Source organism: Metabacillus crassostreae (assembly GCF_016908395.1).
In the GTDB taxonomy this organism is placed as follows: domain Bacteria; phylum Bacillota; class Bacilli; order Bacillales; family Bacillaceae; genus Metabacillus; species Metabacillus crassostreae.
The window spans coordinates 1-57671 of the sequence record NZ_JAFBDU010000005.1; the positions used below are offsets into that span (position 1 = coordinate 1).

A 57671-nucleotide genomic window follows, 5' to 3' on the forward strand; every position below is an offset into this window, starting at 1 on the left:
CACCATTTCAATTTGATCACGTTGAGTAGAGTTATGTTTCGTAAGCATCAAAAATCACCTCAGAATTATTATTACTATTATTTTAAATGAAAAAAGACTGTAAACAAACTAGATTTTCGCTAGTTTGTCTACAGTCTGAGCATGATTCAACTAGAATCATGCTTTTTTTCTTTTTAGTCAGCTTTCTTCAGGAATACTAAGTGAATAATATCCGTATCATGACAAAATCCTACAAAATACACGTAATTCATACGTAATATAACAGCCAAATAATGTAACTTATAATACAATATCATTACAATTTGGTGATAAAACAGAAGAATAATCTGGTTTTATGGTAAATTAGTAAAGTGTAAAATTACTCACAATATGTCGACTTAGAACTATGTTTACATGTAAGAGGCTTCCTAAAGTTTCTTGTAGGTTAGAATTAGGGGGAAATATTAGTGTTCAAACGTTCTAATAGATTCATAGCTAGTGAATCGCCAAAAAAGAATTCTTTTTTTAGTAAAATAACTTTAGGTATAGCTGCGGCTACCTTTTCCTTAGGATTAACTAGTGCTTCTGCAGAAGAATCACTATCAACTGTCTACCATATCTACTTAGACGCAAAATATATGGGATCTGTGAATGACCAAAATCTTATAAGTACAGTGACTAAAACAAAAATAGAAACAGCATCAGAAACTTATAAAGATCTTAATTTATCTGTTGAAGATATCGAAATTATTCCTGAAAAGATGTTTCGCCCTGTTTATGATAATAATGAAACGGTAGTGAATTTAAACAAAGAGCTTGATGTTGTTGTTGAAGCTACTCAACTTATGATCAATGGTGAAGCAGTTGCTCATTTTAATAGTAGTGAAGAAGCTGAATCCGTTTTAAACAAATATAAACTTCTTTATCTATCAGAAGAAGAATTAAAGTCTCTTGAATTGCAAAAAATGGCACCAGTTGCAGTAAACTCTCTTCAAGAAGGACAGTCACGTTTATTAGACGTTACATTCACTGAAGAGGTTTCACTAGAGCCTCAAAAGGTTGCCCCAGATAAAGTGCTAACAGCAGAACAAGGCTTAAACTTGCTTAAAAAAGGTACTTTGTCAGAGAAGAAGTATAAAGTTAAGGATCATGATGTTTTAGGTGGAATTGCTAATCAGCATAATCTTTCTTTAGAAGAATTGTTAAAGTTAAATCCTGGTTTAAAGGAAGATTCACTAATTAAACCTGGTGAAGAATTAAATGTAACAATTTTAACTCCGTTTGTTAAAGTAAGTGCAAAGGAAGAGAGCTCTAAAAAAGAAGTAATTGCCTTTGAAACAGAGATAAAAGAAGATTCATCAATGCCTAAAGGAGAAAAGAAAACAACTCAAAAAGGTGTGAATGGTGAAAGACTAGTAAATTATATGATCTACAAGGAAAATGGAACAGAAGTAAAACGTGAAACAGTAAGTGAGCAAACATTAAAAGAGCCTGTCAAAGAGATTATTGTTAAAGGAACAAAGGTAATTCCTTCAAGAGGTACTGGAGACCTCTCTTGGCCAGCAGTTGGTGGTTATGTATCTAGCGGACTTGGTCAGCGTTGGGGCAAGCTACATAAAGGAATAGATATTGCAAGACCAAGTAATAAGACAATTAAAGCCGCAGATAATGGGAAAGTTGTTTCTGCAGGCTTTGACGGTGGTTATGGTAATAAAGTTGTGATTGATCATAATAACGGGATGAGAACTGTATATGCTCATCTTGAGTCCATTTCAGTTTCTGTTGGACAAGTTGTTTCACAAGGACAGAAGTTAGGTGTGATGGGCTCTACTGGTAACTCTACAGGTGTTCATTTGCATTTTGAAGTATATGAAAATGGTAATCTTAAGAATCCAATGGATTATTTATAAAGCTTACAAAGGGTCTGACAAGTCAAAATTGAGTCAGTCCCTTTTTTCAATTAGGTTATGTAAGAAATCTATGGATATTAAGGTTTTACTATTATCTATACCACTTTTAAAAACAAATCAAACCTATATTTAATTATTTGTTAGTGGTTATTGATAAAATTTTTTATAATACAACTATTGGAAATAAACGTTAAAAAGATGATTATCATTAGTGAACATGTTACATTTAACATAGTATATGTATGTCATGTAAAGGGGCGATAGCATTGGATAAGAAAATACTAGTTGTTGATGATGAAAAACCAATTGCAGATATATTACAATTTAATCTAAAAAAAGAAGGATACACAGTATTCTGTGCATATGATGGTCAGCAAGCATTAGATATGGTAGAAGAACATAAACCAGATCTATTATTATTAGATATTATGCTTCCAATCAAAGATGGGATGGAAGTATGTCGAGAGGTTAGAAAGAAGTTTGAAATGCCTATTATTATGCTAACAGCTAAGGATTCTGAAATTGATAAGGTGTTAGGTCTTGAACTAGGTGCTGATGACTATGTTACAAAGCCATTTAGTACAAGAGAATTATTAGCTCGTGTAAAGGCAAATTTAAGAAGACAACAAGCTATTGATACAAATGGCTCTAAAGGACAATCAAATGAAATCACAATAGGTTCACTCACAATTCATCCTGATGCTTATGTTGTTTCAAAGCGTGGAGAAACAATAGAGTTAACACATCGTGAATTTGAGCTACTACATTATCTTGCCCAGCATATTGGACAGGTGATGACGAGAGAGCACCTTCTTCAGACTGTTTGGGGATATGACTACTTTGGTGATGTACGCACAGTAGATGTTACGGTTAGAAGATTAAGGGAAAAAATCGAAGACAACCCAAGTCATCCTACATGGATTGTAACAAGACGTGGTGTTGGGTACTATTTACGTCATTCAGAACAGGATTAATAGTATGAAAAGAGTAAGCTTTTTTCGTTCTATCCATTTTAAATTTGTTATGGTCTATGTATTACTAATTATTCTGGCCATGCAAATTATCGGTATCTATTTTGTTCGTGAATTAGAAACATCGTTGAAAGCAAATTTTGAATCATCTCTCACTAATCGGGTCAACCTGTTTGTTTATAATATAGAACAAGAACTAGCACGAGATCCAAAGGAGTACTCTGATGGGAAGACACCAGAGAGTGAGATAACAGCGATTATTGATGATTTTGTAACAGACGAAATACTTGAAGTGAAAGTAATAGATAAAAATAAGACGGTTGTCGCTACATCAAGCACCAACAAAGATATTGTTGGTAAAAAAACAACCGAGGATCGACTTCTAAGGGCACTTCTTGGTCTGGATCATAGTAAACTATACCTTGATAAGGAAACAAGATCGCGTGTAGTTATTATGACGTTACCAGTGAACCAAAACCAAAATACCATTGGAGCAGTTTCTATTGCTGCTTCAATGGAAGAAGTTTTTGCACAGATGAGAATAATTAACAAGATATTGGCAACTGGAACAATCTTGTCACTTCTTATTACTGCAGCATTAGGGATATTTTTAGCAAGAACAATTACAAGACCAATGACTGATATGAAGAAGCAGGCAATGGAGCTCGCAAATGGTAACTTTTCAAGAAAAGTAAAGGTTTATGGTGAAGATGAAATAGGACAACTAGCATTAACGTTCAATTATTTAACAGAACGGTTAGAAGATGCCCAAGCAATGACTGAAGGTGAACGAAAAAAGTTAGCTTCTGTTATTGCACATATGACAGATGGGGTTATTGCAACTAATTCCACTGGACAAGTTATTTTAGTGAATAATCCTGCGTTAGAAATGCTTAATGTTTCACGTGGAACAATCAAAGATATTAATATTACAACATTATTAGGTCTAGATGATGAACACACATTTGAGAGCTTGGTTGATGCACAGGAATCCTTTACCCTAGATTTTAGTACAGCTGAAACACCATTTATTTTACGTGTAAATTTTTCAACGATTCAAAAGGAAATGGGTAAAATTGAAGGGTTAATTGCGATTTTATATGATATTACTGAGCAGGAGAAGATTGATCAAGAACGAAGAGAGTTTGTGGCTAATGTTTCCCATGAGCTACGTACACCTTTAACAACGATGAGAAGTTATTTAGAAGCTTTAGCAGATGGGGCATGGAAGGATGATGATTTAGCGCCACAGTTTTTAAATGTTACACAAACAGAAACTGAACGAATGATTCGTCTAGTAAATGACCTTCTACAGCTTTCAAAGCTTGATCGCACTGATTATCGCTTAAATAAAGAGTGGATTAACTTCACAATTTTTATTAATAAAATAATTGATCGTTTTGAAATGACGAAAACCCAGCATATATCGTTTAAAAGGAATATTCCAAAAGATGAGCTATATGTTGAAATTGATACTGATAAAATCACCCAGGTTTTAGATAATATTATTTCAAACGCTTTAAAGTACTCTCCAGAAGGTGGGAAAGTTACTTTTACAATTGATGTGCTAGCTGCTGAAATTCAGATTCGAGTGAAGGATGAGGGTGTGGGTATTCCTCAGGATAGCTTAAATAAGATTTTTGATCGCTTTTACCGAGTTGATAAAGCTAGAACAAGACAATTAGGTGGGACAGGCTTAGGGTTAGCTATTGCTAAGGAAATGGTTTATGCACATGGAGGAGATATTTGGGCTCAGAGTAAAGAGGGTCAAGGAACAACCGTATACTTTACACTGCCATATGACCCGAATCAAGAGGATGAGTGGGAATGAATAAAGAATCTATTAAAAGTGCAATTTTAATTGTATTAGTATGTATTAGTTTGTTTTTGACGTGGAATATGTGGAGCCTCCAACCATATCTACAGGAAGTTCAAGATGATACATTTTTTGATAGCATCCCAATAAGTAGTGAAAAACGTGAGTTATTTGAGGTGATTCAACCTCAACAGCTTTTCATTCATACAAAAGATAATCACTATAGTACATTAGATAACAGCTTGCTCGAAGGTTTGTGGATGGAAATGCAAGATTGGGAGTATACAAGCAGTGACCAAAGAATTTCACAAACCTTTACAGAGCAAAAATTTAATAATTGGGTTCATGGACTAGAAGAAGCTAAAATTGAATTGCGATTTTTTGATCAAATTCCAGTTGAGACAATTCAATCATTTTTTAATTGGGACACTGATAAAAATGAATCAATAAATTTTGATCGTATCTTTTTAAATGTTCCGAAAGAGAATGAAACCCAAAAAGTTTATTTTGTCGCTTCTGATGAGATGAAAATGGTTGAAACATCAGTTAACTTAGCTACTGCAAATCAATATGTTTCAAATCTCTTTAACCAAAGAGAAGAGCTACCTGCATATTTTGCTTTCTATTCAAATGATGGAAGTGAATTCATGCTGCCTGTCAATGAAGTGAAATTAAATAGCGTTCAATATGTGACAAATGAAATTAGCGCAGAGAAATTTAAAAATGCATTATTTAGTAATCCTCGAATAGTAAAGCAGGATGTAAACCTTTCAAAAAATCGCTATACAGATGGAACTAGAGAGTTAAACATATATCCTAATCAGCATTTAGTTAGGTATGTAAACCCAATTCCATTTGATACAAATGCAATAGAACCTAATCACCTAATAGATCAGAGTGTTAGCTATATCAATGATCATGGTGGTTGGACTGATGATTACGTATTATTTAATATTGATGAGTTCAGTCAGAAAATCACATATATTATGTCATTAGATTCAATTCCTGTAATCAATTCGGTTGATGAACCATATGGACCAACAATGATTTCACAAAGATGGGGACAAAATGAAATTGCAATCTATGATCGACCTTTATATCAGCTTAATAAATCAATAGCTAGTCAACCTCAACCAACTACTTTAATGTCTGGAAAAAGAGTTGAGGAATTATTAGTTGATAGTGCAAACTTTAATGACTTAGATATTAAAAATATTTTTGTAGCATATGAATTAGGTGGCTCTGTAGAGCAAAGCTATGCTAATTTAACTCCTGCTTGGTGTATTGAGCTAAAAGATGGTAGACTTTTGAAAATTCAAGATACAAAGCAAGCAGTTGGGGGGGATGATAATGGAGTGGAATAAAACAAAAACCATTTTTATCCTTGCATTTCTGATTCTTGACATCTTTTTAGCCATTGAGTTTTATGAATTACAATATAAAACAGATTATGAAATTATGAAAGAAGCAACAATTGAAGAAAAGTTAGCTGTTGAAAATATAACTTATAAAAAGAAATTGCCTGAGGTTGAAGGAAAAAGCTTTTATATAACGGCAAAAAGTAAGGAATTCACATTAGAGGAATTACCGAAGAATCAAACATTAGTCTTAAGTAGTAGCAGCAGCTCATTTCGCTCACTAAATATGAAGTTTGATAATCCTTTGCCAATACCTGAAACAAATTTAGAGAATAGAATCAATCAGATTTTAAAGGATCATATTCTTTATGGTGATAAGTATCAATACTGGTACACAGATGAAGTATCAAAAAACATCATCTGCATTCAAAGATATGGTGGGCGTAATATCTTCCAATCGAAGGATGATCATATTGGAATGGTTATTTTCCAGGTTGAAAAGAATCAAATTGTTGGCTATGAGCAGTCTCTCCTTGAGGATATTAAAGAGGTAGAGGAAAAAGAGTCAGCAGTACCAGCTTTAAAGGCAATCGAGGCTCTATATAATAAGAATTTCTTAACTGCTAACAGTGAAGTGAAAAATATTCAATATGGATATTACACTCATATTCCATTAACAAATCAACAAATTCTAGCACCAACATGGCATATCACTGTTGAAACTGATACAGAAGAGACAAAGGATTTTTACGTTAATGCCTTAGAGGGCGACGTTTTACAATCTACGCAGTAGGGAAAAAGAGGAGTGACCAAATATGAGCTTGCAGTTTAGTGTACTAGCAAGCGGTAGTACGGGGAATGCAATATTTGTAGAAACAGAAAATCAATCATTTTTAGTTGATGCAGGTCTTAGTGGTAAGCAAATGCAAAGCTTATTTGAGCAGATTGGACGAGACATAAGCAAGCTTTCAGGTATATTTGTGACTCATGAGCATAGTGACCATATTAAAGGTCTTGGTGTCTTAGCGAGAAGATTTAAGCTACCGATCTATGCGAATGAAAAAACCTGGAAAGCAATGGATGGTCTAGTTGGAGAAATTGCAACAGAGCAAAAGTTTGTGTTTCAAACAGGAACAGTAAAGTCTTTCACATCACTTGATATTGAATCGTTTGGCGTATCACATGATGCGGCTGAGCCGATGTTTTACGTTTTTCATCATGGTGGAAAAAAACTAGCGCTAATCACTGATACTGGTTATGTAAGTGACAAAATGAAGGGGATCATTCAAAATGCTGATGCCTTCGTTTTTGAAAGTAATCATGATGTTTCAATGCTTCAAATGGGACATTATCCGTGGAGTATTAAACGTCGTATCTTAAGTGATGTTGGACATGTATCCAATGAAGATGCGGCAATTGCCATGATGGATGTAATCGGAGACTCAACTAAGAGAATTTATCTAGCTCATTTAAGTAAAGATAATAATATGAAGGATTTAGCACGAATGTCTGTAGAGCAAACTCTTGCAAGCAAGGGCTTTATAACAGGAGAGCGATTTGAATTATATGACACAGATCCAACAACCCCAACACCGCTTGTTGCAATATAAACTTTTGTTTAATGAAGGTAACAGAATAAACAAATAAAAATTATGTGAAATCATCATCTTTATGGTTAATTTTCATTGTACAAGAGAATAATGTTGATTAGATATAACACTATTCACACGAGCTATGGAAAGGAATGGTGAACATAATGGGCTATTATGACCAAGATTATGAAAATTATAATGCGAAACGTCAAAAAGGAAATCGCGGAGGATGGTTTTTAGCAGGTTTAGTTGGTGCTGTTTTAGGCGGATTACTCATGCTATTTGCTTTCCCAGCGTTTTCGAACTTCCTCCCATATGATATGAATTTAGGTGGCGAGGATGACCAGCAGCAAGAAGGAACCGCTGAATCAACAGGTCCTGTGAAAAATGTTGCAGTAAATGTGAACACTGCTATTACCGGTATTGTTGATGATGTATCTGAAGCAGTTGTTGGTGTAGTAAATTTACAGGAAGCCGGATTTTGGAATGAAACAGGTGAAGCAGGAACTGGCTCAGGAGTGATTTATAAACAAGAAGGTGAAAATGCCTTTGTTGTCACGAATCACCATGTAATAGCTGATGCTTCACAGGTTGAAATAAGCTTAAGTGATGGCACAAGAGTTCCAGCTGAAATACTTGGTAGTGATGTTTTAACAGATTTAGCTGTTTTAAGAGTTGATAGTGAGAAAATCACGAAGGTTGCGCAATTTGGTGACTCAGACAAGGTAAAACCAGGTGAGCCAGTGATTGCAATCGGTAATCCCTTAGGTCTTCAATTTTCAGGATCAGTAACACAAGGTATTATTTCAGGAACTGAAAGAGCAATTCCAATCGATGAAAACGGAGATGGCTTGGTTGATTGGAATGCAGAGGTACTACAAACAGATGCTGCTATAAACCCTGGTAATAGCGGTGGAGCACTCATTAATATGGATGGTAAGGTAATAGGTATCAATTCAATGAAAATAGCTCAAGCGGCTGTTGAAGGGATTGGCCTATCAATACCAGCTAATCATGCTATTCCAATCATTGAGGATCTTGAAAATTATAGTGAAGTAAGACGTCCTTATATGGGAATTGGGATGAGATCATTAAACGAAGTATCAAGCTATCATAAGCAACAAACATTAAAGCTACCAGAAGATACAAATAACGGAGTAATCGTTATGAGTGTCGCACCAATATCACCAGCAGCACAAGCAGGTTTACAAGAGTTTGATGTGATAACAGAATTTGCTGGTGAAGAAATAAAGGATATTATTGATTTACGTAAAATTCTTTATACAAAAAATGTTGGTGATACGGTAGAATTTAATTTCTATCGAAATGGTGAAAAGCAAAAAGGTAAGATGAAATTAGGAGAAGAAGATATGTTAGGGGGCTAATACTTAGCTCTCTCTTTTTTATGAATTTGGTTGTGGATAAGTATAAAATAAGAAATAGGTTTGATAAATAAGGTAATATCCACATGTGGATAAGGAGGAATTTGAATTATGTATTGCTGTGAAGATCATATAGATTTAGCGATAGATATGTTTGTAGATGAAAATGAAATAGCTCCCATCATTGAAAAAGTGGATGAAAATAATAAGTTATCCACAATTTGTGGGTTGTGCAAGAACCCAGCCGTATATATAGTTGGTAGCTGATTTATTTTCTCGATTGTGGATAAGTAGTGAACGATTGTGGATAAGAATTTTGATGGCGTTTTAATGAAATGGAGCAAATAAAGAGATGAATATTTCAATTATCACAATAGGAAAGCTGAAAGAAAAATATCTAAAGCAAGGCATTGATGAATACCTAAAAAGATTATCAGCATACGCAAAATTAGACATCATCGAATTACCAGACGAAAAAGCACCAGAAAACCTAAGTGAGACCGAAATGGAAATTGTTAAGGAAAAAGAAGGCGAACGTATCTTAAGTAAAATAAGTGATGACACTCATGTCATTGCACTAGCAATAGAAGGAAAAATGAAAACATCAGAACAACTAGCAAAAGAGATCGATCAGCTAGCTACATATGGAAAGAGTAAAATAGCATTTATTATCGGAGGATCATTGGGATTGAGTCAACAGGTGATGAAAAGGGCGAATGATACGTTGTCATTTTCTAAGATGACCTTTCCCCATCAGTTGATGAGGTTGATATTGTTGGAGCAGATTTATCGGGCGTTTCGGATTAATCGGGGGGAACCGTATCACAAGTAAATGAGACTTTTAAATAAGATATCTAGTCAACTAATAATATTCATAATAAAGAGCCTGATCCAATATAGATCAGGCTCTATTATTATTCCTCTAAATCAATGATAAACGGTTCAGTATATAACTCGTTCTGTGCATAGTCGGTTATATAAAACTGATAAACATAAGCCCCAGTTGGAACCTCCACGTCTTCAAGAATGAGTTCGTTTTCAACTGTGAAGGGGTCACCCTCCATAAGTCCTTTTTCATCGGTTTCTTCGTTTGTATATTCAAAAAGGGGAATAATTTCATCTCCTGGCTCAATGGATATGAGGTTTTTATCTGGCATATTCGTGTCGGGAAGTAAGCCTCTCCATGCTCCGTGAATCTTATAATATCCGCCTGCTTCATTGCTGTCATCCCAAAACCAAGATGCGATAATGTTAACGTCTTCTCCATTTAAGACTACGGGTATGGAATAACGGTTGTATGCGTCTGTTTCTTCCTTAACATTCAGGGAAACAAGTTGACCATTTAAGCCAGTCCAATAACCTGTGAAATTGTCTTTGACAGTTCCAGTGTTTGGATCGTAAATAACGTTATTATCCATCCCTAGATGAAGAATTTCTGTTTCATCTTCATCAATATAGTATCCTAACGTACTATAAATATGTTCAATGTTTTCGTACTCATTTTCGCTAATTTGAACGGTGAACACATCATCTTCTCCTGCTGATATTTCTTTGATGTTAATAGTGTCAGTTTCACTACTTGAGACAGATGTATATTCTTGAATAAAATCTCCGTAATCATCTGAAAAGTCAAATTCGAAATAGGCTGATAGATTTTCAGAAAAATTCTGTTTATCTTTGTAAGGAAAATAAATAGATAGACCTTCACCATATTGACGTGTTTCTCCATTTATTTTATAAACAACCGCTTCTTTTATTGCTGATAAAAGAAGGTCGGCTTCAGGATATTCATTCGTCAGATTTCTAGCAAAATGCCCTAAATCAAATAAGTCTGAATATCCTTCATTGGTACTACCTCCACCGTAACTTTCTGCTTTACTAAGACTTCCGGATATCATATTTCGATCAGAAGGAGTTTGTAAGTCAGGAATTGCTTCTTGCATGAGGCCATCAAGTGCTTTCAAAACGTCCTTCACTTTTGATAAATCAGTTACTGATAATGTAACAGTAGCATCTGTATCTTGCTCTTCTGCTTGCTTGTAAAATCCGTCGGCAATGACTCTTCCAAGGGCAGCTCCATCCATAGAAGGATTGTGAGTTAATTCGTCTAATATAGCAGTATAATTCCAACCATGCCCAGGTTCTAATTCTTCAGAAGCCACTAAATATTTCCCAAAAGGACTAACGGTGTGCGCAACTTCTAATGAGGCCATAAGACATGCATCAAAACCAATGACTTCAAATATAACACCTGTTTGGTCATAAGCATCTTGTAGAGCCGTATGTAGTTCCTTTAAGGTTAAATTGTCTAAGTCGTTTACTTCATCCACACCATATCCGCCAAGAGGTCCTCCACCGTGGTTCCAAAGATCCAGTACATATTTTTCTGCCGGGAAATTATGAATCGTCCAAACGATAAAATCTGTTAAGGTCTCAGGGTTTCCTATATTTTGATTTCCAATGTCCGCCAAGTTGGTTAAATGGTCTTTTTCCACTTGCCATACTTGATTTTGAGTGGGATCAATATCCTCGTTCAACCATTGCTTTGTTCCTCCGGTTTGAACAATCACGTTCAAATTAGTACGTGAGCCTATTTTCATCATCTCATCTAAATCAGAAGAACCAGCACCATACATTTCATTGGTTTCTTTATCAACTGTGCTTTCTAAATCTGTGCCATTTAAAAACACCATAAATGTGTAGTCCGCTTGTTCAGTTCTAATTGGATCACTGCTTATGTCTAATGTTTTTTCTACCTTACCTTTATCCTGTTCGTCTTGTATGACCGTTGTAACCTCTTCATCTGTACAGCCTACCAAAACTAATACAAATAGAATGCTAGTCCATATCCAACCAATATTTAATCTATCCCAACACATTTTGTCCACCCGCTTATGTTTTATATGAAACAAGAAGATTTTATCACTTTTTCATCCAAGTAAGTGAAGTATTTTGTCATATTATTAGTATTTTGAAGAGCGATGAAAAGTATGATGATCTATAGTGAAAAGAGGTAATTGCAAAATATTATACAGATGGAAATCCACAAAATATTGTATCTGTACTTGAAAGACCAATTAAGATGACCAACTTTGAATTATTTAGACAGATTGCAAGAGAATCATTTCATTTACCTGAAGGAATGTATGGTCAGGTTGTTTTTGTGAGAGGCGTAGGTTGTCCACCACATGCTGAATTCACCCAATAAACAACACTTAATAAGTAAAATCGAAAAACAAAATGGAGATGTTCTCTATGAAAAGATTCATAACAACGGAAATAGAAGTATAACCATGATTATTTTATAAGTGGAGATAAGTACCTTGATTCATTCTATGAAAAAGAGAAGTGGAACTAAGGAAACTTCAATAAAGGGTTCTTTTGTAGAGGCATGGGAGGAAGTCCAGGTTGAAGAACTGCCAGAAGAGGTCAAAAAAGATTAGATATAAATTAGGTGTCTGGGAGCTTATACCTGCTAGTAAATCAAGACAGCGTTTTCCAATGCTTTTTTCCTGAAATATCACGTCAAACTTTACTACTAGTATAATAAGTAGAAGATAATGGTAGAAATTTAGATTTGAAAAGAGATTTTCCTCTAAATGATCCTTTTTCAGACCAGGTTGTATATTAGTGTAAATGTCTTGGATAGATTGACTTAGGAAATGTCAAAATTGAGCTTTATATTATCTATAGTTGGTGAACGATTGTGGAATTGTTTTATCGTTATCTTAAAGGTCAAGGGTTGTTTTTCACTTTCTCTCGAAAATTATTGCATTGCTTGAACATACTTTTCTAATAAATGTAAAACTAATTCTTGTGAACAACATTCAAGTTAAATGAACTTAGTTGAATGCTAAGTTCATTTTTTAGTTTATTCTAATACTATTTTGTCATAGATACCTTCAGTATGTGTGAGATGCTATTTTAGGCAAATCGATAATAAATTTCATATGAAAATATACTTAACTATCATGATGGAATCACAAATTCAAGAGAAAATAGGAGTGGTTTGGGAGTTTATAAAATAATAGTGGAAATGATACATTGGCATTATTCTATATAACTGGAATATAAAGTAAGATGAGCGGGGTAGAACTGATAATATTGGCAGTTTTTATCCTATACCCGTCAAGTAAGATGAAAAAAGAGCTGCTAGTGAATGTAGCAAACATGTGTGCAATGAGATTTTATCATGTGTAAAAATGGAGGGATTTGTAATGGCGAAAGTGACTGTTGGAAACGAAAATGGAAATGCAATCGAACTTCATTATGAGGATGTTGGTTCAGGCAAACCAGTAGTGTTGATTCATGGTTGGCCGCTGAGCGGAAGATCTTGGGAAAAGCAAGTGCCAGCATTGGTAGAAGATGGACACAGAGTGATTACGTATGATCGTCGTGGTTTCGGACAGTCTTCCCAGCCTTGGAACGGTTATGATTATGATACATTCGCAGCTGATTTGCATAAGTTGATTCTGCATTTGGATATCAATGATGTGACACTCGTTGGCTTCTCGATGGGCGGAGGTGAGGTTGCACGGTATATTGGTACTTACGGAACAGAACGAATGTCAAAAGCAGTACTTGCAGGGGCGGTTCCGCCTTACTTGTACAAATCTGCGGATAACCCAGACGGAGGGCTTGACGATGCAACAATTAAAGGGTTTCAAGATGGAGTAAAGGGAGATAGGTTGGCGTTCTTGGATGCATTTACAACTACGTTTTTTACCTCTGGGGAAAGAACCGATCTTGTCAGCGATGAATTCCGCTTGTATAATCGCGACATTGCTGCATTTGCATCGCCAAAAGGTACACTTGATTGCATTTCGGCATTCAGCTATACGGATTTCCGTGGGGATTTGGAAAAATTCAACGTTCCGACACTCATTCTTCATGGTGACTCCGATGCAATCGTACCGGTTGAAATCAGTGGACAGAAGGCACATGAGCAAATTGCCGACAGTCAACTTGTAGTCATTGAAGGCGGGCCGCATGGATTTAATGCCACACATGCTAGTGAATTCAATGAAGCTTTATTGCGGTTTTTGAAAGCTTGATTTGTATAAGAAACATTTTCTTATAAAGGTCAGTTCTGAAAACGAGTAGGAAACAAATTAATAATGAGAGGGTGAATGAATGATAATCACAGATGTTCTGAACAAACAAATTGGCAACTGGAATGTTATGTATGTGAAATTGCATAATTACCATTGGTATGTCAAAGGTGAACAATTTTTCACTTTACATAACAAATTTGAAGAACTTTACCAAGAAGCTGCTGAACATATTGATGGATTGGCTGAGCGCCTACTTGCTTTAGGAGGGAAGCCAGTTGCAACCATGTCAGGTTGCCTTGAAATAGCCTCTGTTTTAGAAGCTGAAGGAGAGGAATCGGCAACAAGTATGGTGCAAACCATTTCAACAGACTTTGCTCAAATTATTTCAGAGCTGAAACATGGTATGGAAACGGCAGAGTCGATAAACGATGAAACAACTGGCGATATGCTGTTGGCGATTCATTCCAGCCTGGAGAAACATGTGTGGATGTTAAATGCTTACTTGGGGAAGTAATAGTTTGCTTGTAATGAAAACTCAAATTATTCATGAAATAGATTATCTTCCTAGTTAAACCACAAAATAAGTCAGCATTTTGGCTCGTTTTGAGGTTATCTTGTTAGTTTTTGCTTCTCTATAATATCTAGAAGCAGTTAGTTGGTTGTCATTCTTAATCCTACAAATGCCAAGAAACACCCTTTTTAGTGCAGCTTTTTATGAAGACATAAGACTCCAATATAATGCTAGAGTTATTTTGTTTTATCCGAAATGAATGATGATATGATGAAAAAGCCTAGCACTTTATAAATGTGCAAGGCTTTCCTTTTATTGAGCTTTATGATGAAATGGACACTCTCCCTGAACTGGCTCTGCATCATCTCCAATGAAAAATTGCTTCCATTCATTGTGGTCAGGGTCTCCAAAGTGAGAGATATCGGGATGTGTCGGGAGGTTATCCCATTTTTCTACTCGTTCTCTCACTTTTTCACGAGACATGATTCCACCTTTTTGTGTTCCTTCAAGTCCTTCAAAAATCTTTCGTGGTTGAAAACCAAGGATAAGGCTGTTACCTAGATCACGTGTTTTTCGTTGTTTGTATGCAGGTGCATTTCCAAATACAAAGATTGGTTCTCCGCCAAAGTGAAAGTCCCATAAGTAATGATCCGGATCTTTAGGCGTATCGTCTGGCCAGTTCTGTTTATCGTTTTCATGTAAGCTTTGTAAGATGTCCCAAAACCTTTTACGATAATGCTCAAGATCATCCTTCTCTTCTTCAGGTTCGACAAAGACAAACAGTCCATGACGTATGTATGGAGGTTCGTTAAAAAGCGTTAGAAATTCCCCAACAGCTTTTGGTAGGTTAGACCAATCCTCTTGCGTGATATAGGCGTAACGAAGCTCACCCTTCATCTCTGCTTTCATTCCAAAATAACAGGGAAATGTTTTCTCCGTTACAATTTGATGAAAGGTATTGTATTCATGTATAACCCATTCAGGAACAATAGCTGGGTTTGTCATATCATCCTTTGTTAACAGTACTTTATTGGTTTCCTGCATGTCATTTCTCCTTATACTAGTTCTTTCTCAATAGTTACCCAATAATGTATAGTGTCAAACTAGTTGAAAGCCTACTAGAAGGAAAGGGCTTGCAGTTGAAATATCCCGAAAGATATCTTTTAGAAACAATTTATCTTTTTACATAGTGTTTATATTTTATAATTCTGAGTTAAAATAGAATATCACAGGTTAATTGTGCATGATAAACACACAACAATGATATAATAAAGAAAATAATTTATATTGGAGACTATATGTTAACATTTGAAGAGAAACTAGCAATAATTGAATCATTCCCTGAACTTGAAAGAAAAGATGTTTCATTAAGACGAGTGAATTTTCATTATAATGATAGTTCATATGACCATAAAAACGTTGTTTATCACTTACATCCTAATGGAAATGGTTTTGTGTATGCTGGGAAAATGACGGGATATGAAACAAACGATAAAGGTATGGTCAATGTTCGTGATTTTACGGAGAAGGACTTACGTGAGATTATTAGGAATTCTATCCATTCACTAACCTCTAAGAAAACAGAGGATTCTGATGAACCGACAGATGAAGTGTGGATGAATGATAATACTGTTACACTTACCGTGATACAAGAAGAGGATCTTTGGAATGTATATTCAGAAGATGGTGGACTTGATGGTACGTTTAATACGTATAAGGAAGCAACGAACTATCTTGAGACTGAAGGATTTTCTCGTATTTAAATAGTAAAGCAAAGAAGAGAAGTCGATTTTTGACTTCTCCTTATTTATGTTATCTCCAAATTTTTACAGCTTCTTGTAATAAGATTGTGGCTGATTTAATTGTTGGATACGGTCAGAGTCCTAGTAATGAAATTAGATAAAATAAAGACGTATAGTTGAGGAATCGGAGTAGATGAGAAATTGATCAAGGTAATGACGATATTTGGAACAAGGCCTGAAGCTATAAAGATGGCACCATTAGTGCAAGAATTGGAAAAGACAGCAAATATCCAGTCAATAGTTACAGTGACTGGACAGCATCGAGATATGTTGGATCATGTGTTAAAGGTATTTGAAATTGTTCCGGACTATGATTTAAATATCATGAAGGTAAATCAGTCACTGGCTGATATTACAACAGCAGTTATTCAAGGGCTAGATAGTGCTATAAAGGAAATTAAGCCAGATCTAGTATTGCTTCATGGTGATACAACTACTACTTTAGCAGGGGGGCTTGCTGCCTTTTATAACAAAGTTAAAATTGGACATGTAGAGGCGGGTCTCCGAACGAACGATAAATATTCTCCTTTTCCTGAAGAAATGAACAGGCAGTTAACTGGAGTACTAGCGGATCTCCACTTTGCACCAACTGAGCAAGCAAAGCAAAATCTATTGAATGAAGGTAAAGATGAGAAATCTATCTTTGTCACGGGTAATACAGCTATAGATGCATTAAAAACAACAATTCAGCAGGATTACTATCATGAAATTTTTGAAAAGTTAAATAATGATAAGATCATACTTTTAACTGTGCATAGACGTGAAAATATTGGTGAGCCTATGAGAAATATATTTATGGCAGTAAAAAGAATTATTGAGGAATTTAAAAACATTCAAGTTGTTTATCCTGTCCATTTGAATCCTAAGGTAAGAGAGATAGCAGATGAAATGCTACAAGGAAATAACCGGATTCATTTAATTGAACCATTAGATGTAATTGATTTCCATAATATTGCAGCGCGTTCTCATATTATCCTGACAGATTCAGGGGGAATTCAGGAGGAGGCACCTTCTTTGGGGAAACCTGTCTTTGTGCTGAGAAATATGACAGAAAGACCAGAAGGAGTAACAGCTGGTACGTTGAAGCTTGTAGGAACGCAGGAAGAAGATATATATAGGTTTACCAAGGAGTTATTAGATGATGATGATAAGTATAATAAAATGGCTACTATTCGAAATCCTTATGGTGATGGAGATGCATCTAAGCGGATTGTAGAAGTGATCTTGAAGCAAATATAGTATCTTAATATTGTGTGAACTATGAGTAAAATGTGAATTAAAGAAAGAGGCTGGGACATAAGTATTTAAGTTAATGAAAAACCCGAATTATTAGGTGATATATCAATTAATCATTCACCTAATAGTTCGGGTTTTTATTTGCTGTCATCAATAGATTTTTTGATTTTGCATACTAATTCTAAGAACTAGTGGAATGGAGCGGAAGACACTCGACTCCTACGGGAATTGAGGAAAGGCTGAGACCCCGCAGGTATGCCGAGGAGGCTCAGCTTCCTCCCCGTGGAAAGCGAGTGTCTGCAGCGCAATGGAACGAACTTGTTTCTTTCAGCTTAATGAATTTAGATTTATTCGTCTTTTTGTATGACTTCTTTACTTATGTCCCAGCCTTCTTTTTCGTATTGCTAAGAAAATTTACTATATAAGGATCTATCCTTTTTCTGTTCAATCTGAAAATAACAAACGAACTACGTTGGATAGAGGTTTCATAAAAAAATCTTATAGTCATTATTAATAAGTTAATGATATAATTTCGATTATATATTTTTCGGAAATATTTGACTTTGAGCTAGATGAAAAATTGAAATTATATAACAAATAATGAAAACTAGGGGATTGAAATGCTTGAAAAGAAGAAACAGGAGACTAATTTTATTCATTGTGATGTTCCTATTTCTGCTAACATCACTCTCAATATATATAACTACTTTTACGGGTAAAAACATATTTCCCAACTCTAATAAACGGCATGCCATGCTCAGGCTCGAAGACGTGGGACCTGGTGGGGAATATAATAGTTTAGAAGCTTTAGGGAAGTTAAAAGCAGTTATACAATATATTGAGTCAGAAAATATAGCCTTTCATATAGCTGTTATTCCAAGAAGGATGGACCTTAGCGAGGAAGGAACTTGGAATGAAAGAGGAATTGATGATCCAGATCCAGATAGTGTTAGTAGGTCATTTATTAAACTGCTAAAAGAAGTGCAACAGCAGGGTGGTATTTTAGGCATGCATGGATATAGCCATCAGTATGGTGACTCTGCTATGGAAGGGAACAATCAGAATTCAGGAATTGGTTCTGAATTTAAGGTTAATGGCGCTCCAGAAACAAAAGCAGTATCCTATGCAGCCGAGCGGATAACAAATAGCCTAGAAGCCTTTGCTAAAATTGATTTACAGCCGTCCTTTTGGGAGTCTCCTCACTACCAAGATACACGTGAACAGGAAAGGGTTTTTCGCTCTTTTATTGGGATTTTGTATCAGCCTGATTACTACTCATTACGCTCTTTTAAAGATATAAATGCTTATGACACAATTAACAGCTATGGTCAGGAAAGTCTCGGATCATTCTATGTGCCTGCACCTTTGGGGTACATCAGTGACCAGAAATCTGTTAATAAAATGCTATCAAAAATCGAAAAAAGTGATGATTTAGCTTCATTATACTATCACCCATTTATGGAATTTCCTTATTTGGAGAAAGAGGTATTAGCAGATGGAAAGCCCAAAATTGAGGATGGATTACCGGTTTACAAATATAAGGAAAACGGTGAAAGTTCATATCTTCACCAATTAGTAGATGGCTTTAAGCAAGAAGGATACCAATGGATGACATTGCATGATATTATCCCGTTTACTCCGGCTCATCGTGTAAAAATACCGCTTAATGTAAAGGCCGAACAAATCATGATAGGGAATGTAAAGGGGCATGGGGATGCTGATATTGTTGTACGAGAGAAACATCGTATCGTATTAATACCAGGAACTTATACACTTCCACGCAATCGTCCTCAGAAGGCAACTGAGATATGGCTAAAGGAATCATTTTCTTCTGAAGAACAAGTCATGCTTGCTGATCTCAATAACGATGGAAAACAAGATTTACTGGCGTATAACCAAAAGAAAGGGGATTTTCGGGCTAGCTGGGCTGGAGATGAAAGGTTTCTTAATCCTACAATGCTTGGTAAATTACCGCCGAATCTAGATTCCTTAAAACCTTTTCAATCGCAAAACGGGAATGGATTAATAGCTTATGGTGATGGGCAAATTATTTACATTTATTATAGTGATAATCACTTGAATACAGAGAGGATAAATAGTTCTTTTCCAGTAAACAAAGGTCTCTATTTAGGAAAGTCTCAAGGCTCCACCCAAAGTGAATATCTTTACGTATCATCTGATAACCAGAATGTTTTTAGCATACAGAATTTAGGCAATCGTTTAACAACACCGCAAAAGATTAAGGGAGTTTCGTTAAATGATGAGGATCAGCTACTCACGGGAGATTGGAATGGAGATGGAACGACTGATTTAATTATATATACAGCAGAAACAGGAGTTTGGAAAGGATATGTGAACGGAGGTGAAAATCAATATGATCCATTGAAAAACTCCTTTGGTCCATGGGCACAGGGAGAGGGCAGAATTGGGTTTGCTGCTGATTTTGATGGGAATGGAAAGACAGATGTTGCATCTTTTGATGAAGTTAAGAATGTTTTGGATATTGCACTATCATATCAAACACCGTAAGTGTGAAAGGAAGAAATCATGCAACACTTTTTCATTATAATTTCAAATATATTTCAGGTCGTTATTTTTTCGGTGAGTTTTTACCAGATTATTATTAGTTTGGCTGGTTTTAAGAAAAACAAAAAGGTTATGAAAGAGCATCATCCACAAAAGTCTTTTGCAATACTCGTTGCAGCACATAATGAAGAAAAGGTCATTGCCCCTCTCTTAGAGAATCTTACTAAGCTGCATTATCCAAAGGATTTATATGAAGTTTTTGTTATCTGTGATAACTGCACAGACAGTACTGTGAAGATTGCAAATATGCATAATGTTCACGTGATGGAGAGGATAGACCCACTCCGAAAAGGAAAGGGTTTTGCTATGGAATGGATGCTAGAAAAGCTATGGCAGGGAAAACGTGAGTTTGATGCTATTGTTGTATTTGATGCAGACAATCTAGTTAGTAAAAATTACTTAAGTGAAATGAATAATAAGCTGATGGATGGTCATCAAGTGATTCAAGGTTATATAGAAACTAAAAACCCTTATGATTCATGGGTTTCCCTTTCTTACGCCATCACATACTGGTATATTAATCGGATGTGGCAGCAAGCAAGGCATAACTGGGGGATGGCAAGTACGTTAGCTGGCACAGGAATGTGTTTTGATGCAAGATTACTCAAGGAGATTGGCTGGAACGCAACATCACTTACAGAAGATGTAGAATTTACAGCACGCTGCCTTGGTAATGGCATCTATCCTACTTGGGCAAATAATGCAATTGTCTATGATGAAAAGCCTGTTACACTTATAAGTTCTGTAAGACAGAGATTACGCTGGATGCGCGGACACACTGATTGTGCCAGAAGATATATGAAGCCTCTTTTGATAAAATCTATTCAAACACGAAGTTTTACACAATTTGATGCAGCAATGTATTTATTTCAGCCCATTAGATTTTTATTTGTAGCAGCAGTTTGGGTAATGTCCTATTTGCAACTGGCTACTCCTTTATACAGCCAATTCGAATTGTTAAAAGTGGTTCCAGATTGGGGATGGATTGCGTTGAATGTTGCATTGTTTCTACAGTTTCCGATAGTCATGATGATGGAGAGAAAACCTTTAAAGGCCTATCTAGGACTGGTACTATTTCCTGTCTTCCAATTCACCTGGTTTCCGATCACTCTTTTTGGTTTGTTTACAAGTAATAATAAAAATTGGAACCATACGATTCATAGTCGCTCAATCCGAATTGAAGATTTGAATGGATAAATAATATATTGTTTAGTTAAAAGGGAGTTTAACGTTAGTTATCCTCCCCTTTAGTATCTATCTATTGTGAGATCTTAATTTCTGCTCCAATTCAAAGTAGATGGGGATTAACTGATGGATTTGTACCTTTAACTTCCATAAAGATAATGCCTGAATATTCTTTTGTAATTTGAGATCATTTATACCTAGGTTGTATTCACCACTACTAAGTTAGTTATATAGTTCATCAGGAAAATCTCAGCCAATTAAAACCATATCCTCCTCATTCGACTTATATTCTTTAGTTTTACTTCCACCTTTCTGTGATAAAGCATAAGCTAATGTTAATGGACCTAATCGGCCTATGAACATAGTGATTGTAATAATGATTTTCCCCCATGCAGAAAGATCTGGTGTTAATCCCATTGATAATCCTACAGTTCCAAAAGCGGAAGTAGCTTCAAATAAAATGGCGAAGAAGTTGGTATTGCTTGAGTGCTCGGTCACTGTTAATAACATAGTAACAGCAAGTATAACTCCAAAAGATAGTACGATAACTGTTATCGCTCGATTAATGATTTTAATAGATATATTTTTCTCGAAAACCTCTATATTTTTCTTGCGTTTAATACGGGACCATAGATAAATGATGATGATAAAAAATGTATTTGTTTTCGTCCCTCCGCCTGTACCACCAGTGGAAGCACCAATAAACATGAAAAAGATAATTAGCAATAGGGAAGGGATCATCATATCTCCTATGTTGATTGTATTAAAACCAGCAGTACGTGTTGTAGCACTTTGAAAAAATGCTGCCCATAAACGATCATCAGTCGGTAATCCTTCTAAGGTCAATACATTAATTGACTCTATTGCTAAAATAACGATAAATCCAACAATAATTAAGGTAGAAGACATCAATATTACAAGCTTTGAATGGAGAGTTAAGGCTGTCCACCTACGATTATTATAGATGTCTAAAAGTACTGTAAAGCCTAGTCCAGTAATGATAAATAAGCTTGATATGATTACATTTACTACGGGATCACCAACATAATTGCTTAGACTGTTCGACCATAAAACAAAGCCTGCATTATTGTAGGCAGAAATAGAATGAAAGAGTGCATGATAAAAAGCATTCCAAAACCCCATATCGTTATTCCACCTAATTGTCAGTATTATTGTTGCTAAACTCTCAAGCAAAATAGTAAGAATAAATATACTAACAATAAGTTTTTTTAGGCTTTGGGATGGCAAGGCTTTTGTTGATATTTTTAATAGTTTACGCTTTCTTTCCCCAATCTTTTCACCTAATAATAGGGCAATAAAAGCACCATAAGTCATAAAACCTAAACCACCAATTTGGATAAGTAGCATAATAATCAGTTGTCCTATTAAAGAGAAATCACTTCCTGTGTTCATGACAACTAACCCTGTTACACAAACAGCTGATGTTGATGTAAAAAGGGCATTAATAATTCCTATGCTTTTTCCTGTTGATGAGGATATTGGGAGAGCTAATAGTATCGTTCCTATAAAAATAAGAATTAAAAATCCAATAATTATGAATTGACTCGGTTTTAACGTTTTATTTCTATAGTATTTATACATATTTGCTACCTCATAACTTCGGTTTTTATTAGTTTTAATAACCTATAATGGTAGATTTAAACCTTTTTATGCAAGATGTAGGTGTAGTGTTCCAAATAGCAATTTCAGATATAACTAGGAGCCCTATAAGAAATAAATCTTTTACAAACCCTCAAATTTAAATGGTACAGTAAATAATAGGAAGAAAGATTAATGTAATAAGAGGAGGGAGAGAAAGATGTCCATGAATTTAGAAAAAGTTCGTTGGGGTATTATTGGCTGTGGAGATGTGACAGAGGTAAAGAGTGGACCTGCATTTCAAAAGGTTAAAAATTCAGAGTTAGTGGCTGTGATGCGTAGAACAGGTGAGCTAGCGAGAGATTATGCTCAAAGACATAATGTTCCAAAATGGTATGCTGATGCTGATGCTCTAATTAATGATCCTGATGTTGATGCTGTTTATATTGCAACGCCACCAGGCTCACATAAGGAATATACAATAAAGGTTGCAGAAGCAGGAAAGCCTGTTTATGTAGAAAAGCCTATGGCACTAAACTGGGCTGAATGTAATGAAATGATCGCTGCTTGTAAAAAGGCGCGTGTTCCTTTATTTGTTGCTTATTATCGTAGGGCACAGCCGAGATTTGTTAAAATAAAAGAGCTCTTGGATACTAATGTGATCGGAGAAATTCGTTTTGTATCAACTACACAGTATCAAAAAGCTAGCGAAGATGTGAAGAACTCAACAAATCCCCCATGGAGAGTTCAACCTGAATTGTCCGGTGGAGGTCTATTTTTTGATTTAGCTAGTCATACACTCGATATCTTAGATTATTTGCTAGGGCCGATTAAGGAGACAAAAGGATTTGCCTCAAATCAAGCAGGCTTTTACCAAGCGGAAGATATTGTTACAGGAACCTACCGATTCGAATCGGGAATCCATGGTGTAGGTAATTGGTGTTTTTCTGCTTTTGAAGATGAAGATGTAAATGAAATTGTCGGTAGTAAGGGGAGTATTACCTTTTCTACATTTGGGAACGATCCAATTGTTTTAAAGACCGCAAATGGGGTAGAAACATGGAATTTTGAACGACCTCAGCATGTCCATCAGCCCCTTATAGAAACGATTGTATCTGATTTAACAGGGGGTACTAATTTGTGCCAGAGTACTGGAGAATCTGGTGCAAGGACGAATTTGATTATGGAAGAAATGGTTAAGTGGTAAAGTACATTCTTGGTATATTTGCAAACATGTCACAGTGATTTGAGTGAGTGTGTAATAAAAATCCTCTCATTTAGATATGTATGGCAAGCGTTAGAACTGTTGAACATATAGCCCTTCACAGCAAAAAGGTTGCAGACGATCCCAACTAGGGAGATCGTCTGCAACCTTTTGCTAAGTGTGGGAGCTAGCCTTTAATAAGGGTGAGCTCTCTATTCACATGATAACGTCCTATAGGAATTACTGAAGGAGATCCAGAAACAGGATCTTCTATTACTGTGCAATGAAGACCAAAAATGTCTTCAATTAATGTACTTGTAATAACCTTTGATGGCTCACCCTCTGCAACAAGTCTTCCTTTTTGAAGAGCGAAAATATAGTCTGCATAACGAGCAGATAAATTGATATCATGAAGAACCATGACAATGGTTGTTCCATATTTTCGGTTAAGATCTGTTAGCAGGTCAAGAATTTCAATTTGATAGGTGATATCTAAATAGGTTGTTGGTTCATCAAGAAATAATATGTCTGTTTGTTGTGCAAGTGCCATTGCAATCCAGACACGCTGTCTTTGACCACCTGAAAGCTCATCAATGCTACGATCAGCAAATTCAGTGATGTTCATCATTTCCATAGCGTCACTAACTGCTTCGTAATCCTTTTTTGTCCAACCCTTTAGAAATGTTTGGTGTGGAAATCTTCCTCGTCCAACTAAATCTGCAACCGTTATTCCTTCAGGTACAATTGGTGATTGAGGTAGTAGACCCAATACACGAGCTAATTGCTTTGGAGGTATTTTATTAATTGGTTTTCCACCAAAGGTTACTTGCCCAGAGGTAGGTTTAATAAGTCTAGCCATTGTTTTAAGGAGTGTAGATTTACCACAACCATTGGCCCCAATTATAATACTAATTTTGTTGCTAGGAATCGTTATGCTTACATCATGTAAAATGGTTTTATTATCGTATCCAGCAGTGATTCCTTCCGTTTGAAAAGCTTGTGTCGGTTTCATTATAAATCTCCCTTTCGATTCATTCGAATTAGCAAGTAAATCAAATATGGAGCTCCAAGTATGCCTGTGATTACACCTACAGGATATCTAGCCACAAATGCGAATTGTCCGATTAGATCTGATGCTAAAACTAAAATGATGCCAATAAGACCTGCTGGAATAATGCTTGAAAATCCTACTCCAACTAATCTTTTTGCGATAGGTCCAGAAAGGAACGCGACAAAAGCGATAGGTCCTGTTGTAGCCGTTGCTAACGCAATAATAAGGACCGAACTGATAACAAGTATAAATCGTGTTTTGTCAGTATCGACTCCAAGTGAAGTTGCTGCTTGCTCTCCAAGCTCTAGCATATCTAAGTTCTTCCCAAGAACAACGATAATTGGTGCGAAGATAAGGACGGTAATTATTAAAGGATAAAGATTCTCCATTTTAGCACCATTTAGACTACCACTCAACCATCTCATTGCAGTAGGAACATCATTTTGCTGACCAATAAGTAATAGATACGATATGACAGCGTTTAGCATTGCTTGAATGCCAATTCCTATTAAAATTAATCGACCAATTGAAAAAGAAGTACCTCTTGATAATAGAAAAATAATAATAACTGTTGCAAGTCCACCAATAATAGAAGCAATTGAAACAAAGGTTGTGCTTGCTTGAAGAACGATGATACAAAACACAGCAGCTGCACTTGAACCTGCTGTGATACCGATAACATTTGGGTTTGCTAAAGGATTACGAAGCATTGTTTGAAATACATGTCCTGCAACACCAAAAGCAAATCCAGCAAAAACACCTGCAACCATTCTTGGAAACCGTATTGTTTCGACTGCAAATGATGCACCTTTTATTTTCTCACCGAGTAAAACACTTATAACATCTGAAAAAGGATAAATTGTGTTTCCTAGCATTAGCATTGTGCAGCAAAGTGCAACGGAAATGATTGCAAGGAGGGAAGTGACAAAGAAAAAACGACGACGTCTCTTTATTCTACCTACCATAATAAGATTTATAGATTCATTCATCATAAGGCACGCATTTTCGCTTTCATAGTTATTAAGATTAAAATAGGAGCCCCAACAAATGCTGTAACTACACCAACTTCAAGCTCCCCAGGACTTCCAAGAATTCTACCAAAAACATCTGATATTGTTAAGATAATAGCACCTAATAGCGCTGACATTGGGATAATGTATCGAATATCAGGGCCAATAAGGAGTCGAATAACATGTGTTGCTAATAATCCGATAAATCCAATAGGGCCTGCTAGTGCTGTTGCTACACCACATAATAGTACACCTGCAAATGCAGCTATAAGTCTAAGTGTTCCTGTACGTACTCCTAGTCCTGTTGCTACTTCATCACCTAATGCAATTGCGTTTAGTGAGGGAGCGGAGAAAAGGGCTATTAGTATTCCAACTATAAGAAAAGGAATAAAGATTGAGACAGAGTTCCAATTTCCTGATCCAACACTTCCTACCTGCCAATACCTAAATTGATCCATAACGTTTGAGCGAGGAATCATAATTGCCATCACGAGAGATGATAAAGCAGCGCTTGTAGCAGCACCCGCTAAAACGAGTTTAAGGGGCGTGGCACCGCCACTCCCCATCGAACCAATTCCGAATACAAAAATGGCAGTTATGATTGCTCCTGCTAATGCAAACCAAATGTATTGACTAGCGGAACCAATATTAAAGAAGGAAATTCCACAAACGACGAAAAGTGCTGCCCCTGTGTTAACTCCGAGTATGCTAGGATCTGCAATAGGGTTGCGAGTGACTGACTGCATGAGAGCCCCAGAAACTCCTAATGCTGCACCACACATGATACTAAATACAGTTCTAGCCATTCTTTGGCGAACAACATTTGCTCCGTGGGTCTGTACCTCAGGATGGAATAAACCATCCATTAGTTCCTTCCATCCAACTATACGAGATCCAAAAGCAAGAGAAGCCAATACACATATACCGAGTATGACAATAGAAAGTATAAGTACTTTTATGAAATTTTTCGGTATATGCAACTGCTTATTTTCTGAAACGGAAGTATTACTCATTTTATTTAACTTTGCTTACAGCTTCTGAGAGTAAAGTTAAGTATTCGTCAATTGAGTATTCAATAGAAAGTGGGCTTGGAGTTCCAGATGCTGCAAGTGGTGTACCATTTCCGATAATTACAATAGAACCTCTTTCAATTGCTGGGATTTTTCCAAGGATTGGATCAGCTTGTAAAGCTGCAAGTGTATTTTCATCACCATATGATACTAAAATTTCAGCACCGTTAAGCATATCTGCATTTTCAGCACTTACTTCTAAAAAGAATTTACTTGGATCAGTAATTTGACTTGTAATACTTTCAGGGTATTCCATACCTAACTCACTAAGGAATGCACCACGTGGATCTCCAGGTGTGTAGACGTAGAACTTAGATAAATCAGCGGCGTCAATACTTACGAAGGCAGCTTTTTTACCTTTTAGTTCAGGATATTCACTTGCTTTGTCTTCAATTAATTTCTCTGTGTCAGCAATAAGCTGTTTACCTTCTTCTTCAAGTCCCATACCCATTGAGTTGTATGTAACCTGTTCACGCCATGAAGCTACCCAAGGGCTTGTTTGATAAGCAACAACTGGAGCGATTTCACTTAATGTATCATATTCTTCTTGAGTAATACCAGAATATGCTGCAAGAATAACATCTGGATTAGAATCAGCAATTGCTTCAAAATCTAAACCGTCTGTATCTTGATAGATATTTGGGCTGTCTTCACCAAGTTCTTTTAATTTCTCAGCAGTCCAAGGTAGCATGCCGCTATCATCTTGAACACCATAGTTTGCAGCAGAAAAACCTACAGGTACAACGCCAAGAGAAAGAGCAACGTCATGGTTTGACCATGCAATAGTAGCAACGTTTTCAGGTTTTTCTTCAATTGTTGTTTCACCAAATGCATGCTTAATCACAATTGGATATTCTGTTGTAGCTTCTTCACTTTCAGCTTTTTCTGTATCTTCAGTAGTTGATGGCTCTGATTTTGCATTTGATTGTTGATCTGAATTTGAACAACCAACTAAAGCAATCATAAGCATAGCCATAATTAATGTTGTGAATAATTTTGCATTCATTTTATATATCATTCCTTTATATGAGTTTAGTTGATAATAATTATCACTATCATTACTTTATATCCTCTTTATTGAGTTGTCAATACAATAGTTATAAGTAATACAGTCTAAAAATGAACGAATTAGAAGGGATTTTCTTTATGGTTATTGATATAGAGGGAAAACGGTATCATTAGTAATAGGAAATAAAATACTAGATAATTGATGTTTTTAAAATAGATTTTATTAATGTAAAAGAGACCGTGAAACATTTAACGATCTCTTTTTTTATATCTTTAGATGTATGTTTCATTCATGTAGAGAGTAGTATTATTATATCTTTTAAAGGAAACTACTATCTGAATACCCCCGATGACTACTCCATTGTAGGGCTATGTGACTTACCGTTGACTGTATCTATAGATTGTTTAGTTCTCCATAGATACAACGCAATCCACAAACATCCGATTGTAATTACAAGTCCATGTACAATTCTAATTGGCTGAGTTCCCATGTACTGTGGAAGGTACAATATAAATCCTAATGCATAGGGGATACCGCTCCACTTTGATAGAATTTTGGATTTCCAAATGATTATTGCAACGAGTATTGAACTGGCTGCTAAAATAATTAGGCCAATCAAAATCATCAAAAACCCAGGTCCAAAACGAATGTCATTTACAAGACTCATCAAAGCAACGTTTTGCTGATGTATGGCTTCTTGGCCAATTATATTCAAACTAAAAACCTCTGCTCCATAAAACGGAAGGATCAGACCTATTCCTATCCAAGCAAGAATAAGACTCCGAAGAGCAAGCTTCTCAACCATGGTATTTTGTACTGAGAGATAAAAACTAAGGTGACCAATTCCTAATAACACGAAAGCTAATATTGCCATCACATGTGAAATAAGCCATTCAATAGAGGAAAATGCTGAAGCACCTAATAAGGATGTTTCATCAGAAAACGGTCGAATGAAAGGATATAAAATAAAGAGAATTCCTGCAACGGTTAGTGAAATAGCCCCCCATCTATAGCTTGTAGTCATTTCTAAGTTTTCTTTCATTTGAAATACTCCCTTCCATGAATTATAAAACTAATGATATTAGTTTTATATATATCATAACTAACAGCATTAGTTTTTACAACTTATTCATTATAAAAATTCCATACAAAATAAATAAGAGAGATTTTTTGAAAATTAGTTAGAATTGATAAATATCAAGTTAAGTAAAAAAAGGCTAATTGTTGAACGATTAATATAATTTTTATAAATTTGTTCGGTAATTTAGTGAAATTATGTTGAAATATCTCCGTAATAAACGATATTATTAGCTTAAATACAAACATTCAGGGGGTTATGAAATGTACGGAGCACCAAACTATACATACGCTAAAAAGCTATTATTATTAGGATCAGGAGAATTAGGGAAAGAGGTTATCATTGAAGCACAAAGATTAGGAGTAGAAACGATAGCAGTCGACCGTTATGAAGGTGCACCTGCTATGCAGGTTGCACATCGTTTTCATGTTGTTGATATGTTAGACGGTCAACAGCTTCGTGCAGTAATTGAGCAGGAGAAGCCAGATTTTATTGTTCCAGAAATTGAGGCAATAGCAACAGCAACGCTTGTGGAATTGGAAAAAGAGGGCTATAACGTCATCCCAACAGCATATGCTGCACAACTAACAATGGATCGTGAAGGCATTCGCCGATTAGCAAGTGAAAAATTGGAACTTCCAACAGCTAAATATGAATTTGCTAACTCTCTAGATGAACTAAAGAAGGCTGTAAGTATAATTGGTACACCTTGTGTGATAAAACCACTTATGAGCTCTTCTGGAAAAGGTCAAACAGTTTGCCGTACAGAAGATGATATAGAAAACTCCTGGCAGGAAGCACTAAACAGTGGAAGAGGCAAAAGTACAAGAGTCATAGTTGAAGAATTTATTAAATTCGATTCAGAAATCACCTTACTAACAGTACGCTCTGTATCAGGAACGGTTTTTTGTCCACCAATAGGTCATGTACAACAAGATGGAGACTATATTGAATCATGGCAGCCACATGTAATGAGTGAGGAACTAATTAAGGAAGCAGAAGAAATTTCAAGAAAAGTTACTGACGAGCTTGGAGGGTACGGTCTGTTTGGTGTAGAATTGTTCATCACCTCTAACGGTATTTATTTTAGTGAGGTATCACCAAGACCACATGATACAGGTATGGTGACTCTAGCTACTCAAGATTTATCAGAATTTGCTCTTCATGTACGAGCAATTTTAGGACTACCTGTTTCAGAGGTTCACATCACATCTCCAGGTGCAAGTCGCGCTATTAAGGCAACAAAGGAAAGTAAAACGTATCAAATTTCTGGCATGAACCAAGCATTAGCTGTAGAAGATACCCAAATAAGAATATTCGGAAAGCCTGATACTAAAATTGGCCGCCGCATGGCTGTTATTCTTAGCAAAGGAAAAGACGTAGAAATTGCCCGCCAACGTGCTGAAAAAGCAGGAGGAAAGATTGTTATTTCTACTGAGGAATAAAACTAGGCAAAATAATATGTTGAGGTAAGTGAAAGGGTGACTGTTCATAGCCTGACCGCTGATTCTCAGAAAATGATTTTAATAGAAGGCTTATTCTTTTTAGATAACATGGAGATAGATACTGGGACATAGGTATTTGTTGTCTTCAATAGATTTTTTGATTTTGCATATTATTTTTAAGAACTAGTGTAATGGAGCGGGAGACATTTGACTCCTGCGGGTGCAGAGGAAAGGTTGAGACCCCACAGGCGCTTACGCCGAGGAGGCTCAGCTTCCTCCCTGCGGAAAGCAAATGTCTGCAGCGCAATGGAACGGAACTTGTTAATACAGCTTAACTGACTAATAGAAACAGTATTATATATAAATGGTTTAGAATGATTTAGAATTGATCTTTAAGGAAGATCTCCTTAATAACGTCCCAGTTTCTTCCGACTTTTCTGCTTGTATTTATAGTTGGAAATATTTCAATGCTAAGAATAAGTTGTCTTAATCTACAGACCAATAACAAAAAAGTCGCTACACTATCGTTTCGATAGCATAGCGACTTTTTTAGATTATCAATTTCGAATAAGGTAATCAAACGCACCTAATGCTGCATTTGCTCCAGATCCCATTGAAATAATAATTTGGTTATATGGATTATCTGTACAGTCACCTGCTGCAAATAGTCCAGGAATTGTTGTTCCATTGTGTTTGTCTACAATGATTTCACCAATACGGTTACGTTCTACGATTCCTTCTAACCAATCTGTGTTAGGTACAAGACCTATTTGCACAAACACACCTTGTAATTCGATATGTTTTACTTCTTCTGTATCACGATCAATGTAAGAAATTCCGTTTACAGTATCTGTACCAGTGATTTCTTTTGTTTGAACATTCTTTAAGACTGTTACGTTTGGAAGGCTGTATAGACGTTTTTGCAAGACGTCATCAGCTTTTAACTCAGGATTAAATTCAAGTACTGTTACATGTTTAACAATACCTGCAAGGTCAATAGCTGCCTCAATACCTGAATTACCTCCACCAATAACAGCTACATCTTTACCTTCGAACAATGGTCCATCACAATGTGGGCAGTATGCAACACCTTTGTTTTTGAATTCTTGTTCACCAGGAACGCCAACATTTCTCCAACGAGCACCTGTTGAAACAATAACAGACTTACTCTTTAGAATAGCGCCATTTTCAAGCTCAAGCTCAAAAAGATCTTTCTTTTCGATTCCTTTTGCTCGCTGTAAATTCATCACATCGATATTGTATTCTTTCACATGTTCTTCAAGGCTTGCAACAAGCTTAGGTCCTTCAGTTTGCTTTACACTAATGAAGTTTTCAATACTCATTGTATCTAGAACTTGACCACCAAAGCGTTCAGCAACAATTCCAGTACGTATACCTTTACGAGCTGCATAGATTGCTGCACTTGAACCAGCAGGACCGCCACCAACTACAAGAACATCATATGGATCTTTATCAGATAGCTCAGATGCATCTACGCCACTGCCTACTTTTGCTAAGATTTCATCTAATGTCATACGGCCACTGCCAAACGGTTCTGCATTTAAGTAAACAGTTGGAACAGCCATAATATTCTTGCTCTCTACTTCATCCTTGAATGCTGCGCCATCAATCATTGTGTGTGTAATGTTCGGATTTAAGACGCTCATTACATTTAATGCTTGGACAACATCAGGACAGTTATGACAAGTTAAGCTAACATATGATTCAAAGTGATATTCACCTTTTATCTTTTTAATTTGCTCAATGACCTTTTGGTCAACCTTTGGTGCTCTTCCACTTACTTGTAGTAATGCTAATACTAATGAAGTGAATTCATGACCTAAAGGAATACCTGCGAATGTAACACCAGTGTCTTCTCCAATACGATTCACACTGAAGCTAGGAGTTCTCGTTAATTCAGCTTTTTCGAATGTGATTTTAGAAGACATAGAAGCTAGCTCTTCAACAAGAGCCAGCATGTCCTTTGATGTTTCATCTGAACCAACACTAACTTTAAGAACAATATCACTTTCTAATAAATCAAGATATTGATTAAGCTGTGCTTTAATATCTGCTTCAAGTACCATTATTTCACTCCTTAAATCTTCCCTACAAGATCAAGGCTTGGTTTTAGAGTTTCAGAACCTTCTTGCCATTTAGCTGGGCAAACTTCACCTGGGTTTTTACGAACATATTGTGCAGCTTTAATTTTGTTTACAAGAACACTTGCATCACGACCAATTCCACCTGCATTAATTTCAACAGTTTGAATGATTCCGTCTGGATCGATAATAAATGTTCCGCGATCAGCAAGACCTTCTTCTTCGTTTAAAACTTCGAAGTTACGAGAAATTGTTTGTGATGGATCACCAATCATAGCATATGTAATTTTTCCAATTGTTGCTGAGCTATCGTGCCAGCCTTTATGTGTGAAATGAGTATCAGTTGAAACAGAATACACTTCAACTCCTAATTCTTTTAAAGCAGCATATTCATTTTGAAGATCTTCAAGTTCAGTTGGGCATACGAATGTGAAATCTGCAGGGTAGAAACAGAATACACTCCATTGTCCTTTTAGACTTTCATTTGTAACATCGATAAACTCACCATTTTTATAAGCTTTTGCGTTAAAAGGTTTTACTTCAGATCCGATTAAAGACATAATTTTTTTCCTCCTAGTATGTTTTTGGGAATGCAAATAGTTAGCTTATGTCATATAAGCTAATCTAATAAAAACAAATAATGAAAATTAACCTTAATTTTTATTATTTGATGATAATAACTTTAAATACATATTAATTATTGTATAAATTCCATTCTATGTCAAGGATAACGGTTAGTTTAAACAGAATGGTTTTTTGATGAAAAAATTATCCTTGTGAGGAGTATAAGGACCTGTTTTTTTACCTGTTCTTGTTCACAAAATTATCAATTACTATCAATAATCTCAATTACCAGCTGATATTAGTTTGCCCTTGAAATACTTAAATGAAACATAGATGACGAATAAAGTATTAATTAAACCTATATTTTTGTTAATCAATAAAATATAGTTGCTCCTAATTACTAAGAAGAAAATCGAGGCTGGGATATAAATATCCTGTACATTCTTTTCTTCAGCTTACATCATATCTTTAGGATTTGTAGAATAGGAATAAATCGTCACATTTGAAACCATTGCTCAATCTGAAATGGATAAATGGTTCAATGAAGAGATATTAAAAGAATTCATTCTACAAATTGGTTTGTATTTTATATAAAGGTCCAAGAAATTAACTAAATTCTTCTATATAATAAGAAGTGTTCTTGGACAGTAACATTCTATATAAAATAATTGCTGTTTATTGAATTTAACACATGAGAAATTCAGTGAACGATTTGAAAAGTAATGGTAAAATTAAAAATGTAACTGTTTTCTTAAACTTGAGTATGACTCTCCACAATAAGTGAACAATTGTTCATAATTATCCTGTTCCTAAAGCTTTGTGGAAGGACTTCACACTTTTTTAAACACTCTAAATAGTTTATAATAGTCAGATAATACTAGAAACTTTAATTCATGCTCCTTTCTGAAAGATTGCTACTAATGAACACAATAATCTAGTTGTGACTGTAAATTTAACGCTAAATAGTTCTTTTTAATCAAGAAAAGGTGCAATAAGACTTTAAATTGTGTGATTTGCATAAAGTTTCTTAAAGCGATAATTTTACGAAAATAGCCTTAATTTATGAATAGCTATGATAAAGCCTTTGGATTAATTTTTAGACAGAAAAGGTGTTTCTTAGGTCGCTTCTTACATCTATGAAACCTAAGCAGGAGCACCTGCAAATATAGGGGATAAGGAAGGTTATAATGGGGAACGTACAGAATAGAACAGACGTTATCTTAATTGGTGCCGGGGTCATGAGTGCGACCTTGGGAACACTTTTGAAGGAATTAGTACCAGAATGGGAAATTACAGTTTTTGAAAAACTCTCCAAGGCTGGAGATGAAAGCTCTAATGAATGGAATAATGCAGGAACAGGTCACGCAGCACTATGTGAACTTAATTATACAAGTGAGCGCCCTGATGGGTCTGTAGATATTAGCAAAGCGATAAAAGTTAATGAACAGTTTCAGGTTTCAATGCAATTCTGGTCTCATCTTGTGAACAGCAATTTAATAAAAAATCCTCAGGACTTTATTATGCCGCTACCACATATGAGTATGGTTCAAGGAGCCGAAAATGTAGAATTTTTAAGAAACCGTTTTGAAGCAATGACAAATAACCCGCTGTTTCAAGGAATGGAATTTTCAGATGATCCGAAGAAATTAATGGAGTGGATTCCACTTATTATGCAAAATCGATCATCTAATGAAGCAATAGCAGCAACAAAAATTGACTCTGGAACTGATGTTAATTTTGGTGCATTAACTCGCATGCTGTTTGATCATTTAAAGAGCAAGGATGTAAATCTAAAATACAATCATAGTGTTGAAAATATGAACCGCACTAGTGATGGTTCATGGGAATTAAAGGTTAAGAATGTTGAGAGCGGTAACATCGAAAATCATACTGCTAAATTTGTATTTATCGGAGGTGGGGGCGGAAGTCTTCATCTATTGCAAAAGTCTGGTATTCCTGAAGGAAGACAAATTGGTGGGTTCCCGGTAAGTGGGATCTTTATGGTATGTAATAATCCAGAAATAGTAGCTCAGCATCATGCAAAAGTATACGGAAAAGCTAAAGTTGGTGCTCCGCCAATGTCTGTACCACATCTTGATACACGATTTATTGATAATAAGAAATCATTATTATTTGGACCTTTTGCTGGATTTTCACCAAAGTTCTTAAAAACAGGTTCAATATTTGATTTAATCACTTCGGTGAAGCCAGATAATCTAATCACTATGTTGGCTGCAGGTGCAAAAAACATGTCGTTGACAAAGTATCTGATTCAGCAGGTTATGTTATCAAAAGAAAAGCGTATGGATGAGCTACGTGAGTTTATACCGAATGCAGTAAGTGAGGATTGGGATTTTGTTGTGGCAGGACAGCGTGTACAGGTTATTAAAGATACTGAAGATGGAGGGAGAGGAACTCTTCAATTTGGTACAGAGGTAATCAATAGTGCTGATGGATCAATAGCTGCATTGTTGGGCGCTTCTCCTGGTGCGTCAACAGCTGTTCACGTTATGCTTGATGTGCTTACTAAATGCTTCCCAGAGCATATCGATGAATGGGAACCGAAAATCAAACAAATGATTCCTTCTTATGGCTTGTCATTAATGGAAAACCCAAAGCTTCTTGAAGAAATTCATGCTTCAACAGCAGAGACGCTTGGTTTAATTGAAAAAAAAACAGTATATAGCTGATTTTTTAATAATATAAGTATTTAATCTTTATAAAATGTTTGCCTTTGATCTGCCTTAGATTAAAGGTTTTTTTCTATAGTTTTTTAGAATTTAAATAAAAATAAATGAAAATGGTTAGGACACCGAGTATTTGAGCTAAAGATAAACCCAAATTATTAGGAGAAATTTCAATTAATCTCTTTCCTTATAATTCGGGTCTTTTTTGTTTTTACATACTATTTTTAAGAATAAGTGGAAAGTGAATAGAACTAATTTTAATCCACCATAACAACAATCCCCTAATAAACAACAACAGGATCATAAATACTAAGAGTATCATACACAGCTTTCATTACACTTGGTGAGACATTGACACATCCACCAGAGCCTGCTGTAAGATAGGCATTGCTTGACCAGTTTGTTCGCCAGCTGGCATCATGAAATCCTTGTCCACTGTTCGTAAATGGTGCCCAATAATCTACCTTTATTGAATAATTCGGATTGCCTGCAGAACTACCTGACAGAGTATAAGGTGAGCGTTTGTAAAGGATATACCAAACTCCTGGCGATGTATCTTCTTGTGTACTATGTTTGCCAGTGACTACATTTGTTGTTACAGCTAATTTACCATCTTTATATATCCAAATACGCTGCTCCTTAATGGACACCTCCGCATAAGTATCTCCAATGCCATTGTTTGTTAGCGTGTCATAACCATAGCCCTCATTGCTCCAACCATTTCCATGAATATTAGATGCAGAAACTGATTTTTCTCCTTTTTCGAAAGCACTTTGAATAAGTGCGGTTTCTTTTTCTACATCAAGTGCCCAGCCATAGCCTTGACCTTTTACAGATATAACTGAACCTGAATGAGTCTTAAACGTGAAATTTTTACCTAGAGTTGATTGAGCTTCATTTATTTCGCTAATTTTCTTTTTTATTTCATCAGATTTTATTGTAAGCTTCAAATCTTTTGATATAGTAGCATGCTGAATAAGCTCACTTGCTTTCAAAGAATGAACTTTATCCTGTACCTTGTAATCAACTATTTGCTGAAGTAGTTCTTTTAGTCTTTTTTCTTCATTTAAAACAGTTTGACTATCTTCCTTAATTGGTTGTAGAAAAGCAGGATTAAGATGAATATTACTCGTATATTCTTGTTTTTCGTACTCTTTTAGTAAATTAGCTACATCATACTGTGTTCCATCAATGCTTTTTGATATTGATATTTTCCCTTGCTCAAGAATGGCTTGAGCATCTTTAGGAGCTTTAAGGTTTTTGTTCATTGAAAGTAATGCTTCTTCAAGCTCTTTCTTGAGTACTTCTTCTCGATATTGATCTTGGTTTATCGGTTTTAACGAATAATTAAGTTCATTGGATGAAGGAAAGAAAGTCCACTGCTTTTTTAATACATTCTTCACTTCTGGTAGATCGTCATCTGTAAAATTCATCTGAGTATCTTTGCCATCAATAATTTGTTGTTGATCAATATAAACTTCATTCTCTAAAACAGTTGCTTGTAATTTTTTTATCGCTTCGTCCGCGGTTAACCCACCAACTTTTACGCCATTCATCATTATATTTCTATTAAAATAGTTTGCTTGATAATAGCTAATGACTCCAAGTATGAGTGCAAGGATAATACCAACTATCATGGAAATGTATTTCCAATTTTTATACCACTTGACTGATTTATATCGTAATTGATAGGACTCTTCAACTGAAGCTTCTACAGCATTTCCCACAATGTTCCCTCCAAATAACTTCGACAATTAAGTTTGCGCTCATGACCGAGGTTGTTTACCAAAATTATACTTTCATTATCATTCTACTAGATAGTATAGCGTAAACTTTGTCGTTATTTGTATATTAACAGAATTTATTATTGAAAATAATTATTTAAAATTGTTTGGGGTTTTAACATAATTTCCAACTTAGAATCATGTTGAAATTTTAATGGTTATTATATTGTCTTAGGAAATAGATCATCATGTGATATTTATTACATACCATTACTTTTGCCGATGGTAAGATTTGTTTAATACTTACAATTAGTTCACAAAAGCAGCTGAGAAATACTTTACTACTACAAAGAAATGAATGAATGAATAAATTATATAAACTAAAGTTTATAGACCAATATAAAAATTGGAGGAAATATACGATGAATTTTACTCATGGAAATAAAGTTGTGTTAGTTGGAACTGGTGCAGTTGGATCAAGCTATGCCTATGCTTTAATGAATCAAGGAATATGTGATGAATTAGTTCTTATTGATTTAAATGAGGAAAAAGCAAAAGGCGATGTGATGGACTTAGATCACGGAATTGTTTATGCTCCTAGTGCGATGAATATAACGTTTGGAACTTATGCAGATTGTCAGGACGCTGCAATTGTTGTTATTTGTGCTGGTGCAGCACAAAAGCCTGGAGAAACTAGATTAGATCTTGTTAGTAAAAATGTAAAGATCTTTGAATCAATCGTGGGAAGTATTATGGAATCAGGCTTCAATGGCATTTTCTTAGTGGCAACTAACCCTGTTGATATTTTAGCATATGCTACGTGGAAAATATCTGGTTTGCCAAAAGAACGAGTCATTGGTTCTGGAACGGTTTTAGATTCTGCAAGATTTCGTTATTTATTAGGTGAAGAATTCGATACTGCACCTACAAGTGTGCATGGATATATTATTGGAGAGCATGGTGATTCACAGCTTCCTGTATGGAGTTTAGCGAATATCTCTGGCACCCCAATTGCACAGAAGCTAACAGAAGAGCGTAAGGAAGAGATCTCAATACAGGTTCGTGATGCAGCTTATAAAATTATTGAATCTAAAGGTGCAACATATTACGGAATTGCGATGGGATTAGCAAGAATTACAAGAGCCATTTTAAGAAATGAAAATGTTGTTTTACCAGTAGGAGCTCTCTTGGAAGGTGAAAACGGACATAGTGATGTATATATCGGTATCCCATCAGTCATAAACCGTACAGGAATCAAAAAGGTTGTAGAGCTTACATTGAATCAAAAAGAACAAGAAAAACTAGCAAATTCAGTTAGAACACTCAGGGATATTCAAGCTGAAATTTGGACGTGAGATTACGTAAGTTCATGATTATGATAAATGGCCTCTACTTTACACTATCAAACTCTGTTACTTGGTTAAATGAATCAGGTGGACGAATAAACAAAGGCAAAAGTCCAATCAATAATGGAACTGCAAAGAGCAGGCACAATTAGACAGGGAGAAGCCCAAGTTCAACTAGAGGAATTAGGTGTTGAGATGTTTAAAGTTGGAGGAGTAAGATCATAAATAAAAAAAGAAGCCATTTGAGGGAATCTCAAATGGCTTTTATATGGTTTATATCATTTTTGCTTTTCCACATTCTTAATCGTATCTCCATCACTAACACCATATAATCTACTCTTTGGTTCATAAATTTTTTGGGCAGGCCATAATCCATGGTGACCAGAAAATATGTAACTAACAAAGCAAGCAATAAAAAAGTACTCTAAACCTTTACCATCAAACATTTCCATAGCTAACAAAAATGCTGCTATTGGTGTATTTGTACCACCGCTAAAAAGTGCTATCAAACCTAAAGCGGCAAGAAATGATAAAGGTAAATCAATAAAGGTATGTAGAGTATTACCCAATGTTGCTCCTATAAAAAATAAAGGTATTGCTTCTCCTCCAACAAATCCTGTGCCAAGGGTGACTGCTGTGAAGATAAGCTTAGCTAGAAAAGCAAAAGGAGGAACTTCTTCTTGAAAAGCTTGCTGTAGCATTTCTAAGCCCCGACCATTGTAATCTTGTGAACCTATTATTAAAGTGAAAATCACAATAAGAATACCACCAAAAAAGGCTCTTTTCATATGATTCTTCTTAAATAATTTCTCAGAATACTTTTGGATTCCGTGTCTTAACTGACAATATAGCACACTTAATAAGGCAAATATAACAGATACAGCAATAACTTTTATAAATATTATCATTGATTGCTCTGGCACACTTTGAAGGATTAATTTCTCATGTTTATGCCCTAGTACTGTTGTTGACATATAGTGACCAGCAAAGCTTGCAGCGATACAAGGTACTAGTGCTTCAAACTTCAATTTACCTAAGGCAGCCATTTCCATTCCAAAAACTACTCCAGTAATAGGTGTTCCAAAAGCTGCACCAAATCCGGCACTAATTCCACTCATTATTAATACTTTAGTGTCTAGTACATTTACTTTAAATAGTTTATTAACAGCTTCAGCAACACTGCCACCCATTTGAACAGCTGCTCCTTCCCTTCCTGTTGATCCGCCCAAAATAACAGTTATGAACGTTCCTAAGTAAACAATAGGTCCCATTCGTTTAAGAACCTTTTTGTTTCCATGAACAGCTTCTATCACTAAATTATTATGATCGGCCGCATCATGTAGGGTGTTATTTAAATAGACCTTCCCATAGTTGGTATAGATGTACCCAATAATAATTCCTCCAATTGGCAGAAGGAATATCAGCCAATCTCTTTTCTCTCTTACTTCTCCAATATAATCATTTGTTTCTAAAAGGAAGGTTGTTAGTGTACCAACAATTAGACCAATAATAGCTCCAAAAAATATCCATCGTATAAGTAGAGAAATGAAGTTTTTGTATTTTTTCTTTATGTTCAATTTGCTTGCCTCATTTCAAGTTCTCGGGAATTTCATTAAGATGTTTATTATTCTTAACTTCATTGAAAATAGTATCTGAGTTACTGAAATTTGTTACGGTTTTATTAGATTTTGATTGATTTCTCTCAATTAAGTCTTTTAACATCTGAATATCCTCTTTTGTTGCATATTGTTTATTAGGTTTTACCATATATCCAAGCTGACCGTTTGTTTCAATTGTGGCCCATTCTAAATCACTAAAATTCTGGATACTTTGTTGTCTTAATCTTACTTCTAGCATGTCTACTGTTAAGCGTAATTTTTTGAGATTATTTTCAATAATTTTCCCATCTTCTACTACTAATAGGGATTTCCCATAAATAAAAGATTCTAAGGAGTCGAATTTCATAACAATATACTCTATAAGAAGCAGGGTAGATACCATTAAAAAGGTAACAACCATCGTAATCCAAATGTTACGGTCATTAACAGGCTGGATGATTAACGAACCTACTGCGATCATCATGACAGTTTGAGCAACAGTCAGTTGAGAAATTGACTTTCTTCCTGCTAAACGTAAAATTAGTACGCCCCCAACAACAATCACGACAGCTTTCCATATAAAATTAAAATCCACAATTATTCCTCCGTAAACAATTCCATGATATGTATAGAATGGCAAAGAAGGCTTGGGATTATTCGTGTTTGGGTAGATATACAGAGATATAAATTGAGGTTTATTAGAGTATCTAATCGTTCTAATGATTATTTACGATATATCAAAAAAATAAGATTATTTCCCAGTAAATGAACTTATTACTATGTTTTAAGGAGAAATTTTAAGGTTAAGGGTAAAGATAGGCACTGTAAAAGAAGAAAGGATGACAGTTATGCAATGAAAGATACTGGCTTTTCCATTTGGCTTCTATTAGTAGGAGTTATATTGGTTACTGTATTTACCTATTCTTTTTTTGAGATTACAGAGGGGTTTTTAGAGAGTGAGATAACCAGCTTCGATACTATTATATTGGAAGTTTTAGACCCGATCGGAGGCTATATAGGATTTAAGTGGATGATTTTAATTACAGAATTAGGCTCAGCCTGGTTTTTGACTACAATGTCAGTGATATGTATCTTGATCATTTGGTTAAGAAATAGAGAGGTGTGGGTAATTTCTTTTTTTATTATTGCAGTAGGTGGTGGAGGACTTCTCATAAGGATATTAAAGTATATCTATCAAAGAGAAAGACCTTCTATTAATTCAGCAATCGATGCAATAGGTTATAGTTTTCCAAGTGGTCATGGAATGGGCTCGCTAATTTTTTATGGATTTCTTACATATATCATCTTAGGAAATATAAAATCAAAAGCTATTAAATGGAGTACAGTTATCCTGGTGAGTATCTTAGTGTTATTAATAGGATTAAGTCGTGTTTACTTAGGAGCACATTACCCAAGTGATGTGGCTGCAGGATATTTAGCTGGAGCAGTTTGGCTGATGTTCAATATTAGCGCACTTGAATGGCTCAAAATTCAAAGTCAAAATAAAAACAGTACAAAATCAATGAACATTTAGTTACAGAGTAGTTTGCAAAAAAGAGGATGGGACATAAGTATTTAAGCTAATGAAAAACCCAAATTATTAGGTGATATGTCAATTAAACATTCGCCTAATAGTTCGGGTTTTTATTAGCAGTCTTCAATGTTTTTTGATTTTGCATACTATTTTTAAGAACTAGTGTAATGGAGCGGAAGACATTTGACTCCTGCGGGTGCAGAGGAAAGGCTGAGACCCCACAGGCGCGCAGCTTACGAGGAGGCTTAGCTTCCTCCCCGGTGAATCTTATGTCTGCAGCGCAATGGAACGAACTTGTTTCTTTCAGCTTAACTGAATTTATTCGTCTTTTTGAATGATTTCTTTAATTTTGTTCCAGCCTCTATTCTATTTTACCATTGCTTTGGTTCATAATTTAATTCACTAAACAAACGCGTGCGTTCTTTTTTTGATAAATCTCGCCATTGTCCAGGCGGAAGATTTCCTAGATGAATATTCATAATTCTTGTTCTTTGTAATCTGAATACCTCATACCCTAATTCTGCACACATTCGGCGAATTTGTCTGTTTAATCCTTGGGTAAGGATGATTTGGAAATCGAATTTTGATAGCTGTCTTACTTCACAAGGAAGTGTAACAGTATCCAGTATCTTAACTCCCTCTGACATTCTTTTAAGGAGATCAGGTGTGATAGGTTTATCTACTGAAACGATATATTCCTTTTCATGCTTGTTTTCAGCACGTAAAATTTCATTAACAATATCCCCATCATTTGTGAGCAGAATTAAACCATCAGAATCTTTATCAAGTCTTCCTATATTAAAAATTCGTAACGGGTGATTAACCAAATCAACAATATTTCCTTTTACACCTTTTTCTGTCGTACTAGTAATTCCAACTGGTTTATTTAAAGCGATATAAACATAGTTCGGAGCAAGTCTAACAGGAGCACCATTAACTAGAACATCATCACCAGGCTCTACTTGGCTTCCTATCTTAGCTGGTTTCCCGTTAATTGTGACTCTTCCTTCACTAATTAATTTATCTGCACCTCGTCTAGAAGTTTTTCCAGACTCACTTATATATTTATTAATACGCATGTTCACACATCCTAGGTAAAGGGTTGTTCTTATGATACACAACTATACTTTATTTTTGGAAAATAATCAAAATCAAGGGGTTTGATTATTATCTAAGGATTTTTTATGATACCAATTAAAAAATGTGCTTGCTTCTTCTCTTGGTACACCATAAAGCTCGCTTTCATATAGTGGTTTTGCTTTGTTAGAAAATAGGAGAGTGGCAACACCAAATTGTCTTTGTAGCCAAGAGTGTTTTACTGTTATTTGTTGAATTCGTTCACGGTGTGTAACAAAGGTAGAATTTGTTAACCCTCCTTTTCTAATTTGTACTGTATTTCCATGACGGATATAGCTTGTGAACAAATAATCTAATACACGTAAAAGAATACTCAAAGTAAATATAATTGCTGAAATCCATAGCCATTCCTTTTTAAAGAAATATAGTCCTATGATAGTAAAGATCGTTAGGTAATAGGGACGAAGGAGCTTTAGCCATAAAACCTTAGTTGGAAACCTCTCCATATGCTCTTCAATATAATAATTCGGTAACATTTTATGTAGAATTTCATATGCTTTATGCTTAGGCATAAAGGGATATAGGGAACTTGTTTCTTGATCATCTCCCTCAAATGACGATGTACTGATTAACTTAATTGAAGCTAGACCGAGAATACGCTTGAGAAGTGTTTGCTCGACAATAACTGCTTGAACTCTATTTTTTTGAATAGAAAAGCTTGTGAAATTGCCGATTCCTTTTTCAATAAAAATTTGCTCCTGATTATCACTAATAACATAGTTTCCATATTTCATAGATGTTTTGAAAAATCCTATGACTATTGATATAGCTAGGGCAAAGATGAAGAGGATAATTAGTATCCACCAATGAATAAATAAGTAGTCTAGTGCATTTTCTGCTGTATCTTCAATTTGAAAATATTCTGCTAAGTTAAAATAAATAGCGCTTAATAGTGGAAAGATTGCCAGAAAGCTTAATGATGTAAATGATGCTCTAATTAAATCTTTCTTAGTCGATTGAAAATGAACAGTCCGTCCTGTTAGTGGATTCATTCTCTTTTCTTTTTCATCCTGTTCACTATCTTGTTTTCCATCAAGCTTTGAAAGGATCCTTTTTCTTTCTTCTATTGTTATAACTGGAAATTCGATAGCTGAATGATCACCAGTTGTACCTGTATCTAGCTTTAGTGAGGTAAGTTTAAACCACCTGTGAACAAAGTTGGTATTTGATGTGTGGTTATGAATTCGACTGAAAGCAATATGACGTTGTTTTTTAATAAAAATACCCTCATATATAATAATTGTATCATTCGTTATTTCATAACGGATAGTACTCCACTTTAAGACTATTGATATGATTGTAAACACAGATGCAATGATAAGAATATATCGACCCCAAATAACCCAAGTAGATGTAGAAGAGGCTTTAAGGATAAATAGAAAAAGATAGAATCCAACCGAATTTTTGAAAAATGATAGTAGCTCAACTGCAATTAGAGCAGGGTGATATCTTCTTTTTTCATGTTTCATGCACCTTTTTCTCCTTCATTTGAATCCTGATCTTGTAATTTTGCCCATGCTGCAATTTGAAACTTTAAATTCCTTGCTGTTTTAGCTGGGATTGCTGGAATCACATGACTAGAAGCTGTCGTACCAATTTCAACATTATATAGCTGATATCGTCTCATTAAAGGACCTTGCTCTGTTCGAACATATTCAACCTTCTCCATTGGTATTAAAGTGTGAACAACTTGCCATTTACCATGTTTTAGCTGAATAAATTGCGGGTCAACTTTATAACGCCATGTTTGCTGCAAATACGCAGGTTCTATTAATATTGAAAAAACTGCAGATATTACTATTATCCCGCCTAGAGCATATAACACAATGCCAATCCACTCATACCAGTCAAACTTCATTGTACAAAGTATCAAAATCGCAATAATTATTAGTGTTAAAGTGTGGCCGATTGTATTAGATGTTCTCCATACTTTCACAGCGTATTTTGAAATTTGCTCTGTTGGTTCATCAATTTCGATATACATCTTGCTTTCACCTCAATTTCTAATACGAGTATGAAGATATAAAGTTCCCAAAAAATGTTATTATGTGAAAATATTCTATGATAAGAAGGGGGATATGAAGAAAAGGGCCTTAATTTGCTGTCTTTAATAGATTTTTGATTTTGCAAACTATTCTTAAGAACTAGTGGAATGGAGTGGAAGACACTAAGGCTCCTACGGGAATAGAGGAAAAGCTTAGACCTAAGCAGGCGTAGCTGAGGAGGCTTAGTTTTCCTCCCCGTGGAACGCAAGTGTTGGAACAAACATGTTTTTCTAGCTTAACTGATTAATAGAGGAAAGTATTATATATTGGATCGTGTAGAATAATTTAGATTTATTTGTCTTTATGGATACTTTCTTATATCTCATCCTCTAACTTGTAATCAATCTTTACTATAATTCCTAAACAAAATAATGATTAAGATAAGCACTAATGAAAGTGCACCACCTGCAAGGGAGAGAGTTGGATAACTTGTATACGCAACAATAACACCAGATAACACTCCGCCAGCTGCACCAGCTAAAGCAATGAATACATCAACAGCTCCTTGTATTTTTGCACGATTAGTAGAATTTGTTGCATCTACAAGAAGGGCAGTACCGCTAATTAATCCAAAGTTCCATCCTAGTCCTAATAATGCAAGTGAGATCGTGAGAATTAACATAGAATCAGTCGGTGCTGTTGCTGCTAAAATACCAGCAGTAAGTAATGTTATTCCTGCTACAATGCTCATTGGAATCCGTCCAATCTTATCAACAAGTATTCCCGTAAATAAAGACGGGAGGTACATTGCACCAATATGAATGCCAATGATCATGCCAACCTCATCCAAACCATGTCCATGATGTCCCATATGGACAGGTGTCATCGTCATAATAGCAACCATTACAACCTGCGTTAAAATCATCACGGAAGCACCAACAAGGATGCCGTTATTATTTATCGACTCTTCCTCAATACTAACATCTGAATGCTTCCTTGTATTTGCTTTCTCTGTAGCTGCAGCAGCAATAGCTTTAGCCACAACTAACGGATCTGGTCTTAACAAAATGAGAAGCACAAAACCTGCAAGAAAATATGCAGCTGCAGCCAATATAAAGGGTCCTGCTAATGAAGGAATTCCAATTGTTGAAGCAAAATCTCCCATAATACCTACTAGATTTGGACCTGCAACAGCACCAAATGTAGTTGAAACCATTGCAATACTAATTGCGGTAGCCCGCTGAGTTGAATGGGCCAAGTCAGTGCCTGCATAGCGTGCTTGTAAGTTTGTAGCAGTACCAGCTCCATAGATTAATAGTGATATAAAAAGAAAGATAATGTTATTGGTTATAGCAGAGATTATTACACCAATTGCTCCTATTCCACCAGCAAAAAAACCAAATGTTAAGCCAGGCCGTCGCCCATAACGCTGTGATAATCTCCCTACAAGCAAAGCAGCCCCTGCTGAGCCCAAAGTAAACAATGCAATAGGTACTCCTGAAAAGCTATCAGTACCAAGCATCTCCTTAGCTAAAAGTGCTCCTACGGTAATTCCTGCAGCAAGTCCTGCACCACCAAAAATTTGTGCAATAACAATAATGATTAATGTACGACGATATAATCCGCTTTGCTTTTGGGGATCATTCATGTAGCTTTGAATATCTGTTCTGTTACTAGTTAACTCCTTGGAATCATTGGGACTATTCGTCATTATGTATCCACCCTCATAAATTTATAATTGTCATTTAATTGTATGTTAAAAAGGTAATAGAATGGTAGGAAATGTATAATTTTTTATGTACTAAAAAATTAATTATGTTCATGCGGAATGTTCAGCATAAAAAATAAAAATACACTCGTACTGATTATTGAGTCAACAATAGTACGAGTGTATTGACAGTTATAGAGTTAATTTGCTGCTTTCTCACGAAGAATTGGCAGAGTACAGCAACGGAACGAACCACCTGATTTTATGATTTCAGTAATATCAACCTCAATAACCTCAAAACCTTTATCACGCAGCTTTTTGTTGATTTCTTTATTTACTGGCAGACTTAGGATTTTATTGTTTCCGATTGATAAAACATTGGTACCGAGTGTAAATTGCTCTTCCTCTGAAACCTCTAATAAATCATATCGAGAAGATAAAAAATCAATTTGTTCTTGTTCAAAAGCATCTTTAAAAATAATTGCGACATTAGGAGAAACTATATTAAATACACAATCTAAATGTAGAAACTTCTCTTGAAATGGTAGAATTTCCACCTCATACTGTGTTAAGAGGCTTTTAAGATGATCAGCGGCGAACTGAGTAGTACGATTACTCAATCCAATATAAATAACACGATCATCAATCATTACATCTCCTCCTTCTATACGATCTTCAGCTAAGTTAAAATATGAAAGACCTTCATCATCTAGCCATTGCTTTAACACATTTTCTTCACCAATTCTTACATCACTTGCCATTTGTGCGACGAATATTGTTTGACCAAGTGTTACGCCGATATCACGTGTAAAAACCTGTTCAGGGAATTTCTGGTGATATGGTAGCAAAATAACTTCAATATCATGCTCTCTTAATGTTTTAACAAATTCTCCATGCTGTTTGACAGCACGATCGATATGAATTCCTTCATCTTTAAATTCCTTTTGTGTTTCATTTATCACATCTCGAATCGTCATATAATGTGGCTCACAAAGAATAACTCTTTTTAAGACATCGTATTCATTATGACAAACGGTTATCTTTTGATCGTAATTAAGCTCCATTTTGCTCCTCCTAAAAATCACATAATTTATTAATAGGATTTACCCTGTTTGAGAATAATATTTATCTGGTATCAATTTAAATATATTTATTGATCAAACGATATAAATTTAATGTGTAAAACAGTTTCGTGGAGGTGAGTTTATGGATGATAAAAAGTACTCTGATTTGAAATTAGGTGAAAGAGGAGCAATTGTTAGCATTATCGCATACATATGTCTTTCGGCATTAAAGTTATTTGTAGGCACTATTAGTAATTCTGAAGCATTGCGAGCAGATGGACTAAATAATGCAACAGATATTTTAGCTTCTGTAGCAGTTTTAATTGGATTAAGATTATCTCAAAAACCTGCAGATAAAGATCACCCTTATGGACACTGGAAAGCAGAGATGGTGGCATCATTAATTGCTTCTTTTATTATGATGGTTGTAGGTATACAGGTTTTAGTCGGGGCAGCAACATCAATTTTTAAAGGTGTTAGTCAAACTCCTGATCTGATTGCAGCATGGACGGGAATTTTTTCTGCATTTGTCATGTATTTTGTTTATCGCTTTAATAAAAAGCTTTCTTTAAAAATAAAAAGTCAAAGTGTTATGGCAGCTGCGAAAGATAATTTATCAGATGCACTTGTTAGTATAGGAACAGCAGTGGGTATTATAGGTTCCCAATTTAACTTACCTTGGATGGATCCCTTAACAGCAACAGTTGTAGGACTTATCATTTGTAAAACAGCGTGGGAGGTTTTTAGAGGTGCTTCTCATCAGCTTACTGATGGATTTGATGAAGAGCTAATTAATCAATATAAAGAAACAATTTCAAAAGTAGAAGAAGTAAAGGAAATAAAGGACATAAAGGCAAGGAGCTATGGAAACAATGTAGTGGTTGATATCGTAATCACAGTTGATTCAACTTTAGACTTTAATTCTGCGCATGATATTTCGACAACGGTTGAGAAAAAGCTTATGGATAACCATGAAATATATACAGTACATGCTCATGTTGAGCCATATGTAAAATCATGAGCACATCCTAGTAAGCATTAAAATGTACATCTGAAGATTATTTTATTAAGATAACACTATCTTATAAGAGGAGGTAACAAAATGAATAAAAATAATGAAGGTTTATTATCACCATTTACATTTTCAAATGGAATTGAACTAAAAAATCGACTTGTTATGGCACCTATGACTAACTTTTCTTCTAACCAAGATGGTACTGTTACAGAAGAAGAAGTGAAATATTATGCACGCCGTTCAAATGGTGTAAGCATGGTCATAACTGCATGTACATATGTAACAGCAAATGGTAAAGGATTTCATGGCGAGTTTGGAGCAGACAGTGATGAAATGATTCCAAGCTTAAAGAAGCTAGCACAAGGTATAAAGGATCAAGGTGCTAAGGCTGTGCTGCAAATTTTTCATGGAGGGAGAATGTGTCCACCAGAATTAGTCCCTAATGGAGAAATTGTTAGTGCTAGTGATATCCCTGCAGAACAAGGTGGCGTTTCGACTGAAGAGCCAGATGTGAAACCAAGAGCTTTAACTGAAGACGAAGTGGAAGGAATCATCAATGCATTCGGTGAAACAACACGTCGTGCAATTGAAGCCGGTTTTGATGGGATAGAAATTCACGGAGCAAATGGTTATTTAATTCAACAATTCTTTTCTCCTCATTCAAATCGACGTGAAGATCGTTTTGGAGGAAGCTTAGAAAAAAGAATGACATTCCCTCTAGCTGTGGTAGATAAAGTGAAAAGTGTTGTAAAAGAGCATGCTACATCACCTTTTATCGTGGGCTATCGCTTTTCACCAGAAGAGCCTGAAACACCAGGAATTACAATGGATGAAACATTGAGCTTAGTGGATGCATTAGCTGATAAAGACTTAGATTATTTACATGTATCACTTTTTGAATTCTTCTCAAAACCTAAAAGAGGTGTAGAAGATTTAGAGAAGTCACGAATCGCTTATTTACAAGAAACAATCAATAATCGTGTCCCTCTTATTGGTGTAGGATCTATTTATTCTGCGCAAGATGCACGTGAAGCATTTGAATCAGGTGTTCCTTTATTAGCCCTAGGTCGAGAATTAATTATAGATCCTGATTGGGTTCAAAAGCTTGAAGAAGGTAAAGAGGATGAAATTGTTACTAAGCTTGATAAAGAAAAGCAGGAACAATTAGTGATTCCAGATCCATTATGGAACGCAATTGTGAACACACCAGGTTGGTTCCCAGGAGTATAATATTTCAGAAAACATAGATTACAGCTACTGCCTCAATCTCATGTTATATTAGAATAGAGTTATTAGCTCAAATATAACATGAGATAAAGGAGCAGTTATGAGAAAGAAATGGTTTCTTCGCTGGTCTTTTTTTATTTTTGGAATACTAGTTTTAGCATTAGGCATTTCATTAACAATAAAAGGTGAGCAATTAGGGATAGGACCGTGGGATGTTTTCCATTATGGTTTGTTTATTCAAATGGGATTAACAATTGGTTCATGGTCAATTATCATCGGGTTTTTACTGTTATTTATAAGTTCAATTGTCAATAAAGCCTGGCCGAAAGTCGGGGCTTTTATTAATATGTTATTTCTAGGTATATTCATTGACTTCTTTAACTGGATTTTACCTACTATAGAAAGCCTCACAGGTGCAATTTTAGCATTTATTATCGGTGTTCTTTTTGTAGGGTTAGGAATAGGACTCTATGTTTCAGCTGATTTTGGAGCTGGTCCAAGGGACAGTATTATGCTTGTGATTGTTGATAAAACTGGATGGAGTATTCAATGGGTAAGAAACGGGATTGAAGTACTGGTATTTGTACTAGGCTGGATGTTAGGTGGTCCTGTGGGAATCGGTACACTTATCATTGCATTTGGTTTAGGACCAATAGTAGGATGTTCAATTCCACAGTGTAAAAGGTTAATTACCTTTTATATGGAGAAAATGGATTCAGATTCAAAGGATATTCTGATCGAACAAAATAGCCCCATCGGTTAAATCCGGTGGGGATTATTTTGTTTAAAGATCATATTATAAATTGATATCTACACCAATACTATCAACTCTACCTACTTCGCGAATGAAAGCAGCAACAGCTTGGTGATCTTCATTCGCTGTATATGCATCTAAAGCAGCTTGATTTTCAAAACGAACCATAAGGATAACTTGAAATTCCTTACTTTTTTCAGCTAAGTTAAAACCAGCATGAATTTCATTGATTCCTGTTAACACATTTTTTAATGCTGTAAAACGACTCACAACTTCCTGTAGCTGTTCCTGAGTAGTTGTTTCAGCAAATTTTAGAAGTACTGTACGTTGGATCATGTTAATTCCCTCACTTTTTTATCTTCTTTATCTTCTTCATTTTACAGACTGGCTTCACTGATAGCAATTTTTCATTCTCAGAAATATCAGGTTGATTACTAACAAACGAACGATCTAGTGAATAGTTTAGGGTAATTTGGATTATGTATTTTTATGGACGATTTCTTTCGTTTTGCCCGAAATTAACCATTATCTTGGTAAATCAGTCGAATACCTTTTTCTAAGCATACCTAATGAATTAAGACGCTTTACGTTGTCTTCCTTATCCTTCATTCCTATTGCAATAATTAAATTTTCAATAAGATAAGTTGGAGCAATCATCGAATGGAAATCTCTCATTTCCCCTCTACTTGCAAACAATACAACATCAGCTTCTCTTGAAAAATCAGAAACTAGTTGATCTGTAATCAATATCGTTTTAAATCCTACTTCCTTTGAATAATCTAATATGACCTTTGCTTCTGGCAGTAATCGAATAAATCCAAATAAAACGAAAACATCATCATCTCTTAAATGCATAAGGCTTTCAAATAACTCACTGCCTCCTTTATGTATTAACCTAATATCTATACCGAATCTCACCATTCGATAGGTCATCAATTCCCCTAAACCAATAGACGGACCAGGGCAATGTATGTAAACCTTGTTTGCATTTGATAACAATTCTACTGTTTTTTGGAAGGAGTCTTCGGAGAGCTCTTCAATTGTTTTATATAAATGATTAATCGAAAGAGAAAGTGTGTGATGCTGTACCTCCTGATCTTCAACTTTTTTCATCACATTTTTAAATTTACCTGCTGGTGATACCTCTAGCTGTGAACTTATATGAGCTTTAAAATCCTTTAAGTTTTTAAAGCCTACTATTCTCCAAAAATGCGAAACAGAAGCAATACTAACCTTCACTGCCTCAGCAATCTCTTGTTCTGTTGAAAGTAATACACGATGTGCATTTTTCTGAATATAATCGGCAATTTTATATTGTTTTGGTGACATGGTTTCTATGTTCCAATTAAACTCCATTTATATAAAATCTCCTTTTCTATGGTATTTCCCACGTATCATAGCACATTAAATAGTAGATATTTTGATAATGATAGTTTTTTTACATAATGTTAAAAAAAGATAATAAGTTTACAAGTATTTTACAACAGAATTATATTGTATTAATATCCAACATTTAGAATAAAGGTAATCGAATTAAAGGAGGTAATTAAAATGAATCAAATCAATGAAAGATATGTTCTTACCCAGTCACAGAAAATGATGGTGTTTATTTTATCAATGTCTTTATACGGTTTATCTAATATGATTACTGAGTTAGTACCATCTGTGAATTTAGGTCCTATTGAATTTTCTATTGAGTATTTTGCATTTATTCCTTTAACTCTATGTATTTTATTTCATCCCTTATATGCCGCAATAGGGGCGTCTCTAGGTGAGGTCATCTTTGGTGAAATTATGCTTGGGCAGTTTGGTGGATTTGGTGAATTAGAAAAATTCATTAGCTTTTCCCTGGCGATGTTCATTGCAGGCTCACTTGTGAATGACCCGAAGAATAGAAGACAGGTAGGTATTGCAGCCATAACGGGTGTCATCATTCATCAAGCAATCAGCTCGATGGTAGATATCGGAAAAGTGTGGATTGGTGTAGAAGAGCTAGAAGCAGTACCAGGATTAGCAGAAAGTGTAATTGTTATTGAAGGCTTTGCCTTTTTAAATGATGTACTATTTTCAGGTATCTTATTTGCCTTATTACCAACTTTGTATCTAGTCCCACGATTATATGGAAAAATTGAACCTTTATTAGGAATGAAGCCAAGAGATATAACAGTTAAGTATTCGATGAAACAAGTACTTGCACCAAGATTAATTGTTGTAGGTGTTATGTTAGCTTGCTCAGCATTTTTATTCGAATATCTATCAGAAGCAGGATTTAATGTGGAGTGGGAAGCTGATTTTGTTGAAACATATGGAGATTGGTTTATTTGGTTAAGCTTAGCTGTTGCTGGAATTATTGCTTTTATCACTGTGCTGATTCTCCTTAAAAATAAAAGTAGAAATCAATCAAACATGGATGATCCATTAAAAAAGAGGATTTCTTGATGAAACCACAAATTATAATCGATTCTGTATCGTTTCAATATCCTGGTGGAGATGAGCCAGTTCTGAAAAATATATCATTAACAATAAATAAAGGAGAGTTCGTAGCCATTATGGGAAGTAATGGTAGTGGGAAGTCAACTCTCTGTAAACTGATCAATGGACTAATTCCTCATTATTATGTTGGAGACTATTCTGGAGAGGTCATGGTAGATGGGAAGCTAACAACTGACCATAAAGTGACAGAATTATCTCAGCATGTTGGGTATGTTTATCAAGATTTTGAAAACCAGCTTGTCTGCCCACGGGTGCTCGAGGATGCCAGCTTTGCCCCATTAAATTATGGTGATCCGGATTTTAAAGAAAAGGGAAAAAAAGCGCTGGATCTTGTTGGCTTGCAGAATCATGATGATGAATTTATATGGCAGCTTAGCGGTGGACAAAAGCACCTTCTTGCTTTAGCAGGAGCACTATCTCTTGATCCAGAGATCTTAATTATTGATGAACCAGTTGCACAGCTAGATCCTTTTCATGCTGAAGAAGTATATAAAATTTTAGAGAAGCTTAATAAGGAATATGGGAAAACAATCATTGTGATTGAGCATCATACTGAATTTATTGCAGAATATTGTAAGCAAGCTATCTTAATGGATAAAGGACAAGTGATATGGAAAAAAGCGACTAAAGCTGCTTTGCGAGAAGTTGGTCAGCTGATGAAAAGCAATATCTTTCCTCCTCAAGTGACACAAGCAGCCTATAGAATAGGAGAGCTAAAAGATAGAGAGATACCTGTAACACTTGAAGAAGCAGTTACTTACTTCTCAAAAATGGCGTTGTCTTCTAATGGAGATTTAGTAAAAACCAATCATAAAAATGATATAAAAAAGACGACTGTTTCATTGGAAAATGTCCATTTTTCATATAAAACAATTAATCGTTCTAGAAAACAAGTGTTAAACAATATTAATTTGGAGCTTCATAGTGGAGATTTAGTGGCTCTTGTTGGTACAAATGGTGCAGGTAAATCATCTTTAATGAGATTGTTAACAGGGCTAGTGAAGCCCGAAAAAGGTGATGTACTTGTCAAGGATATGAATACACACAAACACTCACCAGAAAAGATGGCTGATATTGTGACATATATATACCAAAACCCAGAAGAGATGTTTATAGAGGATTCTGTTAGAAAAGATGTTGAGTTTTTCTTGAAATCACGAAAGGTTCCAGAGTTTAAAGCTGTGGTCGATACTATTCTAGCTCAATTTGAATTAAGTGAGCTACAAGATAAAGACAGTCGATTAATGAGTGGGGGGCAACAGCGAAGAGCATCATTAGCAATTGGTGTAGCAATGAATCCTTCTATTATTTTATTGGACGAACCAACAGCAAACCTGGATATTGCCACCCGCAAACATATTACGAAATTAATCGCTTCATTACGGGATAAAGTTGATACTGTCTTAATTGCTACACATGATATGCAGCTTGTTGCAGAATGGGCGAATCGAATTATTGTTTTACATGAAGGGAGAGTTATTCATGATGGAGACCGAGAATCGGTTTTTACTAATGAGGAGCTACTTACTTTAGCAGGTCTAAACCCGCCACAAATTTTAGAGTTAAGTAGGAAACTAAACATATCTCCACTTACCTATACAGTAGAAGAATTTGTTTTTGCTATGGAGAGAAAGGAGAATGTAAGTGGAATTTACACGACAGCTTTCTGATAAGCTCTCAGTTGAACAAGTGAAGATTGAGCTTTTAAATACAGCATATGGAAATAACAGTACATTTCTTGCAAAATTAGATCCTCGTACACTTTTTATTTGGTATCTATATTTTGGCATTTTTCCATGGTTTATTCATAATCAAGCCGTTTTAGTAGGCATGTTTGTCTTTATGATTATCACGACCTTTATGGCAAAAGTGAGTCCTTTAATTGTCTTAATCTTAGTATTAGGGTTATTGGGTCAGGGAGGTTATTTATTAATCGCTTCATGGTTTTTTGGTGGTGATTTCACTGTTATATTGCCACTAATTATTCTTACGTTAAAGCTTTCGATTATTTCACTAGCAAGTATCACTGTCTTTTGTTCGATGGATCCTGAAAAATTGAGTAATGGTTTGCTTTCAATTGGAGTGCCAGGTCAGGTTTCATTTTGTATTGCCTATGGCTATCGTATGCTACCTAGCCTTTTAGAAGAATATCATCATATTTTTCTATCATTTCGATTAAGAGGAAAAGCACCTGATAAAAAAGGTATTTTATATTGGCGAGCTATTATCTATTTTTCAAAAATTGCTGTTTTATCTTTCTATCCATTACTTTTGAGTACATCAAAAAGAGCTAGAACAACAGTGGAGGCTTTGGAGACAAAAGGAAGCTTTTATGCCTTTAACCATCCTGAAGTAAAAAGAATCAAGCTTGCACACATGTCTTTTCGTACTAAAGATTATATGTTTTTACTATTTTCAACCCTGTATGTTGCTAGCTTGTTTATAGTGGGCTACTACAATTAAAATGTCGAGGAGGATATGATGATAATCGATTTTCATACCCATGTAAAAATTTCAAAAAAATCAACGTTTATGCCAGATTATTTTAAAGAAATGATGGAAGAAGCAAAAGCTAGTGGTTTAACAGCACTAGCAATGACTGAACACTTTAACACATCTCGATTTAATGATATATATGAGTATCTTGATCGGCACTATGAATATAAGCAGGATTATTATGATATAGAGGGTTTAAAACTATTTCCCGGTATTGAAGTAGATATCAAAGAGGTTGGCCATATTCTGTTAGTGGGTAATAGACATGATATATTATCAATACGTGGAGAATTAGAGGATCATACAAAGGAAGATTGCTTTATTCCGTTTAATCAATTGATAGACTTGGCTGAACAATTTAATCTATTAAAAATTGGTGCGCATCCGTTTAGAGAAAGCACACCTCTATATCATCTTGATAAAGAGCAAATTCAGCGTTTAGATGCACTAGATTTAAATGGTAAAGATCTTTATGCACAAGGAATTAGTGCTTATCGAGATAAGTTAAGCCAATTTGCAGAAGCAATTGAGCTTCCTATTGTTGGAGGCAGTGATACTCACCAGTTTTTTCAATATGGAAGTGTCTATAATCGATTTGAGCAGGAATGTAGGACAGTAGATGAGCTTAAGCGTAGTATTGATTCAGGACGTTATGAAGTAGAAACATCTGAAAATCTTCGGCTTAAAATTAAAGCAGCAATACTTGTCAAAAAGCTTTTGAAGAAAGTGCTAACGGGAAAAAAAGAGCTTGTTTGAATTGCAAGGTGAGCTTTTAGGAGCTAAGTAAACTAACATAATAAAGTTATATCTTAGGGCTGTTTTCGTAAACATTGTTGCTGCTAGTAACTTAAAGGAAACAGCCCTGCTTCATATTTATTGTCATTTTTACTTCAGAAAAACAGATCTAAATACCAACAGTAGAGTAGATCGCTTCTTTATTTTGTGTTTCTCCCTGTAGTAAATTATAAGTAACGCACATCGGTTTTGTCGTCCGAGGATCTCTTCCTATTTTAGCATCAATATGAAAAACCTCTTTAAGTACTTCGTGAGTAATAACCTCTTCACAATCACCAGCTTTTACAATATGACCATCCTTTAGAGCGATAATGTAATCAGCAAAGCGTGCAGCTTGGTTTAAATCGTGAAGGACCATTACAATTGTCCGTTCCTGTTCAACATTTAGCTTTTGTAAGAGCTCTAGTACTTCTAGTTGATGGGCCATATCTAAGTATGTAGTTGGTTCATCAAGGAAAATGATATCTGTTTCTTGAGCAAGTGCCATTGCAATCCACACTCGTTGTCTTTGGCCACCTGAAAGGGCATCAACAGAGCGGAATTTAAAATCCTTCGTTCCAGTCACTTCAAGTGCCCAGTCAATCACATCATAAT

49 protein-coding genes (1 of these 49 running past the window's edge) are annotated in these 57671 nt (G+C 35.3%); 28 read left to right on the forward strand and 21 right to left on the reverse strand.

From position 1 onward, the window contains the following. Window positions 1-446 precede the first annotated feature (446 nt). The 9 genes from JOC75_RS15235 to rlmH all read left to right on the forward strand — a co-directional run bounded on the left by JOC75_RS15235 (window position 447) and on the right by rlmH (window position 9840). The gene (locus tag JOC75_RS15235) at window positions 447-1889 is read left to right on the forward strand and encodes a peptidoglycan DD-metalloendopeptidase family protein (RefSeq protein ID WP_338036595.1); all 1443 of its coding nucleotides are present in this window, start codon (window positions 447-449) and stop codon (window positions 1887-1889) included. Window positions 1890-2155: 266 nt separating this feature from the next. Next, the gene (gene yycF / locus JOC75_RS15240) at window positions 2156-2863 is read left to right on the forward strand and encodes a response regulator YycF (protein WP_204954875.1); all 708 of its coding nucleotides are present in this window, start codon (window positions 2156-2158) and stop codon (window positions 2861-2863) included. Window positions 2864-2867: 4 nt separating this feature from the next. Further along, window positions 2868-4691: a cell wall metabolism sensor histidine kinase WalK gene (walK, locus tag JOC75_RS15245; protein WP_204954876.1), complete on the forward strand. Its 1824-nt coding sequence runs from the start codon at window positions 2868-2870 to the stop codon at window positions 4689-4691. Beyond that, entirely contained in the window at window positions 4688-6040 is a 1353-nt protein-coding gene (locus JOC75_RS15250) for a YycH family regulatory protein (RefSeq protein WP_204954877.1), read from the forward strand. Before walK ends, JOC75_RS15250 begins: the two co-directional genes overlap by 4 nt. Then, window positions 6027-6827: a two-component system regulatory protein YycI gene (locus JOC75_RS15255; RefSeq protein WP_204954878.1), complete on the forward strand. Its 801-nt coding sequence runs from the start codon at window positions 6027-6029 to the stop codon at window positions 6825-6827. Before JOC75_RS15250 ends, JOC75_RS15255 begins: the two co-directional genes overlap by 14 nt. Before the next feature lie 22 nt (window positions 6828-6849). After that, window positions 6850-7644, forward strand: coding sequence for an MBL fold metallo-hydrolase (locus JOC75_RS15260; protein ID WP_204954879.1), 795 nt, complete (start codon window positions 6850-6852; stop codon window positions 7642-7644). 146 nt (window positions 7645-7790) lie between these two features. After that, window positions 7791-9011 carry a S1C family serine protease gene (locus JOC75_RS15265; RefSeq protein WP_204954880.1) on the forward strand — a complete coding sequence of 407 codons (1221 nt, stop codon included), beginning with the start codon at window positions 7791-7793 and terminating at the stop codon, window positions 9009-9011. Between the two features lie 108 nt (window positions 9012-9119). After that, window positions 9120-9275: a CxxH/CxxC protein gene (locus JOC75_RS15270; protein WP_204954881.1), complete on the forward strand. Its 156-nt coding sequence runs from the start codon at window positions 9120-9122 to the stop codon at window positions 9273-9275. A gap of 85 nt (window positions 9276-9360) precedes the next feature. Then, on the forward strand, window positions 9361-9840 hold the full coding sequence (rlmH, locus tag JOC75_RS15275; protein ID WP_204954882.1) for a 23S rRNA (pseudouridine(1915)-N(3))-methyltransferase RlmH: 480 nt from the start codon (window positions 9361-9363) through the stop codon (window positions 9838-9840). 82 nt (window positions 9841-9922) lie between these two features. Here rlmH and JOC75_RS15280 read toward each other — a convergent pair whose 3' ends face one another. Beyond that, window positions 9923-11887, reverse strand: coding sequence for a clostripain-related cysteine peptidase (locus JOC75_RS15280; RefSeq protein ID WP_204954883.1), 1965 nt, complete (start codon window positions 11885-11887; stop codon window positions 9923-9925). A gap of 203 nt (window positions 11888-12090) precedes the next feature. Here JOC75_RS15280 and JOC75_RS24275 point away from each other — a divergent pair, with 203 nt between their 5' ends. The 3 genes from JOC75_RS24275 (at window position 12091) to JOC75_RS15290 (ending at window position 14576) form a co-directional block, all read left to right on the forward strand. Further along, on the forward strand, window positions 12091-12216 hold the full coding sequence (locus tag JOC75_RS24275) for a hypothetical protein (RefSeq protein ID WP_275580333.1): 126 nt from the start codon (window positions 12091-12093) through the stop codon (window positions 12214-12216). A gap of 1009 nt (window positions 12217-13225) precedes the next feature. Next, window positions 13226-14062 (forward strand): alpha/beta fold hydrolase, encoded by an 837-nt coding sequence (locus JOC75_RS15285; protein ID WP_204954884.1) that lies wholly within the window; start codon window positions 13226-13228, stop codon window positions 14060-14062. A 79-nt stretch (window positions 14063-14141) separates the two neighbouring features. Continuing rightward, entirely contained in the window at window positions 14142-14576 is a 435-nt protein-coding gene (locus JOC75_RS15290; protein WP_204954885.1) for a Dps family protein, read from the forward strand. A gap of 309 nt (window positions 14577-14885) precedes the next feature. Here the strand turns inward: JOC75_RS15290 and JOC75_RS15295 are convergent, their stop codons facing one another. Continuing rightward, on the reverse strand, window positions 14886-15617 hold the full coding sequence (locus tag JOC75_RS15295) for a YqcI/YcgG family protein (RefSeq protein WP_204954886.1): 732 nt from the start codon (window positions 15615-15617) through the stop codon (window positions 14886-14888). A gap of 254 nt (window positions 15618-15871) precedes the next feature. Between JOC75_RS15295 and JOC75_RS15300 the strand changes: the two genes are divergently transcribed. The 4 genes from JOC75_RS15300 to JOC75_RS15315 all read left to right on the forward strand — a co-directional run bounded on the left by JOC75_RS15300 (window position 15872) and on the right by JOC75_RS15315 (window position 21394). Further along, the gene (locus tag JOC75_RS15300; RefSeq protein ID WP_204954887.1) at window positions 15872-16336 is read left to right on the forward strand and encodes a hypothetical protein; all 465 of its coding nucleotides are present in this window, start codon (window positions 15872-15874) and stop codon (window positions 16334-16336) included. 192 nt (window positions 16337-16528) lie between these two features. Next, window positions 16529-17614 (forward strand): non-hydrolyzing UDP-N-acetylglucosamine 2-epimerase, encoded by a 1086-nt coding sequence (wecB, locus tag JOC75_RS15305; RefSeq protein WP_275580337.1) that lies wholly within the window; start codon window positions 16529-16531, stop codon window positions 17612-17614. Window positions 17615-18364: 750 nt separating this feature from the next. Continuing rightward, the gene (locus JOC75_RS15310; protein ID WP_204954889.1) at window positions 18365-20140 is read left to right on the forward strand and encodes a DUF2334 domain-containing protein; all 1776 of its coding nucleotides are present in this window, start codon (window positions 18365-18367) and stop codon (window positions 20138-20140) included. Between the two features lie 18 nt (window positions 20141-20158). Beyond that, window positions 20159-21394, forward strand: coding sequence for a glycosyltransferase family 2 protein (locus JOC75_RS15315; protein WP_204954890.1), 1236 nt, complete (start codon window positions 20159-20161; stop codon window positions 21392-21394). Window positions 21395-21631: 237 nt separating this feature from the next. Here the strand turns inward: JOC75_RS15315 and JOC75_RS15320 are convergent, their stop codons facing one another. Next, a complete protein-coding gene (locus tag JOC75_RS15320) occupies window positions 21632-22984 on the reverse strand; it encodes a TrkH family potassium uptake protein (RefSeq protein ID WP_204954891.1) in 1353 nt (450 codons plus the stop codon). A 223-nt stretch (window positions 22985-23207) separates the two neighbouring features. Between JOC75_RS15320 and JOC75_RS15325 the strand changes: the two genes are divergently transcribed. Then, window positions 23208-24188: a Gfo/Idh/MocA family protein gene (locus JOC75_RS15325; RefSeq protein ID WP_204955093.1), complete on the forward strand. Its 981-nt coding sequence runs from the start codon at window positions 23208-23210 to the stop codon at window positions 24186-24188. Between the two features lie 184 nt (window positions 24189-24372). Here JOC75_RS15325 and JOC75_RS15330 read toward each other — a convergent pair whose 3' ends face one another. The 5 genes from JOC75_RS15330 to JOC75_RS15350 form a co-directional block, all read right to left on the reverse strand. After that, on the reverse strand, window positions 24373-25197 hold the full coding sequence (locus JOC75_RS15330; protein WP_204954892.1) for an ABC transporter ATP-binding protein: 825 nt from the start codon (window positions 25195-25197) through the stop codon (window positions 24373-24375). Continuing rightward, window positions 25197-26228, reverse strand: a complete 1032-nt coding sequence (locus tag JOC75_RS15335; RefSeq protein ID WP_204954893.1) for a FecCD family ABC transporter permease — start codon at window positions 26226-26228, stop codon at window positions 25197-25199. Before JOC75_RS15335 ends, JOC75_RS15330 begins: the two co-directional genes overlap by 1 nt. Then, the gene (locus tag JOC75_RS15340) at window positions 26225-27259 is read right to left on the reverse strand and encodes a FecCD family ABC transporter permease (protein WP_204954894.1); all 1035 of its coding nucleotides are present in this window, start codon (window positions 27257-27259) and stop codon (window positions 26225-26227) included. The genes JOC75_RS15335 and JOC75_RS15340 overlap by 4 nt, the downstream gene beginning before the upstream one ends. 1 nt (window position 27260) lies before the next feature. Continuing rightward, window positions 27261-28322 carry an iron-siderophore ABC transporter substrate-binding protein gene (locus JOC75_RS15345; RefSeq protein ID WP_204954895.1) on the reverse strand — a complete coding sequence of 354 codons (1062 nt, stop codon included), beginning with the start codon at window positions 28320-28322 and terminating at the stop codon, window positions 27261-27263. A 355-nt stretch (window positions 28323-28677) separates the two neighbouring features. Next, window positions 28678-29367 (reverse strand): hypothetical protein, encoded by a 690-nt coding sequence (locus tag JOC75_RS15350; RefSeq protein ID WP_204954896.1) that lies wholly within the window; start codon window positions 29365-29367, stop codon window positions 28678-28680. 299 nt (window positions 29368-29666) lie between these two features. Here JOC75_RS15350 and purT point away from each other — a divergent pair, with 299 nt between their 5' ends. Then, the gene (purT, locus tag JOC75_RS15355) at window positions 29667-30848 is read left to right on the forward strand and encodes a formate-dependent phosphoribosylglycinamide formyltransferase (protein ID WP_204954897.1); all 1182 of its coding nucleotides are present in this window, start codon (window positions 29667-29669) and stop codon (window positions 30846-30848) included. A gap of 557 nt (window positions 30849-31405) precedes the next feature. On the opposite strand, the gene ahpF is transcribed toward purT, so the two are convergent. Beyond that, on the reverse strand, window positions 31406-32935 hold the full coding sequence (ahpF, locus tag JOC75_RS15360) for an alkyl hydroperoxide reductase subunit F (RefSeq protein ID WP_204954898.1): 1530 nt from the start codon (window positions 32933-32935) through the stop codon (window positions 31406-31408). A gap of 11 nt (window positions 32936-32946) precedes the next feature. Then, window positions 32947-33510: an alkyl hydroperoxide reductase subunit C gene (gene ahpC, locus JOC75_RS15365; protein WP_204954899.1), complete on the reverse strand. Its 564-nt coding sequence runs from the start codon at window positions 33508-33510 to the stop codon at window positions 32947-32949. Window positions 33511-34701: 1191 nt separating this feature from the next. Here ahpC and JOC75_RS15370 point away from each other — a divergent pair. Beyond that, the gene (locus tag JOC75_RS15370; RefSeq protein WP_204954900.1) at window positions 34702-36204 is read left to right on the forward strand and encodes a malate:quinone oxidoreductase; all 1503 of its coding nucleotides are present in this window, start codon (window positions 34702-34704) and stop codon (window positions 36202-36204) included. Between the two features lie 278 nt (window positions 36205-36482). On the opposite strand, the gene JOC75_RS15375 is transcribed toward JOC75_RS15370, so the two are convergent. Beyond that, window positions 36483-37931 (reverse strand): L,D-transpeptidase family protein, encoded by a 1449-nt coding sequence (locus JOC75_RS15375; protein ID WP_420828038.1) that lies wholly within the window; start codon window positions 37929-37931, stop codon window positions 36483-36485. Window positions 37932-38347: 416 nt separating this feature from the next. Here JOC75_RS15375 and JOC75_RS15380 point away from each other — a divergent pair, with 416 nt between their 5' ends. Beyond that, window positions 38348-39280 (forward strand): L-lactate dehydrogenase, encoded by a 933-nt coding sequence (locus JOC75_RS15380; protein WP_204954901.1) that lies wholly within the window; start codon window positions 38348-38350, stop codon window positions 39278-39280. A 269-nt stretch (window positions 39281-39549) separates the two neighbouring features. Here JOC75_RS15380 and JOC75_RS15385 read toward each other — a convergent pair whose 3' ends face one another. Both JOC75_RS15385 and JOC75_RS15390 read right to left on the reverse strand, forming a co-directional pair. Beyond that, window positions 39550-40848 (reverse strand): chloride channel protein, encoded by a 1299-nt coding sequence (locus JOC75_RS15385; RefSeq protein WP_239589510.1) that lies wholly within the window; start codon window positions 40846-40848, stop codon window positions 39550-39552. A 10-nt stretch (window positions 40849-40858) separates the two neighbouring features. Beyond that, window positions 40859-41464 (reverse strand): YetF domain-containing protein, encoded by a 606-nt coding sequence (locus tag JOC75_RS15390; protein ID WP_204954902.1) that lies wholly within the window; start codon window positions 41462-41464, stop codon window positions 40859-40861. A 258-nt stretch (window positions 41465-41722) separates the two neighbouring features. On the opposite strand from JOC75_RS15390, the gene JOC75_RS15395 reads away from it, so the two are divergent. Beyond that, entirely contained in the window at window positions 41723-42403 is a 681-nt protein-coding gene (locus tag JOC75_RS15395; protein WP_204954903.1) for a phosphatase PAP2 family protein, read from the forward strand. Between the two features lie 371 nt (window positions 42404-42774). Here JOC75_RS15395 and rluF read toward each other — a convergent pair whose 3' ends face one another. The 5 genes from rluF to JOC75_RS15420 form a co-directional block, all read right to left on the reverse strand. Beyond that, window positions 42775-43482, reverse strand: coding sequence for a 23S rRNA pseudouridine(2604) synthase RluF (gene rluF / locus JOC75_RS15400; RefSeq protein WP_204954904.1), 708 nt, complete (start codon window positions 43480-43482; stop codon window positions 42775-42777). Window positions 43483-43554: 72 nt separating this feature from the next. Then, on the reverse strand, window positions 43555-45009 hold the full coding sequence (locus tag JOC75_RS15405) for a PH domain-containing protein (RefSeq protein WP_204954905.1): 1455 nt from the start codon (window positions 45007-45009) through the stop codon (window positions 43555-43557). After that, window positions 45006-45524, reverse strand: coding sequence for a PH domain-containing protein (locus JOC75_RS15410; RefSeq protein WP_204954906.1), 519 nt, complete (start codon window positions 45522-45524; stop codon window positions 45006-45008). Before JOC75_RS15410 ends, JOC75_RS15405 begins: the two co-directional genes overlap by 4 nt. A 401-nt stretch (window positions 45525-45925) precedes the next feature. Then, window positions 45926-47236, reverse strand: coding sequence for an MFS transporter (locus tag JOC75_RS15415; protein ID WP_204954907.1), 1311 nt, complete (start codon window positions 47234-47236; stop codon window positions 45926-45928). Window positions 47237-47433: 197 nt separating this feature from the next. After that, complete coding sequence (locus JOC75_RS15420) at window positions 47434-48297, reverse strand: dimethylarginine dimethylaminohydrolase family protein (RefSeq protein WP_204954908.1); 864 nt, start codon at window positions 48295-48297, stop codon at window positions 47434-47436. A 142-nt stretch (window positions 48298-48439) separates the two neighbouring features. Between JOC75_RS15420 and JOC75_RS15425 the strand changes: the two genes are divergently transcribed. The 3 genes from JOC75_RS15425 to JOC75_RS15435 all read left to right on the forward strand — a co-directional run bounded on the left by JOC75_RS15425 (window position 48440) and on the right by JOC75_RS15435 (window position 51302). After that, entirely contained in the window at window positions 48440-49318 is an 879-nt protein-coding gene (locus tag JOC75_RS15425) for a cation diffusion facilitator family transporter (protein WP_204954909.1), read from the forward strand. An 81-nt stretch (window positions 49319-49399) separates the two neighbouring features. Then, window positions 49400-50542 (forward strand): NADH-dependent flavin oxidoreductase, encoded by a 1143-nt coding sequence (locus JOC75_RS15430; protein WP_204954910.1) that lies wholly within the window; start codon window positions 49400-49402, stop codon window positions 50540-50542. A gap of 97 nt (window positions 50543-50639) precedes the next feature. Continuing rightward, window positions 50640-51302: a YczE/YyaS/YitT family protein gene (locus JOC75_RS15435; RefSeq protein WP_204954911.1), complete on the forward strand. Its 663-nt coding sequence runs from the start codon at window positions 50640-50642 to the stop codon at window positions 51300-51302. 33 nt (window positions 51303-51335) lie between these two features. Here the strand turns inward: JOC75_RS15435 and JOC75_RS15440 are convergent, their stop codons facing one another. After that, window positions 51336-51629: a Dabb family protein gene (locus tag JOC75_RS15440; protein ID WP_204954912.1), complete on the reverse strand. Its 294-nt coding sequence runs from the start codon at window positions 51627-51629 to the stop codon at window positions 51336-51338. 189 nt (window positions 51630-51818) lie between these two features. Continuing rightward, window positions 51819-52649, reverse strand: a complete 831-nt coding sequence (locus tag JOC75_RS15445; protein ID WP_204954913.1) for a MurR/RpiR family transcriptional regulator — start codon at window positions 52647-52649, stop codon at window positions 51819-51821. Between the two features lie 195 nt (window positions 52650-52844). Here JOC75_RS15445 and JOC75_RS15450 point away from each other — a divergent pair, with 195 nt between their 5' ends. The 4 genes from JOC75_RS15450 to JOC75_RS15465 are packed head-to-tail and all read left to right on the forward strand — an operon-like array spanning window position 52845 to window position 57038. Beyond that, entirely contained in the window at window positions 52845-53732 is an 888-nt protein-coding gene (locus JOC75_RS15450) for a DUF8171 family membrane protein (protein ID WP_204954914.1), read from the forward strand. Continuing rightward, window positions 53732-55456: an ABC transporter ATP-binding protein gene (locus tag JOC75_RS15455; RefSeq protein ID WP_204954915.1), complete on the forward strand. Its 1725-nt coding sequence runs from the start codon at window positions 53732-53734 to the stop codon at window positions 55454-55456. Before JOC75_RS15450 ends, JOC75_RS15455 begins: the two co-directional genes overlap by 1 nt. Next, window positions 55431-56249 carry a CbiQ family ECF transporter T component gene (locus tag JOC75_RS15460; protein WP_204954916.1) on the forward strand — a complete coding sequence of 273 codons (819 nt, stop codon included), beginning with the start codon at window positions 55431-55433 and terminating at the stop codon, window positions 56247-56249. The genes JOC75_RS15455 and JOC75_RS15460 overlap by 26 nt, the downstream gene beginning before the upstream one ends. Before the next feature lie 18 nt (window positions 56250-56267). Next, entirely contained in the window at window positions 56268-57038 is a 771-nt protein-coding gene (locus JOC75_RS15465; RefSeq protein ID WP_204954917.1) for a PHP domain-containing protein, read from the forward strand. Window positions 57039-57186: 148 nt separating this feature from the next. Here the strand turns inward: JOC75_RS15465 and JOC75_RS15470 are convergent, their stop codons facing one another. Then, a protein-coding gene (locus JOC75_RS15470) for an ABC transporter ATP-binding protein (protein ID WP_204954918.1) crosses the window boundary here: on the reverse strand, window positions 57187-57671 show its 3' portion. 346 nt of this gene lie beyond the right edge of the window; only the last 485 of its 831 coding nucleotides appear in the window; its start codon lies beyond the right edge, outside the window; the stop codon is at window positions 57187-57189.

Excerpts from the sequence above, each read along its gene's own strand:
- walK (WP_204954876.1), top strand. The coding sequence starts at position 2,868 with ATGAAAAGAGTAAGCTTTTTTCGTTCTATCCATTTTAAATTTGTTATG.
- JOC75_RS15250 (WP_204954877.1), top strand. The coding sequence starts at position 4,688 with ATGAATAAAGAATCTATTAAAAGTGCAATTTTAATTGTATTAGTATGT.
- JOC75_RS15255 (WP_204954878.1), top strand. The coding sequence starts at position 6,027 with ATGGAGTGGAATAAAACAAAAACCATTTTTATCCTTGCATTTCTGATT.
- JOC75_RS15260 (WP_204954879.1), top strand. The coding sequence starts at position 6,850 with ATGAGCTTGCAGTTTAGTGTACTAGCAAGCGGTAGTACGGGGAATGCA.
- JOC75_RS15265 (WP_204954880.1), top strand. The coding sequence starts at position 7,791 with ATGGGCTATTATGACCAAGATTATGAAAATTATAATGCGAAACGTCAA.
- JOC75_RS15270 (WP_204954881.1), top strand. The coding sequence starts at position 9,120 with ATGTATTGCTGTGAAGATCATATAGATTTAGCGATAGATATGTTTGTA.
- rlmH (WP_204954882.1), top strand. The coding sequence starts at position 9,361 with ATGAATATTTCAATTATCACAATAGGAAAGCTGAAAGAAAAATATCTA.
- JOC75_RS15280 (WP_204954883.1), bottom strand. The coding sequence starts at position 11,887 with ATGTGTTGGGATAGATTAAATATTGGTTGGATATGGACTAGCATTCTA.
- JOC75_RS24275 (WP_275580333.1), top strand. The coding sequence starts at position 12,091 with ATGACCAACTTTGAATTATTTAGACAGATTGCAAGAGAATCATTTCAT.
- JOC75_RS15285 (WP_204954884.1), top strand. The coding sequence starts at position 13,226 with ATGGCGAAAGTGACTGTTGGAAACGAAAATGGAAATGCAATCGAACTT.
- JOC75_RS15290 (WP_204954885.1), top strand. The coding sequence starts at position 14,142 with ATGATAATCACAGATGTTCTGAACAAACAAATTGGCAACTGGAATGTT.
- JOC75_RS15295 (WP_204954886.1), bottom strand. The coding sequence starts at position 15,617 with ATGCAGGAAACCAATAAAGTACTGTTAACAAAGGATGATATGACAAAC.
- JOC75_RS15300 (WP_204954887.1), top strand. The coding sequence starts at position 15,872 with ATGTTAACATTTGAAGAGAAACTAGCAATAATTGAATCATTCCCTGAA.
- wecB (WP_275580337.1), top strand. The coding sequence starts at position 16,529 with ATGACGATATTTGGAACAAGGCCTGAAGCTATAAAGATGGCACCATTA.
- JOC75_RS15310 (WP_204954889.1), top strand. The coding sequence starts at position 18,365 with ATGCTCAGGCTCGAAGACGTGGGACCTGGTGGGGAATATAATAGTTTA.
- JOC75_RS15315 (WP_204954890.1), top strand. The coding sequence starts at position 20,159 with ATGCAACACTTTTTCATTATAATTTCAAATATATTTCAGGTCGTTATT.
- JOC75_RS15320 (WP_204954891.1), bottom strand. The coding sequence starts at position 22,984 with ATGTATAAATACTATAGAAATAAAACGTTAAAACCGAGTCAATTCATA.
- JOC75_RS15325 (WP_204955093.1), top strand. The coding sequence starts at position 23,208 with ATGAATTTAGAAAAAGTTCGTTGGGGTATTATTGGCTGTGGAGATGTG.
- JOC75_RS15330 (WP_204954892.1), bottom strand. The coding sequence starts at position 25,197 with ATGAAACCGACACAAGCTTTTCAAACGGAAGGAATCACTGCTGGATAC.
- JOC75_RS15335 (WP_204954893.1), bottom strand. The coding sequence starts at position 26,228 with ATGATGAATGAATCTATAAATCTTATTATGGTAGGTAGAATAAAGAGA.
- JOC75_RS15340 (WP_204954894.1), bottom strand. The coding sequence starts at position 27,259 with ATGAGTAATACTTCCGTTTCAGAAAATAAGCAGTTGCATATACCGAAA.
- JOC75_RS15345 (WP_204954895.1), bottom strand. The coding sequence starts at position 28,322 with ATGAATGCAAAATTATTCACAACATTAATTATGGCTATGCTTATGATT.
- JOC75_RS15350 (WP_204954896.1), bottom strand. The coding sequence starts at position 29,367 with ATGAAAGAAAACTTAGAAATGACTACAAGCTATAGATGGGGGGCTATT.
- purT (WP_204954897.1), top strand. The coding sequence starts at position 29,667 with ATGTACGGAGCACCAAACTATACATACGCTAAAAAGCTATTATTATTA.
- ahpF (WP_204954898.1), bottom strand. The coding sequence starts at position 32,935 with ATGGTACTTGAAGCAGATATTAAAGCACAGCTTAATCAATATCTTGAT.
- ahpC (WP_204954899.1), bottom strand. The coding sequence starts at position 33,510 with ATGTCTTTAATCGGATCTGAAGTAAAACCTTTTAACGCAAAAGCTTAT.
- JOC75_RS15370 (WP_204954900.1), top strand. The coding sequence starts at position 34,702 with ATGGGGAACGTACAGAATAGAACAGACGTTATCTTAATTGGTGCCGGG.
- JOC75_RS15380 (WP_204954901.1), top strand. The coding sequence starts at position 38,348 with ATGAATTTTACTCATGGAAATAAAGTTGTGTTAGTTGGAACTGGTGCA.
- JOC75_RS15395 (WP_204954903.1), top strand. The coding sequence starts at position 41,723 with ATGAAAGATACTGGCTTTTCCATTTGGCTTCTATTAGTAGGAGTTATA.
- rluF (WP_204954904.1), bottom strand. The coding sequence starts at position 43,482 with ATGCGTATTAATAAATATATAAGTGAGTCTGGAAAAACTTCTAGACGA.
- JOC75_RS15405 (WP_204954905.1), bottom strand. The coding sequence starts at position 45,009 with ATGAAACATGAAAAAAGAAGATATCACCCTGCTCTAATTGCAGTTGAG.
- JOC75_RS15410 (WP_204954906.1), bottom strand. The coding sequence starts at position 45,524 with ATGTATATCGAAATTGATGAACCAACAGAGCAAATTTCAAAATACGCT.
- JOC75_RS15415 (WP_204954907.1), bottom strand. The coding sequence starts at position 47,236 with ATGACGAATAGTCCCAATGATTCCAAGGAGTTAACTAGTAACAGAACA.
- JOC75_RS15420 (WP_204954908.1), bottom strand. The coding sequence starts at position 48,297 with ATGGAGCTTAATTACGATCAAAAGATAACCGTTTGTCATAATGAATAC.
- JOC75_RS15425 (WP_204954909.1), top strand. The coding sequence starts at position 48,440 with ATGGATGATAAAAAGTACTCTGATTTGAAATTAGGTGAAAGAGGAGCA.
- JOC75_RS15430 (WP_204954910.1), top strand. The coding sequence starts at position 49,400 with ATGAATAAAAATAATGAAGGTTTATTATCACCATTTACATTTTCAAAT.
- JOC75_RS15435 (WP_204954911.1), top strand. The coding sequence starts at position 50,640 with ATGAGAAAGAAATGGTTTCTTCGCTGGTCTTTTTTTATTTTTGGAATA.
- JOC75_RS15440 (WP_204954912.1), bottom strand. The coding sequence starts at position 51,629 with ATGATCCAACGTACAGTACTTCTAAAATTTGCTGAAACAACTACTCAG.
- JOC75_RS15445 (WP_204954913.1), bottom strand. The coding sequence starts at position 52,649 with ATGGAGTTTAATTGGAACATAGAAACCATGTCACCAAAACAATATAAA.
- JOC75_RS15450 (WP_204954914.1), top strand. The coding sequence starts at position 52,845 with ATGAATCAAATCAATGAAAGATATGTTCTTACCCAGTCACAGAAAATG.
- JOC75_RS15455 (WP_204954915.1), top strand. The coding sequence starts at position 53,732 with ATGAAACCACAAATTATAATCGATTCTGTATCGTTTCAATATCCTGGT.
- JOC75_RS15465 (WP_204954917.1), top strand. The coding sequence starts at position 56,268 with ATGATAATCGATTTTCATACCCATGTAAAAATTTCAAAAAAATCAACG.